This is a genomic window from Haemophilus sp. HMSC61B11, from assembly GCF_001838615.1.
GTDB lineage: Bacteria > Pseudomonadota > Gammaproteobacteria > Enterobacterales > Pasteurellaceae > Haemophilus_D > Haemophilus_D parainfluenzae_AD.
Window position 1 is genome coordinate 224,035 of sequence record NZ_KV838003.1, and the last position, 41,496, is coordinate 265,530.

Annotated in this window: 40 protein-coding genes, 1 tRNA gene, 1 pseudogene and 1 other annotated feature; of the genes and pseudogenes, 33 read left to right on the plus strand and 9 right to left on the minus strand. The window is 38.7% G+C overall.

Features of this window, described 5'->3' with window-relative positions:
* The first annotated feature begins 60 nt into the window (after nucleotides 1–60).
* The 11 genes from HMPREF3263_RS10230 (at nucleotide 61) to iscX (ending at nucleotide 7,349) form a co-directional block, all read left to right on the plus strand.
* A tRNA-Lys gene (locus tag HMPREF3263_RS10230) sits at nucleotides 61–136 on the plus strand.
* 118 nt (nucleotides 137–254) lie between these two features.
* Entirely contained in the window at nucleotides 255–974 is a 720-nt protein-coding gene (gene trmJ / locus HMPREF3263_RS10235; RefSeq protein ID WP_070853274.1) for a tRNA (cytosine(32)/uridine(32)-2'-O)-methyltransferase TrmJ, read from the plus strand.
* 59 nt (nucleotides 975–1,033) lie between these two features.
* Nucleotides 1,034–1,489 carry a Fe-S cluster assembly transcriptional regulator IscR gene (gene iscR, locus HMPREF3263_RS10240; protein WP_054418259.1) on the plus strand — a complete coding sequence of 152 codons (456 nt, stop codon included), beginning with the start codon at nucleotides 1,034–1,036 and terminating at the stop codon, nucleotides 1,487–1,489.
* A gap of 63 nt (nucleotides 1,490–1,552) precedes the next feature.
* Nucleotides 1,553–2,767 carry an IscS subfamily cysteine desulfurase gene (locus tag HMPREF3263_RS10245; protein WP_070853275.1) on the plus strand — a complete coding sequence of 405 codons (1,215 nt, stop codon included), beginning with the start codon at nucleotides 1,553–1,555 and terminating at the stop codon, nucleotides 2,765–2,767.
* Nucleotides 2,768–2,821: 54 nt separating this feature from the next.
* Entirely contained in the window at nucleotides 2,822–3,205 is a 384-nt protein-coding gene (gene iscU, locus HMPREF3263_RS10250) for a Fe-S cluster assembly scaffold IscU (protein WP_005696665.1), read from the plus strand.
* A gap of 50 nt (nucleotides 3,206–3,255) precedes the next feature.
* Entirely contained in the window at nucleotides 3,256–3,579 is a 324-nt protein-coding gene (gene iscA, locus HMPREF3263_RS10255) for an iron-sulfur cluster assembly protein IscA (RefSeq protein WP_005697146.1), read from the plus strand.
* 9 nt (nucleotides 3,580–3,588) lie between these two features.
* Nucleotides 3,589–4,110: a Fe-S protein assembly co-chaperone HscB gene (hscB, locus tag HMPREF3263_RS10260; protein ID WP_005697154.1), complete on the plus strand. Its 522-nt coding sequence runs from the start codon at nucleotides 3,589–3,591 to the stop codon at nucleotides 4,108–4,110.
* A gap of 74 nt (nucleotides 4,111–4,184) precedes the next feature.
* The gene (locus tag HMPREF3263_RS10265; RefSeq protein ID WP_005697074.1) at nucleotides 4,185–4,871 is read left to right on the plus strand and encodes a DUF2625 domain-containing protein; all 687 of its coding nucleotides are present in this window, start codon (nucleotides 4,185–4,187) and stop codon (nucleotides 4,869–4,871) included.
* A gap of 40 nt (nucleotides 4,872–4,911) precedes the next feature.
* Entirely contained in the window at nucleotides 4,912–6,768 is a 1,857-nt protein-coding gene (hscA, locus tag HMPREF3263_RS10270) for a Fe-S protein assembly chaperone HscA (RefSeq protein ID WP_005697140.1), read from the plus strand.
* Nucleotides 6,769–6,813: 45 nt separating this feature from the next.
* Entirely contained in the window at nucleotides 6,814–7,155 is a 342-nt protein-coding gene (gene fdx / locus HMPREF3263_RS10275; protein ID WP_005697163.1) for an ISC system 2Fe-2S type ferredoxin, read from the plus strand.
* A complete protein-coding gene (gene iscX, locus HMPREF3263_RS10280; RefSeq protein ID WP_005697131.1) occupies nucleotides 7,155–7,349 on the plus strand; it encodes a Fe-S cluster assembly protein IscX in 195 nt (64 codons plus the stop codon). The genes fdx and iscX overlap by 1 nt, the downstream gene beginning before the upstream one ends.
* A 34-nt stretch (nucleotides 7,350–7,383) precedes the next feature.
* On the opposite strand, the gene HMPREF3263_RS10285 is transcribed toward iscX, so the two are convergent.
* The 5 genes from HMPREF3263_RS10285 to HMPREF3263_RS10305 form a co-directional block, all read right to left on the minus strand.
* Nucleotides 7,384–8,040, minus strand: a complete 657-nt coding sequence (locus HMPREF3263_RS10285) for a class I SAM-dependent methyltransferase (RefSeq protein ID WP_005697088.1) — start codon at nucleotides 8,038–8,040, stop codon at nucleotides 7,384–7,386.
* Nucleotides 8,041–8,115: 75 nt separating this feature from the next.
* Complete coding sequence (mglC, locus tag HMPREF3263_RS10290; protein WP_005696656.1) at nucleotides 8,116–9,126, minus strand: galactose/methyl galactoside ABC transporter permease MglC; 1,011 nt, start codon at nucleotides 9,124–9,126, stop codon at nucleotides 8,116–8,118.
* An 18-nt stretch (nucleotides 9,127–9,144) separates the two neighbouring features.
* Nucleotides 9,145–10,659: a galactose/methyl galactoside ABC transporter ATP-binding protein MglA gene (gene mglA / locus HMPREF3263_RS10295; RefSeq protein ID WP_005697068.1), complete on the minus strand. Its 1,515-nt coding sequence runs from the start codon at nucleotides 10,657–10,659 to the stop codon at nucleotides 9,145–9,147.
* Between the two features lie 80 nt (nucleotides 10,660–10,739).
* The gene (gene mglB / locus HMPREF3263_RS10300) at nucleotides 10,740–11,735 is read right to left on the minus strand and encodes a galactose/glucose ABC transporter substrate-binding protein MglB (protein WP_005696654.1); all 996 of its coding nucleotides are present in this window, start codon (nucleotides 11,733–11,735) and stop codon (nucleotides 10,740–10,742) included.
* A 179-nt stretch (nucleotides 11,736–11,914) separates the two neighbouring features.
* Nucleotides 11,915–12,922: a substrate-binding domain-containing protein gene (locus HMPREF3263_RS10305; RefSeq protein WP_005697171.1), complete on the minus strand. Its 1,008-nt coding sequence runs from the start codon at nucleotides 12,920–12,922 to the stop codon at nucleotides 11,915–11,917.
* Between the two features lie 215 nt (nucleotides 12,923–13,137).
* On the opposite strand from HMPREF3263_RS10305, the gene galT reads away from it, so the two are divergent.
* From galT to murA, 12 genes are all read left to right on the plus strand, one after another.
* Nucleotides 13,138–14,184: a galactose-1-phosphate uridylyltransferase gene (gene galT / locus HMPREF3263_RS10310; protein WP_005697079.1), complete on the plus strand. Its 1,047-nt coding sequence runs from the start codon at nucleotides 13,138–13,140 to the stop codon at nucleotides 14,182–14,184.
* Between the two features lie 54 nt (nucleotides 14,185–14,238).
* Nucleotides 14,239–15,393, plus strand: coding sequence for a galactokinase (galK, locus tag HMPREF3263_RS10315; protein WP_005697152.1), 1,155 nt, complete (start codon nucleotides 14,239–14,241; stop codon nucleotides 15,391–15,393).
* Entirely contained in the window at nucleotides 15,387–16,412 is a 1,026-nt protein-coding gene (gene galM / locus HMPREF3263_RS10320; protein WP_005697168.1) for a galactose-1-epimerase, read from the plus strand. The genes galK and galM overlap by 7 nt, the downstream gene beginning before the upstream one ends.
* A 145-nt stretch (nucleotides 16,413–16,557) precedes the next feature.
* Nucleotides 16,558–17,454, plus strand: coding sequence for a CNNM family magnesium/cobalt transport protein CorC (gene corC, locus HMPREF3263_RS10325; RefSeq protein ID WP_005696647.1), 897 nt, complete (start codon nucleotides 16,558–16,560; stop codon nucleotides 17,452–17,454).
* A gap of 73 nt (nucleotides 17,455–17,527) precedes the next feature.
* A complete protein-coding gene (gene lnt, locus HMPREF3263_RS10330; protein WP_032803833.1) occupies nucleotides 17,528–19,060 on the plus strand; it encodes an apolipoprotein N-acyltransferase in 1,533 nt (510 codons plus the stop codon).
* A gap of 71 nt (nucleotides 19,061–19,131) precedes the next feature.
* Nucleotides 19,132–19,926, plus strand: coding sequence for a phospholipid ABC transporter ATP-binding protein MlaF (gene mlaF, locus HMPREF3263_RS10335; protein WP_005696645.1), 795 nt, complete (start codon nucleotides 19,132–19,134; stop codon nucleotides 19,924–19,926).
* Nucleotides 19,923–20,708 carry a lipid asymmetry maintenance ABC transporter permease subunit MlaE gene (mlaE, locus tag HMPREF3263_RS10340; RefSeq protein ID WP_005696644.1) on the plus strand — a complete coding sequence of 262 codons (786 nt, stop codon included), beginning with the start codon at nucleotides 19,923–19,925 and terminating at the stop codon, nucleotides 20,706–20,708. Before mlaF ends, mlaE begins: the two co-directional genes overlap by 4 nt.
* Nucleotides 20,709–20,720: 12 nt before the next feature.
* Nucleotides 20,721–21,227 carry an outer membrane lipid asymmetry maintenance protein MlaD gene (mlaD, locus tag HMPREF3263_RS10345; protein ID WP_005696642.1) on the plus strand — a complete coding sequence of 169 codons (507 nt, stop codon included), beginning with the start codon at nucleotides 20,721–20,723 and terminating at the stop codon, nucleotides 21,225–21,227.
* Nucleotides 21,228–21,248: 21 nt separating this feature from the next.
* Nucleotides 21,249–21,896: a phospholipid-binding protein MlaC gene (gene mlaC / locus HMPREF3263_RS10350; protein WP_070853276.1), complete on the plus strand. Its 648-nt coding sequence runs from the start codon at nucleotides 21,249–21,251 to the stop codon at nucleotides 21,894–21,896.
* Nucleotides 21,897–21,900: 4 nt separating this feature from the next.
* Nucleotides 21,901–22,236: an STAS domain-containing protein gene (locus HMPREF3263_RS10355; RefSeq protein ID WP_049367843.1), complete on the plus strand. Its 336-nt coding sequence runs from the start codon at nucleotides 21,901–21,903 to the stop codon at nucleotides 22,234–22,236.
* Nucleotides 22,237–22,249: 13 nt separating this feature from the next.
* On the plus strand, nucleotides 22,250–22,507 hold the full coding sequence (locus tag HMPREF3263_RS10360) for a BolA family protein (protein ID WP_049380103.1): 258 nt from the start codon (nucleotides 22,250–22,252) through the stop codon (nucleotides 22,505–22,507).
* 8 nt (nucleotides 22,508–22,515) lie between these two features.
* Complete coding sequence (gene murA, locus HMPREF3263_RS10365) at nucleotides 22,516–23,796, plus strand: UDP-N-acetylglucosamine 1-carboxyvinyltransferase (RefSeq protein ID WP_070853277.1); 1,281 nt, start codon at nucleotides 22,516–22,518, stop codon at nucleotides 23,794–23,796.
* A gap of 56 nt (nucleotides 23,797–23,852) precedes the next feature.
* Here murA and HMPREF3263_RS10370 read toward each other — a convergent pair whose 3' ends face one another.
* Nucleotides 23,853–24,557, minus strand: coding sequence for a YggS family pyridoxal phosphate-dependent enzyme (locus HMPREF3263_RS10370; protein ID WP_005697173.1), 705 nt, complete (start codon nucleotides 24,555–24,557; stop codon nucleotides 23,853–23,855).
* A 163-nt stretch (nucleotides 24,558–24,720) separates the two neighbouring features.
* Nucleotides 24,721–24,836, plus strand: a sequence feature (Thr leader region).
* A 31-nt stretch (nucleotides 24,837–24,867) separates the two neighbouring features.
* On the opposite strand from HMPREF3263_RS10370, the gene thrA reads away from it, so the two are divergent.
* From thrA to HMPREF3263_RS10415, 9 genes and pseudogenes are all read left to right on the plus strand, one after another.
* A complete protein-coding gene (gene thrA / locus HMPREF3263_RS10375; protein ID WP_070853278.1) occupies nucleotides 24,868–27,315 on the plus strand; it encodes a bifunctional aspartate kinase/homoserine dehydrogenase I in 2,448 nt (815 codons plus the stop codon).
* A 12-nt stretch (nucleotides 27,316–27,327) separates the two neighbouring features.
* On the plus strand, nucleotides 27,328–28,275 hold the full coding sequence (gene thrB / locus HMPREF3263_RS10380) for a homoserine kinase (protein ID WP_070853279.1): 948 nt from the start codon (nucleotides 27,328–27,330) through the stop codon (nucleotides 28,273–28,275).
* A gap of 19 nt (nucleotides 28,276–28,294) precedes the next feature.
* Complete coding sequence (locus tag HMPREF3263_RS10385; protein ID WP_070853280.1) at nucleotides 28,295–29,326, plus strand: DUF262 domain-containing protein; 1,032 nt, start codon at nucleotides 28,295–28,297, stop codon at nucleotides 29,324–29,326.
* A 4-nt stretch (nucleotides 29,327–29,330) separates the two neighbouring features.
* A complete protein-coding gene (locus tag HMPREF3263_RS10390) occupies nucleotides 29,331–29,957 on the plus strand; it encodes a HEPN domain-containing protein (protein WP_070853281.1) in 627 nt (208 codons plus the stop codon).
* Nucleotides 29,958–29,965: 8 nt separating this feature from the next.
* Nucleotides 29,966–31,240: a threonine synthase gene (thrC, locus tag HMPREF3263_RS10395; protein ID WP_070853282.1), complete on the plus strand. Its 1,275-nt coding sequence runs from the start codon at nucleotides 29,966–29,968 to the stop codon at nucleotides 31,238–31,240.
* A gap of 144 nt (nucleotides 31,241–31,384) precedes the next feature.
* A complete protein-coding gene (locus HMPREF3263_RS10400) occupies nucleotides 31,385–32,095 on the plus strand; it encodes a 4'-phosphopantetheinyl transferase family protein (RefSeq protein WP_005697073.1) in 711 nt (236 codons plus the stop codon).
* Nucleotides 32,096–32,223: 128 nt separating this feature from the next.
* A complete protein-coding gene (hflK, locus tag HMPREF3263_RS10405) occupies nucleotides 32,224–33,465 on the plus strand; it encodes an FtsH protease activity modulator HflK (protein WP_070853283.1) in 1,242 nt (413 codons plus the stop codon).
* Nucleotides 33,465–34,352, plus strand: coding sequence for a protease modulator HflC (gene hflC, locus HMPREF3263_RS10410; RefSeq protein WP_049367835.1), 888 nt, complete (start codon nucleotides 33,465–33,467; stop codon nucleotides 34,350–34,352). Before hflK ends, hflC begins: the two co-directional genes overlap by 1 nt.
* Before the next feature lie 230 nt (nucleotides 34,353–34,582).
* A pseudogene (locus HMPREF3263_RS10415) lies at nucleotides 34,583–35,970 on the plus strand (cytochrome c peroxidase).
* Between the two features lie 179 nt (nucleotides 35,971–36,149).
* Here HMPREF3263_RS10415 and HMPREF3263_RS10420 read toward each other — a convergent pair.
* Nucleotides 36,150–37,265 (minus strand): hypothetical protein, encoded by a 1,116-nt coding sequence (locus HMPREF3263_RS10420; RefSeq protein WP_005697134.1) that lies wholly within the window; start codon nucleotides 37,263–37,265, stop codon nucleotides 36,150–36,152.
* A gap of 135 nt (nucleotides 37,266–37,400) precedes the next feature.
* On the opposite strand from HMPREF3263_RS10420, the gene HMPREF3263_RS10425 reads away from it, so the two are divergent.
* Nucleotides 37,401–40,082 (plus strand): WG repeat-containing protein, encoded by a 2,682-nt coding sequence (locus HMPREF3263_RS10425; RefSeq protein ID WP_070853284.1) that lies wholly within the window; start codon nucleotides 37,401–37,403, stop codon nucleotides 40,080–40,082.
* A 234-nt stretch (nucleotides 40,083–40,316) separates the two neighbouring features.
* On the opposite strand, the gene HMPREF3263_RS10430 is transcribed toward HMPREF3263_RS10425, so the two are convergent.
* Both HMPREF3263_RS10430 and HMPREF3263_RS10920 read right to left on the minus strand, forming a co-directional pair.
* Nucleotides 40,317–41,186, minus strand: a complete 870-nt coding sequence (locus HMPREF3263_RS10430; protein WP_070853285.1) for a hypothetical protein — start codon at nucleotides 41,184–41,186, stop codon at nucleotides 40,317–40,319.
* A partial coding sequence (locus tag HMPREF3263_RS10920; RefSeq protein ID WP_070853286.1) for a hypothetical protein occupies nucleotides 41,186–41,496 on the minus strand: 311 nt, incomplete at its 5' end. The genes HMPREF3263_RS10430 and HMPREF3263_RS10920, both read right to left, overlap by 1 nt.

Genomic DNA, 41,496 nt, shown 5'->3' on the forward strand with positions numbered 1-41,496 from the left:
TCGAAGGTTCGAATCCTTCACGACCCACCATCTATTTTACAGATCATTATTTAACCGGTTGGGTTGTTAGCTCAGTTGGTAGAGCAGCGGACTCTTAATCCGTCGGTCGAGAGTTCGAGTCTCTCACAGCCCACCAATAACATCTTCTTTCCATGTGTTAATAAATTTATAAAAAAGTAAAATTTTTTTTAAATTCTTGACTATATTTAGCGGTTATTATGATAGAATATCCACAAATTTAAGTCGGGCATAAAATGTTACAGAATATTCGAATTGTTTTGGTTGAAACATCACATAGCGGGAACATCGGTTCAGCGGCGCGTGCAATGAAAACAATGGGATTATCCAATCTCTATTTAGTATCACCAAAATCGGTGGATGAACAATCTATTGCATTAGCCGCTGGCGCAGATGACCTCGTTCGAAATGCCCAAATTGTCGATACTTTTGAGCAAGCAATAGAAGATTGCTCTTTGGTAATTGGTACCAGTGCGAGATTGCGTCATTTACAGAGTACATTGATTGAACCTAGAGAATGTGCCGAGAAAGCCAGTGCTCATCAAGGCCAAGTAGCGATTGTTTTCGGTCGTGAGCGTGTTGGGCTCACAAATGAAGAATTACTTAAATGTCATTATCATTTAAATATTCCCGCTAACCCTGAATATTCCTCGCTAAATCTAGCGATGGCTGTACAGTTAGTGAGTTATGAAATGCGGATGGCATTTTTAGCTAAAGAAAGAACGGAAAGTACACTTTCTACAATAGAAAATATCTATCCGACAGCGCAAGAAATGGAGTATTTTTTTGCGCATACGGAACAGGTATATCAATCACTTGGTTTTATTCAAAATCAAGGTGTTATACAAAAGTTAAGACGGCTTTATAACCGTTCTTCTCTCGAAAAAAATGAATTAAATATCTTGCGTGGAATGTTAAGTGCGGTCGAAAAACGCCTTAATCTGCAAAAAGACTAAAATTGACTATCATAGTCAGATATGTAAACTATCCAAACGACGATTAATAGGGATGCTTTATGAAACTTACATCTAAAGGACGATACGCGGTTACCGCAATTTTAGATATCGCATTACACGCAGGGACAGATCCAGTTTGTTTAGCGGATATCTCAGAACGTCAAAATATTTCACTTTCTTATCTTGAGCAATTATTTGCAAAATTGCGTCGTGGTGGATTAGTAAAAAGCGTTCGTGGTCCGGGTGGTGGCTATCGTTTAGCGTTACCAGCAGATCAAATTTCTATCGGTATGGTGATCTCTGCCGTAAATGAGAACATTAATGTCACAAGATGCCTTGGAAAGGGAAATTGTCAAGGTGGGGTTGAATGTTTAACTCATTCTTTATGGCAAGATTTAAGTGATCGCATTACTGATTTTTTAGATCAGATCACTTTAGCAGAGCTTGTGGAGAAAAAATCAGGAAAACATAAAGCTCACAAAGATTTTGATGATTTGGTTGTTGTTAACCAATAATAGGAAAGTAGATCAAAGTGCGGTCAAAATGATGGCATTTTTGGTAGTTATTTAGGAGTGAAAATGAAATTACCAATTTATTTAGATTATGCAGCAACATGTCCAGTTGATGAACGTGTGGCTAAAAAAATGATGGAATATTTAACCATTGATGGTGTATTCGGTAATCCAGCATCTCGTTCACATAAATTTGGCTGGCAAGCTGAAGAAGCCGTTGATATTGCACGTAATCAAATTGCGGATTTGATTGGCGCAGACTCACGTGAGATTGTGTTTACTTCTGGCGCAACAGAAGCTGATAACCTTGCAATTAAAGGTGCGGCACACTTTTATCAAACAAAAGGTAAACACATTATTACTTGTAAAACTGAACACAAAGCCGTATTGGATACTTGTCGTCAGTTAGAGCGTGAAGGCTTTGAAGTCACTTATTTAGATCCAGAAGAAGATGGTTTAATCGATCTTGAGAAATTTAAAGCAGCATTGCGTCCAGACACGATTCTTGTGTCAATTATGCATGTGAATAATGAGATTGGCGTGATTCAAGATATTAAAGCAATTGGTGAGCTTTGCCGTGCAAACAAAACTATTTTCCACGTAGATGCAACACAAAGTGTCGGTAAAGTCGAAATCAATCTCGCGGAATTACAGGTTGATTTAATGTCAATGTCTAGCCACAAATTGTACGGACCAAAAGGGATTGGTGCATTATATGTATGCCGTAAACCGCGTGTTCGTTTAGAAGCGATTATCCATGGTGGTGGTCATGAGCGTGGTATGCGTTCAGGTACATTACCTGTACACCAAATTGTGGGTATGGGCGAAGCTTATCGCATTGCAAAAGAAGAAATGGATACTGAAATACCACGTATCCGAGCATTGCGCGATCGTTTATACAATGGTCTTAAAGACATTGAAGAAACCTATGTAAATGGTTCAATGGAGCATCGTGTCGCAAATAATTTGAATATCAGCTTTAACTATGTTGAAGGTGAGTCATTAATGATGGCATTACGTGATATTGCAGTATCTTCTGGTTCCGCGTGTACGTCTGCAAGTTTAGAGCCATCTTATGTATTACGTGCATTAGGTCGTAATGATGAATTAGCACATAGCTCAATTCGTTTCACGCTTGGTCGTTGGACCACTGAAGAAGAAATTGATTACACCATTAATTTAATGCATGGTGCAGTAGCGAAACTTCGTGAATTATCGCCACTTTGGGATATGTTCAAAGAAGGTATTGATTTAAACACTATTGAGTGGGCTGCCCACTAATTTTCAAGGCGGCTTGACCGCCTGATAGCAACTTATTTAGGAAAGGAAAATAATATGGCATACAGCGAAAAAGTTATCGATCATTACGAAAATCCACGCAATGTTGGTTCAATGGACAAAAAAGATAATTCTGTGGGAACCGGCATGGTGGGCGCGCCAGCTTGTGGTGATGTTATGCAGTTACAAATTAAAGTAAATGATAGTGGCATTATTGAAGATGCAAAATTCAAAACTTATGGTTGTGGTTCTGCTATAGCATCAAGTTCTTTAATTACCGAATGGGTAAAAGGTAAATCTTTAGATGAGGCAGGTGCAATCAAAAACAGTCAAATTGCGGAAGAACTTGAATTACCACCTGTAAAAGTTCACTGCTCGATTTTAGCAGAAGACGCAATTAAAGCCGCTATCGCTGACTATAAAAATAAACAAGGTAAGTAATCAAAGTGCGGTTGAAAATGACTGCACTTTATCAATTTAAGGATCAGAATATGTCTATAACACTCACTGAAAAAGCGGCACAACGAGTTCGTACTTTTCTTGAAAATCGTGGAAAAGGCATCGGTTTACGCTTAGGTGTGAAAACATCAGGTTGTTCGGGTTTAGGCTATGTGCTTGAATTCGTTGATGTGCTCAATGATGACGATCTTATTTTTGAGCAGCATGGCGTGAAAGTGGTAGTCGATCCAAAAAGCTTGGTTTATTTAGATGGCATTGAGCTAGATTATGTCAAAGAAGGCTTGAACGAAGGCTTTAAATATAATAACCCGAATGTGAAAGAATCTTGTGGTTGCGGTGAGAGTTTCCACGTTTAAGGAATAGAAATGACAAATCCTTTTGCTATTTTTGATTTACCCATTGCTTTCAATGTTGATCAAGCCCTTTTGTCAGAGCGCTATTTAGTGCTTCAAAAGAGTTTGCATCCGGATAATTTTGTTACGGCAGATGCGCAAGAACAACGCATTGCAATGCAAAAATCCACAGAAGTTAATGATGCATTAAAAACCTTGAAAGACCCAATTTTGCGCGCGGAAGCGATTATCGCGTTAAATACGGGAAAAACACAGGATTTAGAGCAAAAGAGTACGCAAGATGTCACATTTTTAATGCAGCAATTAGAATGGCGAGAAGAGCTCGAAAATATTGAGCAAAGCCAGGATGAGAATGCATTAGAATCCTTTGCGAAACGCGTTAAAAAAGAAACAAAAGAAATGTTGACCGCACTTGAGGCACAGCTTAATGAGCAACAATGGCCAACTGCTGCACAGTTCTGCGATAAATTACGTTTTCTAAAAAAATTGGCGGATGAAATTAGCCAAGTAGAAGAACGTCTATTTGAATTATAATCTTGAGGGCGTTTAATACGCCCTTTTCGCTATTGATAAATGGGCAGCAGCCCTCATACTAATGAAATCCGATTATGCAAACTTTAGAACAACTGACTGAAGCCTCAAAATCTGCTTGGGGAACCATTTTCCAATGGATTGAGCGTGCTCGTAATCATTGTGAAGTGATTAAAAAAGATCAATCCAGTGCAGAACGTGAACTTTTCAGCATGCAAATGCCAACGTCTTCTCCGATGGGCGCGGTAATTTATGAAACCGGTGGCATTTTAATCCATCATGGTTGGTTGCGTATATTGGGTTCTGGCAGTTTTAAATTACCACGTGGATTAATGGACTGGAATTTCAGTAAATCTTTTAATCAATCAGGTGATAAACCAAAATATTTGTTGGTCGCAGATGATGTCATTGGTGGTTATTTTGCCTTAAATGGTGGTTCTTTAGGTTATAATCTCGGCAAGATTTACTATTTTTCGCCGAAAGACTTAACTTGGCATGATTTAAATTTTACCTATACGGATTTCTTAGCTTGGGCATTAAACGGTGATGTTGAAGCATTTTACCAAAATCTGTTTTGGCAAAATTGGCAAGAAGATGTAAAACAACTCGATGGTAACCACATGATTGTTTTTACGCCAGAGCTTTCGGAAGATAAGACGATTGACATTAATCAGCGTGAGCGACGCGAAGTCAATATTGAAACCCATTACAATGCAAGTTTCACCGAACAAGATAAATTTGCACAAGCTTATTCAGTGGCATAACGAGCCCTTAACGAATTAATTATTAGAGATAAAAAGAGATATGGCATTACTCCAAATTGCAGAACCAGGACAAACGGCTGCACCACATCAACACCGTCTTGCGGTAGGGATTGATTTAGGTACAACAAACTCTTTAGTTGCCGCTGTGCGTAGCGGTCAAGCAACCATTTTGAATGATGAACAAGACAGAAGCCTTGTCCCTTCAGTCGTGTATTATGGCGAAAATGAAAAACTTGTGGGTACTGAAGCATTTGCAAAAGCTGCAATGGATCCTAAAAATACGATTATATCGGTTAAACGTCTGATTGGTCGTAGTCTTACCGATGTGCAATCACGTTACACAAACTTGCCCTATGAGTTTGTGGCAAGTGAAAATGGCTTGCCATTATTGGTGACGCATCAAGGCAAAAAAAGCCCAATTGAAGTCTCTGCAGATATTTTATCTCGTTTAAATCATATCGCTGAACAACGCCTAGCAGGTGAGCTTTCTGGTGTGGTAATTACTGTTCCCGCATATTTTGATGATGCTCAGCGTCAAAGTACGAAAGATGCAGCGCGCCTTGCTGGGTTAAATGTATTACGTTTATTAAATGAACCCACTGCAGCAGCAGTCGCTTATGGCTTAGATAGCGGTAAAGAAGGTGTCATCGCTGTTTATGACTTAGGTGGTGGTACCTTTGATATCTCGATTTTACGCTTGTCTAAAGGTGTATTTGAAGTGTTAGCAACGGGTGGGGATACAGCTTTAGGTGGTGATGATTTTGACCATTTAATTGTAGATTGGATTGTTGAGCAAGCCGGTATTCAACCACAAAATGTAAATGAGCAACGTGAACTTTTAAGTTTAGCTACACAAACTAAAATTGCCTTAACGAGTGCACAAAGTGCGGTCATTTCTTGGCGCGGATTTGAAGGTGAGTTAAGTTGTGAGCAATTCAATGAATTAATCCATTCATTGGTTAAACGTTCTTTATTAACCTGCCGTCGTGCATTAAAAGATGCGCATGTTGAAGCTGAAGACGTGCAAGAAGTGATTATGGTTGGCGGCTCAACTCGCGTGCCTTACGTACGTGAGCAAGTAGGCGAGTTCTTCGGTAAAACGCCATTAACCTCTATCGACCCAGATAAAGTAGTAGCACTAGGTGCGGCAATTCAAGCGGATATTTTAGTGGGCAACAAAAATGACAGTGATATGTTGTTACTCGATGTTGTGCCGCTTTCCTTAGGCATTGAAACCATGGGCGGTTTAGTGGAGAAAATTATTCCACGCAACACCACGATTCCAGTGGCTCGTGCACAAGAATTTACCACCTTTAAAGATGGTCAAACTGCGATGACGGTCCATGTGGTACAAGGGGAGCGTGAGTTAGTGGATGATTGCCGTTCTTTAGGTCGTTTTACGTTGCGTGGTATTCCACCAATGGTGGCAGGTGCTGCACATATTCGTGTGACTTATCAAGTGGATGCGGATGGTTTATTAAGTGTGACCGCCATGGAAAAATCCACTAAAGTCCAAGCATCAATTCAAATTAAGCCTTCTTATGGTTTAACGGATGAAGAAGTGACGGCAATGATTAAAGCTTCTTTTGATAATGCACAAGATGATATGCAAGCTCGTGAATTAGCTGAACAACGTGTTGAGGCTGACCGTGTGATTGAAAGCGTGATTGTGGCATTACAGCAAGATGGGGCAGACTTATTAACCGAAACTGAATTCCGCCAAATTGAAAATGCATTGAAACAATTAATGGATGTAAAAGAGGGTACAGATCGTCATGCTATTGCGCAGGGCATTAAAGACCTTGATGTGGCAACTCAAGAATTTGCGGCAAGACGAATGAATAAATCCATTAACCAAGCGCTAACAGGTAAATTAGTGTCAGATATTGAGCAATAAAGTGCGGTTATAAATTAACGAGTTTTTTATATTGAGGAAAGTAATATGCCAAAAGTGATTTTTTTACCGAATGAAGAATTTTGCCCAGAGGGTATGGTGGTTGATGCGGCAGCAGGCGATAACTTATTAGAAGTGGCACATAATGCGGGCGTTGAAATTCACCATGCTTGCGATGGTTCTTGTGCTTGTACAACATGCCATGTTGTGATTCGTGAAGGGTTTGATTCATTAAATGAAGCGAGCGATCAAGAAGAAGATATGTTGGATAAAGCATGGGGCTTAGAAATGGATAGCCGTCTTTCTTGCCAATGTGTCGTGGGCGATGAAGATTTAGTGGTAGAAATCCCTAAATATAATATCAACCATGCGAATGAGGCGACTCACTAATGAAATGGACTGATGCACAACTTATCGCAGAGGAGCTTTATGATCGTAATCCAGATTTAGATCCTAAAACGATGCGTTTTACGGATTTACATAAATGGATTTGTGAACTAGATGGTTTTGATGATGATCCAATGAAATCTAACGAAAGTATTCTTGAAGCGATTTTGTTGAAATGGTTAGATGAATACGAATAAGCCTGATGCACAGGCTTATTAGATTTTTAATTAGTTAATCGGATAGTTTTTGTATATAAAGTTGGTAAACTGGCAACATTTGTAAAACATGGAGTTTTTGTTGATAGATATTGACATAAGCATCAACAGCAGGTTTTACTAAGTGGTAGTAGTTTTGTTTTCCATTTTCTTCTGGGCTCCATAAATAGTCATCAAAAGCAATAATCCCATTATTTTTTACTAATTTATGGGCTAAAATAGCATCGAACAGTACATCTGGGGCTTCATGAGAACCATCTACATAGATAAAATCAAATTTTCCAGCTTCGCCTTTTGCTAATAGTTCAATCATTTTAGTATGGGAATATCCTTTATGTTTGATAATGTTAAGGGATTTTCCGCATTGTTTGGCATAAATTATTAATGTTTGAATATTCTCATTAAAAGATTGCTCAATAGTACCCATATCCCACTTTCCTTGATGCTCTAATCCACCTTCCCAAGAATCAATACAATGAATCTCTATTTCATTATGGTATTTAAGCATTTTCTCGGTAAAAAAATGAGTTGAACGCCCTTCAAATGAGCCAATTTCTAAGATTCTTTGAGGCTTAAATTGTTCAAAAATATAGGATAGAGAAGGGATGTTATGAGTAAACCAGTCAGTACTGAAACTGACAGTTAAATTATCTTTAGTTACGCTATTTGACATTTTAAATCCTTAGATTGATTAAATATAAACCGCACTTTATTGCTAAAGTGCGGTTATTTTTATGGTTTTTTTTAATTATTTTTTCTTCGCGTATTTTAAGGAGTCAATAGCCACCGCGAGGATGATAATGCTACCTTTAATGATATATTGCCAGTAAGGATTTACACCGATATAAGTTAAACCGTAGTTAATAACGGTGAAGATGATAACACCCGTGATAACACCGATAACAGTACCCACACCACCTGCGAAAGATACACCACCTACTACGCAGGCAGCAATCGCATCTAATTCATACATGAAACCGAGGTTGTTGGTAGCACTACCGATACGGCCTGCTTCTAACATACCACCGAATGCATAGAACATGCCAGCAATCATGTAAATCACAACAAGGTTACGCGCTACGTTTACGCCAGATACTTTTGCTGCTTCAGGGTTACCACCGATAGCAAAGATATTCTTACCGAAGCGTGTTTTATTCCACATTACCCATACTAAGAATGCACAAATTGCCGCATAAATAGTAATGTAAGATAATTTGAATGAACCGAGTCTGAAGAAGCCTTGTGCGAAGTTAGAGAAAGATTCGCTGAAACCCGCAATTGGTGAGCCACCTACGCCATCATAATAAAGTGAGTTGAAACCATAAACGATGATCATGGTACCCATTGTTGCAATGAACGGGGTTACATTGAGATAAGCGATAACTAAACCATTCACTAAGCCGATTACAGCACCTACCGCACAAACCGTAAGGATAACCACTGGAATAGGAATTTCACCTAAATCAGGGAACACACGGTTCATGTTTTCCATTGATTGTAAGAGGGTAGCCGAAATAACTGCCGCTAAACCTACTTGGCGACCGGCTGATAAGTCAGTACCTTGAGTGATAAGCAAGCCTGCAACCCCAAGGGCGATAATAAGACGGACGGATGATTGAGTTAAAATGTTACTAAAGTTGCGAACATTCAAGAATGTTGGATCTTGTGCGATGATGATGCCAAGTAAAATCAACAACACAAAATAAATCGCATTTTGTTTTAAGAAATCGAATGATTTATTTTTTTGTAAGGCACTCATAATTTGTTCCTTTATGATTTATAAATATTTTGCGGCAAGTTGCAAAATTTCTTCTTGAGACGTTTTTGCCGTTTCAACGATGCCTGCAACACGACCATTACTCATGACCAAAATGCGGTCAGTTACGCCTAATAATTCCGGCATTTCTGATGAAATCATGATGATGCCTTTATCTTTTTTAGCGAGTTCTTGAATGAGCTGATAAATTTCAAATTTTGCCCCAATATCAATACCACGAGTAGGTTCATCGAGCATTAAGATATCTGGTTGGGTTAAAAGCCAACGACCGATAATCACTTTTTGTTGGTTACCACCAGAAAGCGATCCAATCGTTGTTTTGTGAGAAGGGGTTTTCACGTTCATTGCATCAATCACCCACTGGGTATCACTTGCCATTTTTTTATTGCTGAGCAATTTCCAAGGGGTGAGGTAAGATTTCATATTTGAAATCAAAGAGTTAAATTCAATGCTTAGGTTTGAATAAATCCCGGTTGAACGACGTTCCTCAGTCACCAAAGCAAAACCGTGGTTAATCGCCTCAAGTGCGGTATGATTTTTCACGATTTTTCCGTTGAGCTTGATCGTCCCCTCTTTTAATTCGCGTACACCAAAAATGGCTTCCACAATATCGGTTCGTTTTGCACCAACAAGACCCGCAATACCTAAAATTTCACCTTTGCGTAAATTAAAGGAAACATCTTGAATAGACGGTTGGTTTACCGCTGTTAAATGTTCCACTTCAAGCGTGATTTCTTTTGGTACGTTTGTTTTTTCTGGGAAACGTTGTGTTAATTCACGGCCAACCATCATTGAAACGATTTCTTCCATAGTGGTGCCTTTAACTTGAACGGTATTGATCCATTTACCATCGCGAAGAATGGTGATTTCATCACAAATTTTGAAGATTTCATCCATTTTGTGTGAAATATAAATAATGCCACAACCACGATCTTTTAATTTTTGAATAATTTTGAAAAGATGTTCCACTTCTTTTTCTGAAAGTGAGGATGTTGGCTCATCCATAATTACGATTTTAGCGTTATAAGAGAACGCTTTCGCAATTTCGATCATCTGCATTTGTGAAACGGAAAGTTTGGCCACTTTTTCTCTTGGATCAACATCAATGTCCAATTTATCGAAAATCGCTTTGGTATCACGATACATTTTGGCGTGATCCACAAAAGGACCTTTAAGTGGATAGCGACCCAACCATAAGTTATCCATTACGCTGGTTTGACGCACCAAGTTAAGTTCTTGGTGAACCATTGAAATCCCATTTTCAAGGGCTTCTTTTGATGTTTTAAAATCAACAGGTTTGCCTAAGAATAAAATTTCTCCTTCGTCTTTTGCATAAATTCCGAAGAGGCATTTTAATAATGTCGATTTTCCCGCCCCGTTTTCACCCATTAAGGCGTGAACAGAGTGAGAACGAACTGTTAGATTGGCGTGATCAAGGGCTTTTACACCGGGGAAAGACTTACTGACATCCGTCATCGTCAGTAGTACATCATTGTCTTGGGTTTGAGTTGTCATATCCAACCTCATCAAAAAGGGGGGAAAGGGAATTTGGGTTTCCTTTCCCCCCTAAAATTAAAGAAAAGCAATAGATTTTCTTATTTTAAGAATTCACTTAGGTTATCTTTATCCACACCAACATAAGGGATACGTACAACACGGTTTTCTAATTTCCATTTTGTACCTTCTGTTGCTGCTTTACCGTTAGCAAGGTTTGCAGAAAGTTGAACAACAGCTTTACCTTGGTTAACACCATCGTTTAACACGGTACCAGCAATTTCGCCTTTCTTAATTAATTGAAGTACTTCTGGTAATGCATCCACACCAAAGATTGGTAATTTTTTACCGTGTGCTTTGGTTGCTTCTAACGCACCTAACGCCATACCGTCATTGTTTGAAATGATCATTTCAATTTCGTTAGCTTTAGAGCTAGATAACCATGCATCCACTTTATCTTTAGCCATTGCTGCATCCCACATACCGGTATCAATAAATAATTGTTCGGTTGGAATACCTTTAGCATTTAATTGTTCAATTACATATTTAGTACGTGCTTCCGCATCTGGATGGCCAGGTTCACCTTTTAATAATACATATTGGATTTTACCGTCTTTGTTTAAGTCTAAGGCTGGCATAGCTTTCCATTGTTTTGCAATTAAATCACCTTGGATTAAACCTGATTCTTTCGGATCGGTACCAACATAGTAAGCGTGATCGTAGCTACCAATTGCTTTTGCACCTGGGTCTTTATTGAAGAAAACAACAGGAATGTCATCTTGTTTAGCTTTCTTAATAACAGTTGAAGCTGCTGCTGGGTCTACTAAGTTAATGGCTAGGGCTTTTACACCTTTAGAAAGCAAACCATCTACTTGGTCGTTTTGAATAGATTGTGCATTTTGAGAGTCATTCATTAATAACTCAATACCGCCAAGAGCTTTCGCTTCTTTATCGATTTCTTTACGCATTAATGACATGAAGTTGTCATCATATTTATAAATGGTAACACCAATACGGTTATCGGCTGCAAAACCTGAAGTTGCTGAACCTAAACCGATTGCTAAAGCGACCGCACTTAATACTGCTGTTTTTTTCATAAAAACGCTCCTATCAGAGAAAGTGATTTTATTGTTGATTTTTTATATACCAAATAGAGGAATGTTGCGTAAATCTATTGCAACTGAACCCATCATAACGAAATCAAAATCGTTAATCTGTGATCAAACTCACATAAATGAAAACGATTACATAATAATGTTTAAATTTGTGATCTCCATCACGGTTTCATAGTGTTTTCTACGGAAAAACGTCTTACTAATGTTGGATTAAATTGCACAACAGTTGGTGTGATAATAGATGAATCAACTAAACTTAATGCCAGTTTTGCAGCATAATTCGCCATTAAATCAATTGGATAACGAATAGTTGTGAGCTTTGGAATTAAATATCGAGCAATCGGCATATCATCAAAACCCACAATGGAAAACTGTTTCGGCACTTTGATATTGTTTTCATTTAAAACGGAAATTGCACCCGCTGCCATGGTATCGTTATAGGCTACCACTGCAGTTAAATTCGAGTTGTAGCTTAATAGATCAATCATGGCTTTTTCACCGCCTTCAAAATCCGGTGAATTATGCACAATGGCTTGTTCTACAATGGGGAAGTTATGTGCTTCTAAGGCCTCTAAATAACCTTCTTTACGCTCGGTTTCATCTAAAATACCGTGATTAGATCCAATGTAGGCGATGTGCTTATGGCCATAACGAATCAGCATTTCAGTAGCAAGATAGGTACCTTGGCGATTATCGAGGCTGACACAACGATTTTCATAACCTGCAATTACACGGTTAATCACAACCATACCTGGTACATTTTCGAGATAATGACGTAATTCTTCGTCTGAAAGGGCTTTGGAATGAACAACCAAACAGCTACAACGCTTGCGTAGCAAGGTATCAATCGCTTCACGCTCTTTTTCAGCATGGTGATAGCCAATACCGATCAAAATCGTTTTTTGATGCTCTTCAGCAACTTTATCGACTGATTTGACCAAGATAGCAAAAAACGGATCTGTTACATCAGTAACCACCACGCCAATGGTATCAGTATTTTGTACTGCTAGAGCTTGTGCGTTTGCATTGGGTTGATAATTTAAGACTTCCATCGCGCGTTGTACTGAATAACGGGTTTTTTCACTTACGGAAGGAGAGTGATTAATCACCCGGGAAACAGTGGCAACCGACACGCAAGCTAATTCAGCAACATCTCGAATTGTAGGCATAACAGGGCTCTCATTCATTTTTTCATGGTAATTATCATAGTAAATTTGAATAAAATTGAAAGCGGTTACTTTCAAAAATGCTACATTCGTCACAAAAAACTGATTGGATGAGAGGCTTATTTCCTAATTTTGTGATAATGATCACGGTTTATTTTTTTTAATTTGTTATCTTATGAGAAAATTTTTTGTAATCGTTTACATTTTGGAGCAAAAATATGAGCGAAACCGTATTTGAACCGACAGATCATCCGCATCGTCGTTATAATCCGTTAATTGACCAATGGGTTTTAGTCTCACCACATCGTGCTAAACGTCCATGGCAGGGGCAACAAGAAAAAGTGAGTGAGGAACAAAAGCCAAGCCACGATCCAAATTGTTATCTTTGCCCGCGTAATAAACGTATCACTGGTGAACCTAATCCGGATTACCATAAACCTTATGTATTCAAAAATGATTTCTCGGCTTTATTAGAAAATACACCCGCGCCAGAGCAATCAGTCGATCCTCTTTTCCAAATGAGCCAAGCTCGTGGTGAAAGTCGTGTTATTTGTTTTTCACCAGATCACAGCAAAACCTTGCCATTATTGACCGCACTTGAAATTGAAGAAGTGATTAAAGTGTGGCAAGAGCAATTGCGTGAACTGGGGCAAAAATATCAGTGGGTACAGATTTTCGAAAACAAAGGCGCTGCAATGGGATGCTCCAATCCCCATCCGCATGGACAAATCTGGGCAAATAGCTTTTTACCAAATGAAGTCGCGCGTGAAGATGTTGCTCAACGAAATTATTATGAAAAACACGGTTCGGTGCTTTTAGTGGATTACGTTCAAAAAGAATTAGAGAAAAAAGAACGTATTGTAGTGGAAACCGAGCATTGGGTTGCCGTGGTGCCTTATTGGGCGGTATGGCCATTTGAGACCTTGTTGTTGCCTAAAGTGCATGTCAAACGCTTAACAGAATTAACGGAGGCTCAAGCTAAAGATCTTGCCGTGATATTGAAAAAATTGGCAACGAAATACGATAACTTATTTGAAACGTCTTTCCCTTATTCGATGGGCTTCCATGCTGCACCATTTAATGGTGAAGATAACGAACATTGGCAGCTTCATGCGCATTTTTATCCACCGTTGTTGCGTTCTGCTACGGTTCGCAAATTTATGGTGGGCTATGAAATGCTAGGTGAAAGCCAGCGAGACCTCACCGCTGAACAAGCAGCAGAAAGATTACGTGCGTTAAGCGAAGTACATTATAAAGAACGTTAAGAAACCCTTTCCCTCTTGAGTTAAGAGGGAGTGTGAAAGATAAAGGAAAATAATATGACTCCAGTCCAAAAATCCCAACACATTTTTACTCAAAAATACAACAAGCAACCAGAACTGACCGTATATGCGCCAGGTCGCGTGAACATTATCGGCGAACATACCGATTACAATGATGGCTTTGTAATGCCTTGTGCGATCAATTATGGTACAGCTATTGCGGGATCAAAACGTGCTGATCATATTTGGAATGTTTATGCTGCAGATCTTGATCTTGAGGATACCTTTTCTCTTGATGAAGATTTCCCTCAAAGTGAGCAAAAATGGGCGAATTATGTGCGTGGTGTCGTAAAATTTATTCAAGAGCGTTGCTCGCAATTTAAACAAGGTGCGGATTTAGTCATCTCAGGCAATGTACCCCATTCTTCTGGTTTAAGCTCTTCTGCCGCTCTTGAAGTAGCTACAGGGAAATTCTGCCAACAACTCAGTGATTTACCTTTAACGCATACAGAAATTGCTTTAATTGGTCAAAAAGCTGAAAACAAATTTGTAGGCGCAAATTGCGGGAACATGGATCAATTAATTTCCGCTTTAGGGCAAAAAGATCATCTCTTAATGATTGATTGCCGTAGCTTAGAAACACAACCAACACCAGTGCCGAAAGATGTTGCCGTCATTATTGTGAACTCAAATGTACCGCATGATTTGGTGACGGGCGAATACAACACACGCCGTTGGCAATGTGAAAAAGCCGCAGAATTTTTTGGCGTAAAAGCCTTACGTGATGTGTCAGTAGAAGAATTCCAAAAAAGAGAAGCAGAATTGACTGCACTTAATCCTTTAGTAGCAAAACGAGCACGCCATGTGGTAACTGAAAACCAACGCGTACTTGATGCCGTTGAAGCATTAAAACATAACGATTTAACAAAATTGGGCGAATTAATGAGACAATCTCACGAATCCATGCGTGATGATTTCGAGATTACCGTGCCGCAAATTGATTATCTTGTTGAACTTGCTCAATTAGTGATCGGTAAAACTGGTGGCGCGAGAATGACAGGTGGTGGTTTTGGTGGCTGTATTGTAGCTCTTGCACCTCATGATAAAGTTGAAGAAGTGCGTAAAATTATTGCCGATAATTATGAAAAACAAACGGGTTTAAAAGAAGATTTCTACGTTTGCACAGCCTCACAAGGAGTGAGTCTATGCTAGAAAAAACGGTGTTCAATGCACCAGATGGACAGCCTTATCAACTTGTTCAACTCACTAATTCGAATGACATGACCGTGCAATTTATGGATTGGGGAGCCACTTGGCTTTCATGTAAAGTCCCTGTGAACAGTGAGTTGCGAGAAGTTTTACTCGGCTGCAAAGTGGAGGATTATCCTCATCAAACTGCTTATTTGGGCGCAAGCATAGGACGCTATGCGAACCGTATTGCTAACGCCCAATTTGAATTGGGTGAGCGAACAATCCAGCTGGTCGCTAATCAAGGCAAACATCAATTACATGGTGGTAAAGAAGGCTTTGATAAACGCCGTTGGAAGGTGGAAGAGTGCGGTCAGAATTTTGTGCGTTTTTCCCTTGTGTCTCCCGATGGTGATCAAGGTTTTGAAGGTAATGTTAAAGCTAATGTGATTTACACGCTGACCGATGAAAATAGTGTAAAAATTGAATACGAAGCAGAAAGCGATAAAGATACCGCGCTGAACTTAACAAACCACGCTTATTTCAATTTAGAAAATGCCGAGCAGGGCAGTGATGTGCGAAATCATACACTACGCCTTAATGCGGATTTCTATTTACCGGTTGATGGTGAAGGCATCCCAAATTCACCACTTAAGCATGTGGTGAATACCAGCTTTGATTTTCGAGTGGCAAAACCAATCGCACAAGATTTCCAACAAGGCGAGCAAGTGGTAACGAAAGGTTACGATCATTCCTTTATCGTCAATAAAGCATGGCAAAAACCTTGCGCATTATTGACTTCCCCTAATGAAGATTTAAGCCTTGAAGTGCTCACATCCCAAGCCGCGTTACAGGTTTATACGGGAAACTATCTTGCAGGCACTCCAACTCGTGAAGGTGACACTTATCAAGATTTCAGCGGCATAGCCCTTGAAACGCAATGTCTGCCTGATACCCCTAACCATCCCGAATGGCAAAATTATGGCGGTATTCAAAAAACAGGTGAACGCTATTACCAATGGACAGAGTTTAGGTTTAAATAGGTAATCAGTTAATAAAAGTGCGGTTAAAAATTTTTATGTTTTTAACCGCACTTTATTTTCAGCCATTTAGCTTAAGTTTTTTGCGATTTTTGTCAAAATATGCTACTTTTTACGCAGTCAATCCGACAGTAACACATTTAATTTTATGAACGAAGAACATTCGAGTAATCAAACTGAAACAACTAAAAAATCTTTTTTTCAATCGCTTATTGGGCGTTTTTTCCAAGGTGAGCTGAAAAACCGTGAAGAACTCGTGGAAGTGATTCGCGATTCAGAACAAAACGATTTAATCGATCAAAATACTCGTGAGATGATTGAAGGGGTAATGGAAATCGCCGAGCTTCGTGTACGCGATATCATGATTCCACGCTCTCAAATTGTATTTATTGAATCGAATCAAGATCTCGATGCCTGCTTGAATACCATTATTGAATCTGCCCACTCTCGTTTTCCTGTGATTGCCGATACGGATGACCGCGATAATATTGAAGGTATTTTGCACGCAAAAGATTTGCTTAAGTTTTTACGTGAAGATGCGGAAGAGTTCGAACTTTCCAAGTTGTTACGTCCAGTTGTGATTGTGCCGGAAAGTAAACGTGTCGATCGTATGTTAAAAGATTTTCGCTCTGAGCGTTTCCATATGGCAATTGTGGTAGATGAGTTTGGTGCGGTATCAGGTTTAGTGACCATCGAAGATATTCTCGAACAAATTGTGGGTGATATTGAAGACGAGTTCGATGAGGAAGATGTCGCCGATATTCGTCAGCTTTCTCGTCATACTTATGCGGTGCGTGCACTAACAGATATTGATGATTTTAATACACAATTTAATACGCATTTTGATGATGAAGAAGTGGATACCATTGGCGGTTTGATTATGCAAGCTTTTGGGTATTTGCCTAAGCGAGGTGAAGAAATTACCTTAGAAAATATTCAATTTAAAGTAACTTCTGCCGATAGTCGCCGTTTGATTCAGGTGCGTGTAACTGTGCCGGATGAGCATTTATCGGATATGGAAGGCGTGGAAGAGCAAGCTGAATAAGTTGCTCAGTTGACCGTATTCTTAGCCCCCTCTTTGCTGAAGAGGGGGAATATTTTTTTATAGTATGGATAAAATGAATAAGTTAGTGATTTATCTTATTGCTCTGATTTCTGGTGTGATTGGCGTGTTTGCCTTTTCGCCGTTTGATTATTGGGGATTAGCCTATGTATCGTTGGGCGGATTGCTTTTTGTGGCGAAAAATACCAAAAAATCAACCGCACTTTTGGCCACCTTTTTGTGGTCGATGGGCTTTTTCTGTTTTGGTGTAAGTTGGTTAAATGTCAGCATTCATCAATTTGGTGGCGCTTCCCTTGGCGTGAGTTATCTCTTGGTAGGCTTACTTTCGGCTTACCTAGCACTTTATCCTATGCTTTTCACTTATTTAGTGCAGTGTTTTCAGGTACAAAGTGCGGTCATTTTTGCCGCGATTTGGACATTGACTGAATTCTTGCGTGGTTGGGTGTTTACCGGTTTTCCTTGGTTACAATTTGGTTATACCCAAATCGACAGTCCGTTTTACGGTATCGCGCCGATCTTTGGTGTCACAGGGATGACATTCTTTACCGTTTGGGCAAGTGCGGTCATTTTTAACCTTATTTTTGCACTATCGAAAAAACAATGGAATTTAGTCGGCGTAAATGCGTTGCTATTATTGGTTGTGGGTGGATTAAGTGCTTATGCCGGTAAGGTGAATTTTGTTCAACCCAAAGAAGGTAAAGGGCTAACGATCACGCTTGCACAAGGTAATATTGAGCAAAATTTAAAATGGGATCCAGAATATCTTTATGCCACGGTAGACATCTATCAAAAACAAATTTTGGCGCATTTAGGCAAGTCTGATTTGATTATTTTGCCCGAGTCGGCATTGCCTACTCTTGAAAATGCGATTACGCCATTTTTTGAAGCCTTAGATAAAGTCGCAAAAGAGAAAAACACGGAAGTGATGATTGGCACCGTGTATCGTGATGAGCAAAGCGGTAAATTATTAAATTCCATTGTAACGGCAGGGAATCCTGATTTTCCTTATGAGTTGACGACGAAAAATCGTTATAGCAAACATCATCTCGTGCCATTTGGTGAATATGTGCCATTAGAAAGTTTGTTGCGCCCACTTAATTCTGTATTTAATTTGCCAATGTCTGCGTTCCAAAGTGGCGATGCGGTACAGCCGTCATTTATGGCGAAGCAACATGCTTTTGCACCGGCTATTTGTTATGAAATTATTTTTGGTGAGCAACTTCGTGAAAATCTGAAAAAAGAAACCGATTATTTGCTGACAATTTCTAATGATGCATGGTTTGGTGATAGTATTGGCCCTTGGCAGCATTTACAAATGGCTAGAATGCGCGCGCTTGAATTAGGAAAACCATTAATTCGTGCAACGAATACAGGGATTTCAGTGTTTATTGATGCAAAAGGCAAGATTGAAGCACAAGCGCCTCAATTTGAGGAAACCACACTGACCCATAAAATGGTGCCAACAGAAGGAAAAACGCCTTATGCAGCATTAGGTAATTTTCCTATTTATGTGTTGTCATTGATTTTTGTGTTATTACGTGGCTTCACGACGTTATTAAAACGCCGCTTGAACCTTTCACAAAAATAGCAGTCAAAACGACCGCATTTTTTTAACGTGAGAGAAAAATAAATTTCTCTTATAAAACCAATGAGATTTTAATGAATAAAAATCTAATCGAAGTCAAAAACCTGACCTTTAAACGAGGTGAGCGTGTGATTTACGATAACCTGAATTTGAAAGTCCAACAGGGCAAAATTACGGCCATTATGGGGCCATCAGGGATCGGGAAAACCACGCTGCTAAAATTAATTGGTGGTCAGTTGCATCCTGAACAGGGCGAGATTTTGTTTGATGGACAAGATATTTGTCGTCTTTCAAATCGTGAGCTTTACGAAGTGCGTAAACGCATGGGAATGTTATTCCAATCAGGTGCATTATTTACGGATATTTCAACGTTTGATAACGTGGCATTTCCGATTCGCGAGCATACGCGCTTGCCAGAAAGTCTAATTCGTCAAATTGTGTTGATGAAATTAGAAGCGGTGGGCTTACGCGGTGCGGCAGATTTGATGCCTTCAGAGCTTTCTGGGGGGATGGCGCGTCGTGCAGCATTGGCTCGAGCGATTGCACTTGACCCAGATTTAATCATGTTTGATGAGCCGTTTACGGGGCAAGATCCAATCAGCATGGGCGTGATCGTGAGCTTAATTAAACGTTTTAATGAAGCACTGAATTTAACCTCTATCGTGGTTTCCCATGATGTGAATGAAATATTAAGCATTGCAGATTATGCCTATATCATTGCGGATAAACATGTGATTGCTGAAGGAACATCAGAACAATTGCTCGCGAGTCAAGATCCGCAAGTGGTACAGTTCTTGAAAGGTGAAGCCGATGGTCCGGTAAAATTCCATTATCCGGCAGGTGATTATGTGGAGGAATTATTTAAATGATTGTTGATATGATTTCTTCACTTGGACGAAGTGTAATCAAATTTTTCCGCGCATTAGGCCGCTCAGGCTTTATGCTGTTTGGTGCGCTCGTAGGTAAACCGCAAGTTCGTAAACATTTTCCTTTATTAGTGAAACAGTTACACGTATTAGGTGTACAGTCTTTACTAATTATCCTGCTTTCAGGTTTATTTATTGGGATGGTGTTGGGCTTACAAGGTTATGTGGTCTTAGTTGATTTTTCAGCAGAAACCAGCCTTGGACAACTTGTAGCGCTGTCTTTATTACGTGAATTAGGCCCAGTAGTGACCGCACTTTTATTTGCGGGTCGTGCAGGTTCAGCGTTAACGGCTGAAATTGGCTTAATGAAAGCCACAGAACAACTTTCCAGCCTTGAAATGATGGCAGTTGACCCATTACGTCGAGTGATTGCACCGCGTTTTTGGGCGGGCTTGATTGCAATGCCAATTCTTGCGCTTCTCTTTACCGCGATTGGTATTTGGGGCGGTGCGCTTGTTGGTGTAGATTGGAAAGGTGTCGATGCAGGTAGCTTCTGGTCAGTGATGCAAAATGCCGTCAGCTGGAGCTATGACATTTTAAATGGATTTATTAAAAGCGTATTTTTCGCCATTGCAGTGGTGTGGATTGCGTTATTCAATGGTTATGATTGTATTCCAACATCTGAAGGTATCAGTCAAGCCACAACCAGAACGGTTGTCCACGCATCACTTGTGGTACTTGGGCTCGATTTCATCTTAACTGCTATTATGTTTGGGGCAGGTTAATAGGGTATTTTTATGAGACAAACAATTAAATATGAATTTTGGGTAGGCTTATTTTTACTACTCGGTATCGCAGCGTTAGTATTTCTAGGCTTACGTGTAGCAAATGTGCAAGGTTTTGGTGAAACAAAATCTTACACAGTCACTGCAACTTTTGACAATATTGGTGGACTAAAGGTCCGTGCGCCACTTAAGCTAGGAGGAGTGGTAATCGGTCGTGTTTCTGATATTACGTTAGATGAAAAATCTTACTTGCCAAAAGTAAGCATTGCGATTAATGAAGAATATAAAGAAATTCCGGAAAACAGTTCGTTATCGATCAAAACATCTGGATTATTGGGCGAGCAATATATCGCCTTAACAATGGGCTTTGATGATGGTGAAACCGCGATGTTAAAAAACGGTAGCCAAATTCAAGACACAAAATCCGCAATGGTATTGGAAGATTTAATCGGCCAGTTCCTTTACGGCGATAAAAAAGCAGACGGCAATGCTGAAAAAGCAGAACCTGAAGCCAAATAATAATCTTTATTTAGGAGATTTATGATGAAATTTACTCAGTTTAAAAAATGGTTTAGCGTAATGGCATTTGCAATGACTGCACTTTTTGTGACTCAAACTGTACGTGCAGAAACGAGCCCTTATGTGTTGATGCAACAAGCATCAGATAAGTTATTTGCCGATATCAAAAACAATCAGGCAAAAATTAAAAAGGATCCAAATTATTTACGTACCATCGTGCGTAACGATTTATTACCTTACGTGCAAGTAAACTATGCAGGTTCTTTGGTGTTAGGTTCACACTTCAAATCAACTACGCCAGAACAACGTGAAAAATTCTTTAAAGCATTCAGCGATTTTATCGAACAAGCTTATGCACAAGTGTTAACCGCTTATACCGATCAAAATATTCAAATTGAACCGGCTAAAGAAGTGGGTGACAAAAACCTTGTGAGCATTCGTGTCAACATCATGCAAAATGGTGGACAAGCGCCAATCAAATTAGATTTCAAATGGCGTAAAAACAGTAAAACTGGTGAATGGCAAGCTTATGACATGGTTGCAGAAGGCGTGAGCATGGTTGTAACTAAACAAAATGAATGGAGCGGTATCTTACGTCAACAAGGTATTGAGGCATTAACAGCTCAAATTCAAAAATCTGCCGCAGCACCCGTGACATTGAGCAAATAAGCGAATGACTGCGTTAAAGTGGGATTTAATCCAAAATAATGATAAGATAGCTCTCCAATTATCGGGGGAGCTATCCCGCAACACGTTGTTACCATTATGGCAGCAACGTGCTTCTTTTTTATCAGAAAAGCTAGCGAATCAAAGTATCATTGAATTTGATTTAACAAATATTAAACGAATTGATTCTGCCGGTTTTGCATTATTGTGTGATTTTCTACATGATAGTGAGCAGTTACCAAATAAAAAAGTGCGGTTGATAAATCCGCCGGAACAGTTATTAACCCTTGCTGATTTAGTGAATTTATCTCATTGGATTGGCACTTTTATTGATCATCATTAAAACGGAAATCCTAATGGAACTGCAAGAAATTGAACGTATTTTAAAAGAAAGTCTGAATGTAGATGAGGTTTATGCTCAGGGTGAAAATGCACACTTTGGTGTGATTGTAGTGAGCGATGAGATCGCGGCACTTTCTAAATTAAAACAGCAACAAACTATCTACGCGCCATTAATGCCTTATTTCCAAACTGGCGAAATTCACGCTTTAACTATTAAAACCTATACCACTGCAAAGTGGAAAATGGATCGTCTATTACATCAAGCTAGCTAGGATTTTCTATGGAAAAATTTCGTGTTTATGGCGGGCAATCTCGCTTAAGTGGTACTGTAGCCATCTCTGGTGCAAAAAATGCTGCACTTCCCATTCTTTTTGCCGCCATTTTGGCGACAGAGCCGGTTAAATTAACAAATGTACCGGAACTCAAAGATATCGATACGACCTTAAAAATCTTACGTAAACTTGGCGTGGTGGCTGAGCGTGATGCTGAGGGAGCAGTATTATTAGATTGTTCTAAAATTGATCACTTTGTTGCGCCGTATGAATTAGTAAAAACCATGCGTGCTTCTATTTGGGCATTAGCACCATTAGTCGCTCGTTTTAATCAAGGTCAGGTTTCTTTACCAGGCGGTTGTTCTATCGGTGCTCGTCCGGTTGATCTTCATATTAGTGGTTTAGAAAAACTCGGTGCAGCCATTGAGCTTGACGAAGGTTATGTAAAAGCAGTTGTCGCAGAGCGTCTTGTAGGTACACGTATTGTGATGGAAAAAGTGAGCGTTGGTGCGACTTTATCTATCATGATGGCTGCAACGCTTGCTGAAGGTACAACAACGATTGAAAACGCCGCACGTGAGCCAGAAATTATCGATACAGCTGATTTCCTCAACAAAATGGGCGCGAAAATTACGGGTGCGGGTACGGATCACATTGTCGTTGAAGGTGTTGAGCGTTTAACTGGCTGCGAGCACAGCATTGTGCCCGATCGTATTGAAACTGGTACATTCTTAATTGCAGGTGCAATTTCAGGCGGTCGCGTGGTATGTAAAAATACCAAAGCGGATACCATGGATGCCGTGATTGAGAAACTTCGTGAAGCGGGTGCAGAAGTTGAAGTGACAGAAGATAGCATTACGTTAGATATGCACGGTAATCGTCCGAAAGCTGTCAATATTCGTACTGCACCACACCCAGGATTCCCAACAGATATGCAAGCTCAGTTCACTTTGTTAAACATGGTGGCAGAAGGCACAAGTATCATTACTGAAACCATCTTTGAAAACCGCTTTATGCACATTCCAGAATTAATTCGTATGGGTGGTAAAGCTGAAATTGAAGGTAATACTGCAGTGTGTCACGGTGTTGAGCATCTTTCTGGTGCCGAAGTGATGGCAACGGATTTACGTGCATCAATCAGCCTTGTATTAGCGGGTTGTATCGCAAGTGGTGAAACTATCGTAGATCGTATTTATCATATCGATCGTGGTTATGAGCACGTTGAAGATAAACTCCGTTGTTTAGGTGCGAAGATTGAACGCTTCTCTGAAAAGCGCGAAGAGGTTTAATGAAATCAAGATAAAAAAGAGCGGTCAATTTTGACCGCTTTTTTATTTTCTATTCATTATTTTTTCGAATAATCTCTTGCCCCAAAAATGGCTGTACCAATACGCACCATAGTTGAACCGCATTTTATGGCACTTTGCATATCATCGGTCATTCCCATAGAAAGCGTATCAATTTGTTGATGAGGGAAAGCGACTTTTAGTTGCTCAAATAATTGTTCCATTTGGCTAAAAGCTGCTTCTTGTTCAGCAATATTGTCTGTTGGAGCCGGGATAGCCATTAATCCACGTAAACATAAGTGCGGTAGATTTTCAATGTGTTTTGCAAGCTCAATCATTTCACTCGGTTGAATGCCTGATTTACTGGCCTCATCACTGATATTAATTTGAATTAAAACATTTAAAGGGGCTTTATTGGCAGGACGTTGTTCATTTAAACGATCGGCAATTTTTTCACGTTCTAACGTTTGCATCCAATCAAAATGTTCTGCCACAAGACGCGTTTTATTAGATTGCAATGGGCCAATAAAATGCCATTCAAGCTGAATATTCTGTGTTTCAAAATACTGAATTTTATCGACACCTTCTTGAACGTAGTTCTCCCCAAATGCTTTTTGTCCTGCTTGGTAGGCTTCTAAAATCGCTTCATTGGGTTTCGTTTTAGAAACCGCTAATAACGTGACTGAACTTTCAGGACGATGTGCAAGTTGAGTGGATGTTTGGATTTGTTGATGAATGGTTTCGAGCGCTTGTTGAATTGTCATAATTCCCTTCCTGACCAATGTGAAACTCTCTTCATTCTACACTAAAGCGATGATTTTTAGAAAAAATCTTCATTTTTTCAATTTTGTGTTTGACAAGCCCGCGCTTTTTCGGTATTTCTAAACACATCTTTTTTTCAAGGTTAAAACACAATGAAAAATAACCGCACTTTCACGATTACCACCATTATTATGACCATTACGACAATTAATGGGGCGGGTTAGTGCATAACAAACAGGATCAAGAAAACCCGCATTCAGTCTAGTGCGGGTTTTTTAGTATTTAAAAATCACAACATCTGAGGATATTATCATGCGCGTATTAAAATTTGGTGGCACTTCATTAGCCAACTCTGAGCGTTTTTCACAAGCGGCTCAATTAATCGAAAAAGCTCATTTAGAAGAGCAGGCTGCGGGTGTCTTATCTGCTCCTGCAAAAATTACTAACCATCTTGTTGCCCTCTCTGAAAAAGCCGCATTAAACCAACCTACTGATACCCACTTTAACGAAGCCATTGAAATTTTCTATAACATCATTAATGGTTTACACGCTGAAAATAATAAATTTGATCTTGCGGGCACCAAAGCCCTCATTGATGCGGAATTTGCTCAAATTAAAGGCTTATTAGAAGAAATTCGCCAAGCAGGAAAAGTAGAAGATAAAGTTAAAGCAACCATTGACTGCCGTGGTGAAAAATTATCGATTGCCATGATGAAAGCGTGGTTTGAAGCACGTGGATATAGTGTTCACATTGTAGATCCGGTTAAGCAATTATTAGCACAAGGCGGTTACTTAGAATCTTCAGTTGATATTGATGAATCGACAAAACGCGTTGATGCGAAAAGTATCGGTAAAGATAAAGTCGTTTTAATGGCCGGTTTTACCGCATGTAATGATAAAGGTGAATTAGTGTTATTAGGGCGTAATGGTTCTGACTATTCAGCCGCCTGTTTAGCCGCTTGTTTAGATGCATCAGTTTGTGAAATTTGGACCGATGTGGATGGCGTTTATACTTGTGACCCACGCTTAGTGCCAGATGCTCGTTTATTACCAAGCCTTTCTTACCGTGAAGCGATGGAGCTTTCTTATTTTGGTGCGAAAGTGATCCATCCACGTACAATTGGTCCATTATTACCAAAACAAATCCCTTGTGTGATTAAAAATACCGGTAATTCATCTGCACCTGGTTCAATAATCGATGGTCATGTGAAATCTGAAGGGTTACAAGTGAAAGGGATTACTAACCTTGATAACGTGGCAATGTTCAATGTTTCAGGTCCTGGTATGCAAGGTATGGTGGGGATGGCAGCTCGCGTATTCTCAGCGATGTCAAAAGCCGGTATTTCAGTTATTTTAATCACTCAATCTTCTTCTGAATACAGCATTAGTTTCTGTGTGCCGGTGAAATCAGCTGATGCAGCGAAAGCGATTTTAGAACAAGAGTTTGCGACAGAATTAAAAGCACATGACTTAGAACCAATTGAAGTCGCAAAAGATCTTTCTATCATCTCAGTTGTAGGTGATGGTATGAAACAAGCTAAAGGTATTGCGGCTCGTTTCTTCTCTGCCTTAGCACAAGCGAATATCAGCTTAGTCGCAATTGCACAGGGTTCTTCTGAGCGTTCAATTTCAGCGGTAGTGGCTCAAAATAAAGCGATTGAAGCCGTGAAAGCAACTCACCAAGCACTTTTTAATAACAAAAAAGTCGTCGATATGTTTCTAGTCGGCGTTGGTGGTGTTGGTGGTGAGTTAATTGAACAAATTAAACACCAAAAAGAATACCTCGCAAAGAAGGATATTGAAATCCGTGTTTGTGCCTTAGCGAATTCAACAAAAATGCTTTTAGATGAAAACGGATTGAATTTAGATAATTGGAAAACCGATCTTGAAAATGCGACCCAACCTTCTGATTTCGATGTGTTGTTATCTTTCATTAAATTACATCACGTAGTTAACCCAGTCTTTGTAGATTGTACAACAGCTGAATCGGTCGCAGGACTTTATGCACGAGCGTTAAAAGAGGGCTTCCATGTGGTAACCCCAAACAAAAAAGCAAATACTCGTGAATTAGCCTATTACCACGAATTACGTCGTAATGCACAAGCGAGCCAACATAAATTCTTATACGAAACCAACGTAGGGGCAGGCTTACCGGTTATTGAAAACTTACAGAACTTATTGGCAGCAGGTGATGAGCTTGAGTATTTTGAAGGCATTTTATCCGGCTCACTTTCTTTCATTTTTGGTAAATTAGAAGAGGGACTTTCTCTTTCAGAAGTGACCGCACTTGCACGTGAAAAAGGGTTTACAGAACCAGATCCTCGTGATGATTTATCAGGACAAGATGTGGCACGTAAATTGCTTATTTTAGCGCGTGAAGCAGGGTTAGAACTTGAGCTTTCCGATGTAGAAGTTGAAGGAGTATTACCGAAAGGCTTCTCTGAAGGTAAATCTGCTGATGAATTTATGGCAATGTTGCCACAATTAGATGCGGAATTTAAAGCACGCGTTGAAGCTGCGAAAGCAGAAGGCAAAGTATTGCGTTACGTCGGTCAAATTAAAGATGGTCACTGCAAGGTATCAATCATCGCTGTGGATCAAAATAATCCATTGTACAAGGTGAAAGACGGTGAAAATGCCCTTGCATTCTATACTCGCTATTATCAACCAATTCCGTTGTTATTACGTGGTTATGGTGCGGGTAACGCAGTGACTGCTGCTGGTATCTTTGCTGATATTTTAAGAACATTACACCACTAAAAAGGACATAACATGTTAAGAATTTATGCTCCAGCATCAAGTGCCAATATTAGTGTAGGGTTTGACACATTAGGCGCAGCCATTTCACCGATTGATGGTTCATTATTAGGTGATGTTGTACAGATTGAGTCTATTCCAAGTGGTTTTGAGCTAGAAAGTGCGGGCTATTTTGTGCGTAAATTGCCAAAAGAGCCACAAAAAAATATCGTGTATCAGGCCTATGTACTGTTTAGTGAGCAATTAAAATTACGCAATGTGAGAGTCAAACCATTGCGTTTGACCCTTGAGAAAAATATGCCGATTGGTTCGGGATTAGGCTCAAGTGCCTGTTCTATTGTGGCTGCATTAGTGGCATTAAATAAATTCCACGATGAACCATTCTCAAAAATGGAACTGTTAGAGATGATGGGAGAGCTAGAAGGTCGTATTTCAGGCTCTATCCATTATGATAATGTGGCACCTTGTTACTTAGGTGGTGTGCAATTTATGGTACAATCCCTCGGTAACATTTGCCAAAAACTGCCATTTTTTGATAATTGGTATTGGGTCTTAGCTTACCCTGGCATTGAGGTTTCAACTGCTGAAGCGCGTGCAATTTTACCGAAAAGCTACACGCGTCAAGATGTGATTTCTCATGGTCGTCATTTAGGTGGCTTTGTACACGCATGTCACACGCATCAAGAAAATCTTGCAGCAATGATGATGAAAGATGTGATTGCAGAACCTTATCGTGAGGCTTTATTACCAAACTTCGCGGAAGTGAAACAAGCCACTCGTGATTTAGGCGCGTTAGCGACGGGGATTTCAGGCTCTGGACCAACGATTTTCTCCATCGCACCTGATTTACAAACGGCAACAAAACTGGCGACTTATTTAGAAAATCATTATTTACAAAACAATGAAGGCTTTGTGCACGTTTGTAAGGTTGATAATGAAGGTGCTAGATTGTTAACTCCTTAGATTTATTTGAGATACAATTATGAATAGTTCAAAAGAAAAGCATTTAAATTTATATCCTATTGATTACCCATTTGAAACTTTAAAGTCTAGAATTGAGAGTGGAAAGCTTAAACTAGATCCAGATTTTCAAAGAAAATATAAGTGGGATAAGACAGGATGGGGAAGAGCATCTAAGTTTATTGAATCTTGCTTAATGAGAATTCCTTTACCTTCATGCTATTTTGCTGAAGATGATAAAGGAAATCATATTGTTATTGATGGAGTTCAACGATTAACGACTATCCAAAAGTTTTTTAATGATGAATTTGCTCTGGAAGGGATGACTGCATTTTCTGATCTTGAAGGGAAGAGATTTTCTGAATTAAATGAATCTAAGAGTGACTTAGAAAATACGACTATACGCTGCATAGTTTTACGTAAAGATAATTCTCAGGAATTAATTAGAGAAATTTTTGCAAGGTTAAATCAAGGCTCAGTGACTTTAACAGATCAAGAGATTAGGCACGCTTTGTACCCCAGTGCCTTTAATAATTTACTAGATGAATTAGCGATTCTTTTGTCAACTTATAAGTTCAATTCTATTAAAGATGATAGTGGTAAGGCTGAACTAGTTTTACGGTATTTTGCTCTTTCTAGCGATGATAAGTTAGTAAACTATTCTGATAATTTGAAAGAATATTTAGATTCATATCTTGAGGAGAAGGTTTCAGTTTCAGAGGATGATATAAATACCTATAGGGATAAATTTAAATCAGCATTAGAAAATTGTCGAATAGCCTTTGGCGATGATCTGTTCTTAAACTTATCTAGAAAAAGAAATATGACTCTTAAAGCTATTGTTCATTATGATCTCCAAATGTATTCAGTTGGTCGGTTAGAACCACAGATTGTTAGAAAATTTGCACATAATATCAAATCTAAATATAAAGAGTTATGTGATAGAGAAGACTTTGGGAAAACGTTAAAAAGAAGTGTACAAACTAAGTCATCTATAACAACTCGTAGAAAGTTATGGGATTCTCTTCTTCGGGAAGCATTAACTGAGAATTAATAGTATGGAACAGGATTATTTATTAATATACGACAAATATATCTCTTTTTTAGATAAGCTTTCTCTTTTAGTAAGTGAAAGTGAAAAGAGGGTTATTAACTCTTCAGATCCGTTGTTTATTGATAATGTAAATTTTTTCTCTCGAAGTTATTTAATTAATCTATGTACTTATTTAGAGGCCTATTTGACAGAGATAGCGACAAAATTATTTGAAAGACATTGTAAATGTGTTAATCAATATTCAGTTCCTGAGATGTTTATTTCTGCAAGTTTATCATCTTGGAGTGTAAAAAATAGAGTAGTTAGAGAATATAGTTTATCTTACAGTAAGGATGATATAGAGAATTTTTTTGATGCAAATAAAATATCAGGAAATATAAAGAAGACATTTAATGTTTTTGAACTATTAGGAATTGAGTTAAAGCACGTAATTAACGATAAATCAATTAAAGATCAGATTACTAGCATTGTTGATAAGCGTAATGATATTATTCATAGAAACGATGATGGAATGGATATATCTTTATTGGATATCATATCTTATATTAACACCGTAAAGTGCTATATGGAACTAATCAAAAAAGCTGTAATAGAATCAGCATATAAAACTTTAAGCGTTACTAAAAATTAGGACACACAATGAATTTGTACAACATCAAACACCCTGAAGAACAAGTGAATTTTGCGCAAGCAGTACGTCAAGGACTTGGCAAAGATCAAGGTTTGTTCTTTCCTGAAACGATCCCCGCTTTAACTAATATTGACGAGTTATTAGCTTTACCCTTAGTTGAACGTAGCCAAAAAATTCTTGGTGCATTAATCGGTGAAGAATTACCGAAAGCCACTTTAGATGCGATGGTGAAAAATGCATTTACTTTTCCTGCACCGTTAGAAAAAGTAGAAGACAATATTTATGCCCTTGAATTATTCCACGGTCCAACTTTAGCATTTAAAGACTTTGGTGGTCGTTTTATGGCGCAGGCCCTTGCTGCTGTGCGTGGTGATGGCAAAATTACTATTTTAACGGCAACATCCGGTGATACCGGTGCAGCAGTTGCCCATGCATTTTATGGGTTGGAAAATATCAATGTGGTGATTTTATATCCGAAAGGCAAAATCAGCCCATTACAAGAAAAACTATTCTGTACTTTAGGTGGCAATATTCGCACTGTGGCGATTAATGGCGATTTCGATGCATGCCAAGCTCTAGTGAAACAAGCGTTTGATGATGCAGAACTACGTCAAGCGATCGGTTTAAACTCAGCAAATTCCATCAACATTAGCCGTTTATTGGCGCAAGTTTGTTATTACTTTGAAGCCGTAGCGCAATTACCAAAAGAAAAACGTGATAACGTAGTAGTTTCTGTACCAAGTGGTAACTTCGGTAACTTAACAGCAGGTTTAATTGCAAAAACATTGGGTTTACCAATTAAACGCTTTATTGCATCAACCAATGCGAACGATACCGTGCCGCGTTATTTAGAATCGGGCAACTGGGCACCTAAAGCGACCGTAGCGACGCTTTCTAATGCGATGGATGTGAGTCGTCCGAACAACTGGCCACGTGTCGAAGAGTTATTTAAACATAATGGCTGGAATTTAAGTGATTTAGGTTCAGGTATGTTAAGCGATAGCGAAACAGAAGAAACCTTAAAAGCAATGTACGCAAAAGGTTATTTATGTGAACCACACGGTGCGATCGCCTATCAAGTATTGAAAGATCAACTTAAAGCGGATGAAACAGGTATTTTCTTATGTACGGCACATCCTGCGAAATTTAAAGAGTCTGTAGAGCGTATTCTTTCGCTCGATCTTCCATTGCCAGAAGCATTGGATAAACATAATAAATTGCCATTACTTTCTGATGAAATGGATGACGATTTTGCACAATTACGTGCATATTTGTTGAAATAATCAAAAAGTGCGGTTGATTTTAACCGTACTTTTATTTTGATTCAAAAGGGCGTGATAAGCGCCCTTTGTTTTTTGGGGTACGTTGGCGCGCGGCGAATTTCCTTTTATAATGCAATCAAACTGATATGTTTATTTATTATTTGTATGACAACTTTTATTGCCTACGCCAATATTCAACAACCTTTTCCTTTTGATGAAATCCCTACAGAGCTTGTCCCTGAATATTTGCGTATGGAACTGCATGGGAACTCTCGCATAACGCAACGTCATCAATGTCGTCGATTGGCGCATTTTTTACTTTGGCAGTTGTTAAAAACAGCGGGAAAATCAACTACACTTTTAGGGCAAATTTATCGTACACAAAGTGACAGACCACAATTTCCCGTCGAGAATATTGATTTTAATATTAGTCACTCTGGTGATTGGGTTGCTGTATTGCTGCATATTAATGAATCAGAAAAAAGTGCGGTCGGTATTGATATTGAATTTTCGAAAAAACGGAATTTTTCTGCACTCATGGCGCATTTTGCGCCACAAGCAGAGCAAGAATGGTTTGCTAAACAACTTGATGAGGAGCAGGCTTTTTATCGCTGTTGGTGTTTGCGTGAGGCAGTATTGAAATCACAAGGTGTTGGAATTGTAAAACTTTCAAGTGTGATGCATTTGCCAGAACAACTGCAGATCTTTTCAGATTATTGTTCAAAAGGAGAGTTGCTCTTTACCGATGAATTACCTTTTTATTTTGCTGCGTTTATTAATCAGTCAAAAATCCAACCGCACTTTTATCAATGGAATGGAAAAGAATTAGAAGAAAAAAATATAAAAAAATCCTTGATTTACCAAGTAAATGAATAAAAGAAAATCCTTGAAAATATTCAAGGATTTTTTATTTTGTAAAATTTGCATTGTCACTTGTATTTTCATAGACTAACCCCATTAATTTAGTTAAACTCATTAAAAATTTTAGACAAATGGAGAACGTAATGTCGCAAAACGGTCCAGATCAAGATCCTTGGGGTAAACCGGGACAGAGTAGAGGTCCAAAACAGTCAGATAATTCATCAGATAAGCAAAATGAAAATGGCTGGGGCGCGCGAGACAATAAGAATCAGGAGCAATCACCACCAGATATTGAAGAGGTATTCAATAATCTGTTGAAAAAACTAGGTGGTGGCAATAAAAAAGGCGGTTCAAATAATACTTCGCCTAATGTGCCTTCATTTAATTTAGGTAAAATTTTACCGATCGCCGCGGTGATCGGAGGAATTATTTGGGGTGCAAGCGGTTTTTACACCATCAAAGAAGCGGAACGTGGTGTGACGTTACGTTTTGGTGAGTTTCATTCTACCGTTCAACCAGGTTTGAACTGGAAACCAACTTTCATTGATAAAGTGGTTCCAGTGAATGTAGAACAAGTTCGCGAGCTTAAAACGCAAGGTGCAATGTTAACCAAAGATGAAAACATGGTTAAAGTGGAAATGACCGTACAATATCGTGTGCAAAATCCAGAAAAATACTTGTTTAGCGTGAGCAATGCAGATAATAGCCTTGGGCAAGCGACGGACAGTGCGCTTCGTTATGTGATCGGTCATATGACCATGAATGATATTCTGACAACGGGTCGTGCAGTGGTGCGTGAAAATACTTGGAAAGCGTTGAACGATATTATTAAACCTTATGACATGGGGCTTGAAGTGATTGACGTGAACTTCCAATCTGCGCGTCCACCAGAAGAAGTGAAAGATGCTTTCGATGATGCGATTAAAGCACAGGAAGACGAACAACGTTACATTCGTGAAGCTGAAGCTTATGCTCGTGAGAAAGAGCCAATCGCCCGCGGTGACGCACAGCGTATTATAGAAGAAGCTACAGCTTACAAAGATCGAGTTGTGCTTGATGCGCAAGGGGAAGTGGAACGTTTACAACGTCTTCTACCTGAATTTAAAGCTGCGCCTGATTTGTTAAAAGAGCGTCTTTATATTCAAACCATGGAAAAAGTCATGGCAAATACGCCGAAAGTGATGTTAGATGCAAATAATGGTAACAATTTAACCGTATTGCCATTAGAGCAATTAATGGGTAAAAAAGCGGCTCAACCGACTACTACAACGCCTGAAAGTGCGGTCAGTTCTGCACCAGTTTCAACACAGGAACGTCGTGTAGAAACGCAAACGGCTCAACCAGTTCAATCAAATGAAGGCATTCGCCAAGGGAGATTTAACTAATGCGTAAATTTTTACTTCCGATTATTGTGGTGATTGCTGCGGTGCTATATTCCAGCGTCGTGGTTGTAACTGAGGGCACTCGTGGCATCATGTTGCGTTTTAACAAAGTACAACGTGATGCAGAAAACAAAGTGGTGGTGTATGAACCAGGTTTGCATTTCAAATTGCCTTTAATTGATAGCATTAAAGTGCTTGATGCGCGTATTCGTACCCTTGATGGCTCAGCTACTCGTTTTGTGACAGTCGAGAAAAAAGACTTGTTGGTGGATTCCTATGTGAAATGGAAAATCAGCGATTTCGGTCGTTTCTATACTGCAACGGGTGGTGGCGATTATAACCAAGCTGCAAGCTTATTAAGCCGTAAAGTGAATGACCGTCTGCGTTCAGAAATAGGTACTCGTACAATTAAAGATATCGTTTCAGGTACCCGTGGTGAATTAATGGCAGGTGCGAAAAAAGCGTTAAATTCAGGGCAGGATAGTACCTCTGAATTAGGGATTGAAGTCGTCGATGTTCGCGTAAAACAAATTAACTTACCGGATGAAGTTTCTTCTTCGATTTACCAACGTATGCGTGCAGAACGTGATGCGGTTGCCCGTGAACACCGTTCACAAGGTAAAGAAAAAGCGGCGTTCATTCAAGCAGACGTGGATCGTAAAGTCACCTTGATCTTAGCGAATGCAAATAAAACTGCACAAGAATTACGTGGTAATGGTGATGCGGCAGCAGCGAAATTATATTCTCAAGCTTTTGCTCAAGAACCACAGTTTTATAGCTTTATTCGTAGTTTAAAAGCGTATGAAAGTAGCTTTGAAGGTTCAGGTAATATGATGATCTTGAAACCAGACAGTGATTTCTTCCGCTTTATGCAAGCGCCAAAGAAATAAACGAGAGATAATAAAACGTAAAGTGCGGTTAGAAATAACCGCATTTTTTATTGCTGAATTTTAGGGAGATCTCTATTTATAAGTTAAAAACACCTGTAATGCAATCAATCATATCCATAGCCAAATCAAATTAAATCCACATAAAATATAAGCCAATTTTTTGGCATAATCACCTTGCTTTTTAAGCTTTTTCTTTCTTTTTATATTTTATTGATCATTTGGAGGATTAGATGAAAAAACTGATTATTGGCGGAGCAGCCATTGCAGTATTGGGTTATTTGGGGTTGTGGGGTATCTGCATCAATTTGATAAAGAGAACGCGACTCAACTTTTAATGGAAAATCGCTATACGGGCGAACAAGAAAAAGTGGCAAAAGCGTTGTTTGATAACAGCTGCCAATATTGCCATAGTCCAAGCACGCCTCTTCCATTTTATTCAAAATTCCCGATTGTGGGTGACCAAATGCAATCGGATATTCAGAATGGGCTTCGTGCTTTCCGCTTAGATCGTTTAGTTGAAGGCTTAAAAGATCCGAGCAAATTATCCCAAGCTGATTTAGCAAAATTACAACGTGTACTTGAAAATAACGAAATGCCAATTGCTAAATTCAGACATCTTCACTGGGGAAGTAAACCAGATGAGCAAGAGAAAGTGGCGTTGCTTAACTGGATTCGTGAAGTACGTAAAATGTCTTTACCAAAAGAAACACCCAATGTTGATGCCGATCGTTTAGTTCAACCGATTCCAGACAGTATTGCGACTGATGAAGCAAAAGTCGCGTTAGGTCATGATCTTTACTTTGATGGACGTTTATCAGGCGATGGTTCTATTCAATGTCATACTTGTCACCAATTAGACAAAGGCGGTGTGGATAGACTTGATACTTCAACAGGTATTGATGGTAAAAAAGGCCCAATTAACGCGCCAACCGTGTTCAATGCCGCATTTAACTTTGTGCAATTCTGGGATGGACGAGCTGCAGATTTAGCAGATCAAGCGAAAGGTCCTCCAACAAATCCAGTAGAAATGGGCTCGCACTCGTGGGATGACATCGTGGCTCGTTTTGAAATGGATGAAGAATTTAAAAAAGAATTCTTAAAAGAATATCCACAAGTGACGAAAGAAACTTTAACTCACGCAATTGGTGAATATGAAAAAACATTAATTACACCAAATAGTGATTTCGACCGTTATTTGAAAGGGGATAAAACAGCGTTAACCGAGCAACAAGTTCGCGGTTATGAGTTATTCAAACAACATAAATGTGATACTTGTCATACTGGTGTAGCAATGGGTGGACAATCTTATGAATACATGGGACTCTACGGCGATTACTTTAAAGATCGTGGTACGCCATTAACTGATGCGGATGAAGGTCGCTTTGCACAAACTAAAGATCCTTTCGATATGCATCGCTTCAAAGTGCCAACCTTGCGCAATGTCGCGCTTACTGCACCCTATTTCCATGATGCGTCAGCAAAAGAATTAAAAGATGCGGTTAGTGCAATGTTGAAATACCAAAGTAACGTGCAACAGCCTGCTCAAAAAGATGTTGAAGATATCACATCTTTCTTAGAAAGCTTAACAGGTGAATTTAAAGGTGAAAAATTAAAATAATCCTTTAAGCTATAAATAGAAACGACCGCAAGTGCGGTCGTTTTTTGGGTTTGTCAAAACACACAAAAATGTTTGAAATCTTAACCGCACTTTTATCAATTAATTTAATAAATCATATTTACCTGAAGACTTACCGTCTGTAATGACCCAAATTAAGCGATAAAGCAAGTCTTTCAGCTCTACACGAGCCTAAATGCTCTGAGCAAATGGAAAATCGCATAAATTAACATAATGATACCCAGTATTATTTTGAGATTGCTCATTTTGTTTTGGAGCTTTTCTTGCATATCTTGATAAAGCTTTTCAGCTCGCACTTTTTGTTCTTCAAAAGATAAATTTACCCAATTTTTTTGATAATTTTCTATCGCTTTTTCAATTTCTTCCGACGTATATTTATCAGAATAAAAAGCTTTTCCTAATAAAATATCAAGTATATTCCATGATTTAGCTGAGGTAGTATGAGCAAAATGGATATACTTGCCGGAAAGAAAATCCTGAATAAACATCTGTAATCCTTGTATATTTATCAAGCCTAGACGGCCGACTTTAACTAGATATAATTCTTTCATTTTTGAATCTGGTAAAACGAAATGTAGCCCTTCGTGTGATAAGAATAAAGGCAAATTGACTTTTTCTATATCGTCATACACAGTCCATTCCGGTAGTTGATGAATATAAAATTGGTCATCTTTAACATAAATCATGCGACGACGTCGATCAATGCGAATAAGTCGCTGGTTTGGTAAGAGTAAGCTAACAAAGAATGCAGCAAGTGGGAAACCAATAAGACTAAGGGCAACCTTACGTTTGACTGCAAAGGTATAACGTTCGTTAGATTGATAGTATTCTTGTTCTGATTGAACAGAATTTTTTGCTAATTTTTGTTGTAATTCTAAATAATTATTCCATTTTGTTTGGGCGCTGAAATAATCAAGATCAGCGTGATGTTTTCTAAATTCAATGAAACTAGTCGGTAATGTTGAGCCTTTTGCTAATTCCTTAAGTTGGGCTTCAAGCGCTTGCTTTTCTTTCATTTGTTCTTCAGCATATTGTAGGTATGCCTTGTGCCTTTCGGTAGAAGGTTGGATAAACCACTTCACATAAGTCACAAAAGTATCATCACGTGTATATATTGTATCAGCGTGTTTTACCCAACCGATAAAAGCCAACAACAAACCAATGGCAATAATCATAAGTCGCCATACCTGCATCATGGGACGATGGATCTCGATCAGATCAGGATTTAAAAATCTCACATGACGGGCTAAAAGTTTTTCGGTATAAGCGGGTTTCATCCATTTTCCTCAAAAAGTAATGCGTTAAGTTTATCACTGCCGTATAAAAGTGCGGTTAAAAATGTGTAAATTTTTCCTTAAGTAGTTGTCTATTATGATAAACTCAAACTGTTTATATCTTCTTTTAATATTAACATGAAACATATCATTACTAAATTATCTCTTTCTCTCTTTTGCTTTTGTCTTGTTGCCTGTGATACAAACTTCATTTCGAATACCACAGCTGAACCGTCACTGGATCAACAAAAAGCCGATGTACTTACTCAGTTTGAACAGTGTCATCAGTTACAAGCACCTAGGATCTCTCAACAAAAGAAACTCATTGAAGAATGCAGAAATCCTTTGATTTCCAAACTGGCGGATATCGAAAATGAACTATATCGCAAGGCCCATGGTTTAAACTATAGTCAGTTAGAGCCTTATGAAAAAGGGTATTGGTATGGGGTAAAAAATAATCATATTGGGATATTAGATAACCAAGGTCAGGTAGTGGTTGAGCCGAAATATAAAGATATGGGTATTCTTCATACGGGGCCTAATTATAGCTCTTACTTATATTATTCAGAAAATGCCTTACCAGACCCGGTACGTCACTATCTTAATATTTCATCAAAGCCGGAAGTAAATTATTTTTATCCCGTTGTTTATTTTTTAGATGTACAGGCTAACTGGGGAGCAATTAATATTGAAACAAAGGAGGTTGTTGTACCTTTTAAATATCAAGAGGCAGGCTATGTGGGTAAAGGGTATGTTGAATTAATCGAACGCGATCTCAAAACCGATGAGGTAATATCTCGTGTTGTAGTTAATCAACGAGGTGAAATTGTATTAGATGCAGAGTTATATGATCAATATTCTCTCCTTGATGAAGGTTATATTCAAGTTCAGAAAGACCAAAAATATGGCATAGTGAAAAATAATCGTGAGATTATTCCAGTCATTTCAGAAGATGAGTTTTCATTAGATGGTGGACTTCTTATTGCTGGACGGTGGAAAAGCGGAGAACGGCAATTCTACTCATTGGATGGAAAATTAATTGTGCTGCCGAAGGACTATCAAGTTGTCGATGGATTGTCAAAGGATAGTCAAGTCATGTCAGTAATTAATGATAAGAATAAACAATACTCTGTATGGACAAAATCAGGTAAGAAACTTTTTGATCATCTACTTAAGGTAAAATTTATTGAAGATCAATACATTCAAATTTCTAAAGGAAAAAATTTGTCATCTTTTGAAAACTATGAGAGCGCATTGATTGATCTTAATGGAAATATGGCGTTGGATTATAAATATACAGAGTTCAATGCTATAAAAACTCAAAATAATTCGACGTTAATTGAAACCCGTCTTATTGATAATTTGGGGATGTTAAATAGTGATTTGAAAGAACTTATTCCTGCAAAGTTCCAGAGTATATCTTATAATTCATATGATGAAATTAATGTTACCACGTTCGACAATCTTTACGGAATATATAGTGTTGCAGGAAAAGTGATTTTTGAGCCTATCTATAAAAACCTCTATGAAGATTATTTTGCCCCAATTATGATAGCAACTAAAGGGGAAAAAATAGCATTATTCTCACTCACCGGTAAACCAATAACAGACTTTACCTATGAAAGTAATAAAATAAAAATGCTCAATAATGATAAATTAAAAGAATTTTTCCCGAATGGAGCAATTATTGCCAAACAAGGCGGAATGGTCGGAATTATTGATTATGCCGGACAGGCAGTATTACCTTTTGAGTATCAGGACTTGGATTTTGTTGAGCACTATCAGGTATTTCGGTTTAAACAAAAAGATAAATGGGGGCTCATTGCCCCTACTGGTGAAGTGATTATTGCGGCGCAATATGATGATCTTGCAATGCATAATACTAATCAGTATTTAGTTCGTATAGATAAGAAATCTGGCATGATTAATCTGAAGGGTGAGATTATTATTCCGATTGATTATGGCAGGGTCTATTCTTTAAATAATGGTGATTATTTGGGAGAATCAGAAAAGGGGGAAAGTCGATTCTTTTCTGTGAAGAAAAATGAACTTTGGGGAGTATGGGATGTAGTTGAAAATAAACAAATTATTAGCAGCATTTTTCCCAGCGAGAATTTTCGTATAGAACAAAATGACTTTACCAATATTTATCACGATCGAAACATTATTGTGAACCGAGATGGTCATGATTCTGTAATATATGCACAACGCCAACATGATAATCAAGAACAATATGGCATAGTTCCAACCGAGCCGATTGCTATTAGTGAAAACATCCTAGCTTCAGGAAAGAAAGATTATAAAAAACTGGTTAATTATTTTTATCAAGTAGAGTCTACTAACCTACAAAAAAGTGCTCAATTAAAAAATAAACTTACAGAGTTTTATTTAGGTGATGATACATCACCTTTAATCGTTTTATTTGATGATTATATTGATCATTTAAAAAGAATGAAAAATGAAATTGAAGATTTAAAGATTACTGACCCTGAGGTAAAATATTTGGCAGATCAGTTCTTAGCTTATAATTTTATGCGAGTGCAATATCAAGAGGAATATAAGAAATTTGTCATTGAAGCAAGTAATAGTGATGAAAATTTGGGAACTAGATTAATCTCTTTAGAGAAAAATTATAAGTCACCGACTGATACTGCGGAATGGGAAATGAATAAAACTTATATCCTATTGAAACAAAAATATAATAATTTTTATCAAGGCTATATAGGTGAACCTTACACCTATTATCATTATGATGGTCAGAATTATATGCAATATTATACGACTTGGCTTTTTGAAGATATAAGATCAATGTGGTACTGAATTTATTAACGCACAATTTTACTGCGACAAAGCTTAATGAAAAGTGGGTGACCGAATTTCGGGGAGGTGCGGAGAAGCTATATCTCTTGCTGATGATGAGCTAAGTCAATCAGGAGATTATTGCCTTTGAAACCCATAGAGGCTCGACTTTCGGTTTGGTTATCTGTCCAAGTTTTGGGGAGTAGAGCACTTTAAAGTGTCATCTCTAAAGTGCGGTTAGATTTCTAGATGTTTTTATTGTCCATCGCCATATTTCTCAAGCCAGGCTTGTATTTTGGCTTCAGTTTTCTTTTCGTTATAGCCCCGTGCAGGAAAGAGACTAAAGCGATAGAACCACCCCAAATAGTCCAACCAAATGCGTTTCTCTTTCTTGAAGTAACGGGCATATTCTTTGTCGCCATCATCACTACACATGTAATCCAACAGAAAATCCCGTAATAGGTAATTTTGATATTCGCATACCGGGCAGTATGTGCCTATCGGCACGGCGACTTTCTTTTGAATTTCCGGATTTTCATGGGGGATATGGAGAATCAAGCTGCCCATGGCTTCACGGTGCATCCAAGATTTAAACATTTCCGCTTCTAAAAACCAGCATAGGCCATCGGGATTATCTTTTAGATGTATCGGATATTGTGCAATGTAAAACTTACCCCAACTCCAAAAATAAATTAAGCGACGCTTGCTATCAATACGCAACGGGCGCCAATTAGGTGAAATCAGCAAGCAGAACCAAAAAAGTGGGAAAAGGATATAGAACCAGCCCCAATAAAAACTGTCTCCATGCATGGCAATCATTTCTGCTTTATAGTCTGCATAGTAATTTTGTGGGATCTCTTTTCCCAATTCAGTCATTATAGATATATGTCTAGTCCACCCTCGATCTAGCGCCCAATCAACGGAAATAGCCCACTGAATATCGTTAAACATCCCTTGTTGAAAATAAATATCATATAAGGTCATACCTGCCACAATTAAGAACCACGGCCATGCCATATTGGCTTTCATGTGCCCCTCATTGTAACGGGCAATTTCAATCACGCCGTTACCCCGTTGTTTCACATTGCGTGCTACCATATCCGGTGTGTATTGTTTTTCTCTCATTACTTAATTCCCTCAAAAGTAATACTGCCTTCAAAATACTCGGCAAACATCTTATCCCAAAATGTTTTGGTTTTTTCTCCCAGTTTTGGGTAATTTACGGTAACAATCAGGATATCTTTATTCTTATCCGGCACGGCATTTCCTTCTACCACCCGAATTCGCTTATAGCCTTTTAAAAGATTGACATTTGAAAGATCCTGGGTATAGCACCGTTGGCGCGCGTTTTCTAACGCGTGTCGATGACTGGTAAAAACACCACCAAAAACAACCGCACTTTCGTTTTTTATCTTTAAAGTGCGGTGAGATTTTT

Bases quoted from the DNA above. Each gene is read 5' to 3' on its own strand.
- trmJ (WP_070853274.1), top strand. From the start codon at position 255: ATGTTACAGAATATTCGAATTGTTTTGGTTGAAACATCACATAGCGGG.
- iscR (WP_054418259.1), top strand. From the start codon at position 1,034: ATGAAACTTACATCTAAAGGACGATACGCGGTTACCGCAATTTTAGAT.
- HMPREF3263_RS10245 (WP_070853275.1), top strand. From the start codon at position 1,553: ATGAAATTACCAATTTATTTAGATTATGCAGCAACATGTCCAGTTGAT.
- iscU (WP_005696665.1), top strand. From the start codon at position 2,822: ATGGCATACAGCGAAAAAGTTATCGATCATTACGAAAATCCACGCAAT.
- iscA (WP_005697146.1), top strand. From the start codon at position 3,256: ATGTCTATAACACTCACTGAAAAAGCGGCACAACGAGTTCGTACTTTT.
- hscB (WP_005697154.1), top strand. From the start codon at position 3,589: ATGACAAATCCTTTTGCTATTTTTGATTTACCCATTGCTTTCAATGTT.
- HMPREF3263_RS10265 (WP_005697074.1), top strand. From the start codon at position 4,185: ATGCAAACTTTAGAACAACTGACTGAAGCCTCAAAATCTGCTTGGGGA.
- hscA (WP_005697140.1), top strand. From the start codon at position 4,912: ATGGCATTACTCCAAATTGCAGAACCAGGACAAACGGCTGCACCACAT.
- fdx (WP_005697163.1), top strand. From the start codon at position 6,814: ATGCCAAAAGTGATTTTTTTACCGAATGAAGAATTTTGCCCAGAGGGT.
- iscX (WP_005697131.1), top strand. From the start codon at position 7,155: ATGAAATGGACTGATGCACAACTTATCGCAGAGGAGCTTTATGATCGT.
- HMPREF3263_RS10285 (WP_005697088.1), bottom strand. From the start codon at position 8,040: ATGTCAAATAGCGTAACTAAAGATAATTTAACTGTCAGTTTCAGTACT.
- mglC (WP_005696656.1), bottom strand. From the start codon at position 9,126: ATGAGTGCCTTACAAAAAAATAAATCATTCGATTTCTTAAAACAAAAT.
- mglA (WP_005697068.1), bottom strand. From the start codon at position 10,659: ATGACAACTCAAACCCAAGACAATGATGTACTACTGACGATGACGGAT.
- mglB (WP_005696654.1), bottom strand. From the start codon at position 11,735: ATGAAAAAAACAGCAGTATTAAGTGCGGTCGCTTTAGCAATCGGTTTA.
- HMPREF3263_RS10305 (WP_005697171.1), bottom strand. From the start codon at position 12,922: ATGCCTACAATTCGAGATGTTGCTGAATTAGCTTGCGTGTCGGTTGCC.
- galT (WP_005697079.1), top strand. From the start codon at position 13,138: ATGAGCGAAACCGTATTTGAACCGACAGATCATCCGCATCGTCGTTAT.
- galK (WP_005697152.1), top strand. From the start codon at position 14,239: ATGACTCCAGTCCAAAAATCCCAACACATTTTTACTCAAAAATACAAC.
- galM (WP_005697168.1), top strand. From the start codon at position 15,387: ATGCTAGAAAAAACGGTGTTCAATGCACCAGATGGACAGCCTTATCAA.
- corC (WP_005696647.1), top strand. From the start codon at position 16,558: ATGAACGAAGAACATTCGAGTAATCAAACTGAAACAACTAAAAAATCT.
- lnt (WP_032803833.1), top strand. From the start codon at position 17,528: ATGAATAAGTTAGTGATTTATCTTATTGCTCTGATTTCTGGTGTGATT.
- mlaF (WP_005696645.1), top strand. From the start codon at position 19,132: ATGAATAAAAATCTAATCGAAGTCAAAAACCTGACCTTTAAACGAGGT.
- mlaE (WP_005696644.1), top strand. From the start codon at position 19,923: ATGATTGTTGATATGATTTCTTCACTTGGACGAAGTGTAATCAAATTT.
- mlaD (WP_005696642.1), top strand. From the start codon at position 20,721: ATGAGACAAACAATTAAATATGAATTTTGGGTAGGCTTATTTTTACTA.
- mlaC (WP_070853276.1), top strand. From the start codon at position 21,249: ATGATGAAATTTACTCAGTTTAAAAAATGGTTTAGCGTAATGGCATTT.
- HMPREF3263_RS10355 (WP_049367843.1), top strand. From the start codon at position 21,901: ATGACTGCGTTAAAGTGGGATTTAATCCAAAATAATGATAAGATAGCT.
- HMPREF3263_RS10360 (WP_049380103.1), top strand. From the start codon at position 22,250: ATGGAACTGCAAGAAATTGAACGTATTTTAAAAGAAAGTCTGAATGTA.
- murA (WP_070853277.1), top strand. From the start codon at position 22,516: ATGGAAAAATTTCGTGTTTATGGCGGGCAATCTCGCTTAAGTGGTACT.
- HMPREF3263_RS10370 (WP_005697173.1), bottom strand. From the start codon at position 24,557: ATGACAATTCAACAAGCGCTCGAAACCATTCATCAACAAATCCAAACA.
- thrA (WP_070853278.1), top strand. From the start codon at position 24,868: ATGCGCGTATTAAAATTTGGTGGCACTTCATTAGCCAACTCTGAGCGT.
- thrB (WP_070853279.1), top strand. From the start codon at position 27,328: ATGTTAAGAATTTATGCTCCAGCATCAAGTGCCAATATTAGTGTAGGG.
- HMPREF3263_RS10385 (WP_070853280.1), top strand. From the start codon at position 28,295: ATGAATAGTTCAAAAGAAAAGCATTTAAATTTATATCCTATTGATTAC.
- HMPREF3263_RS10390 (WP_070853281.1), top strand. From the start codon at position 29,331: ATGGAACAGGATTATTTATTAATATACGACAAATATATCTCTTTTTTA.
- thrC (WP_070853282.1), top strand. From the start codon at position 29,966: ATGAATTTGTACAACATCAAACACCCTGAAGAACAAGTGAATTTTGCG.
- HMPREF3263_RS10400 (WP_005697073.1), top strand. From the start codon at position 31,385: ATGACAACTTTTATTGCCTACGCCAATATTCAACAACCTTTTCCTTTT.
- hflK (WP_070853283.1), top strand. From the start codon at position 32,224: ATGTCGCAAAACGGTCCAGATCAAGATCCTTGGGGTAAACCGGGACAG.
- hflC (WP_049367835.1), top strand. From the start codon at position 33,465: ATGCGTAAATTTTTACTTCCGATTATTGTGGTGATTGCTGCGGTGCTA.
- HMPREF3263_RS10420 (WP_005697134.1), bottom strand. From the start codon at position 37,265: ATGAAACCCGCTTATACCGAAAAACTTTTAGCCCGTCATGTGAGATTT.
- HMPREF3263_RS10425 (WP_070853284.1), top strand. From the start codon at position 37,401: ATGAAACATATCATTACTAAATTATCTCTTTCTCTCTTTTGCTTTTGT.
- HMPREF3263_RS10430 (WP_070853285.1), bottom strand. From the start codon at position 41,186: ATGAGAGAAAAACAATACACACCGGATATGGTAGCACGCAATGTGAAA.